General features: G+C 73.9%; 58 protein-coding genes (2 of these 58 running past the window's edge). 28 read left to right on the top strand and 30 right to left on the bottom strand.

What is annotated here, in order from left to right; all coding sequences use genetic code 11:
• Together HD597_RS65910 and HD597_RS22495 are read left to right on the top strand one after the other, a co-directional pair.
• On the top strand, window positions 1–1,235 hold the 3' portion of the coding sequence (locus HD597_RS65910) for a CBM35 domain-containing protein (RefSeq protein WP_253744656.1). Its footprint begins 355 nt before the window's first position; only the last 1,235 of its 1,590 coding nucleotides appear in the window; its start codon lies beyond the left edge, outside the window; its stop codon occupies window positions 1,233–1,235.
• A 40-nt stretch (window positions 1,236–1,275) separates the two neighbouring features.
• Window positions 1,276–2,067: a class I SAM-dependent DNA methyltransferase gene (locus HD597_RS22495; RefSeq protein ID WP_253744655.1), complete on the top strand. Its 792-nt coding sequence runs from the start codon at window positions 1,276–1,278 to the stop codon at window positions 2,065–2,067.
• An 18-nt stretch (window positions 2,068–2,085) separates the two neighbouring features.
• Here HD597_RS22495 and HD597_RS22490 read toward each other — a convergent pair whose 3' ends face one another.
• On the bottom strand, window positions 2,086–2,265 hold the full coding sequence (locus HD597_RS22490; protein ID WP_168019878.1) for a hypothetical protein: 180 nt from the start codon (window positions 2,263–2,265) through the stop codon (window positions 2,086–2,088).
• A gap of 90 nt (window positions 2,266–2,355) precedes the next feature.
• On the opposite strand from HD597_RS22490, the gene HD597_RS22485 reads away from it, so the two are divergent.
• The 5 genes from HD597_RS22485 to HD597_RS22465 all read left to right on the top strand — a co-directional run bounded on the left by HD597_RS22485 (window position 2,356) and on the right by HD597_RS22465 (window position 7,013).
• Window positions 2,356–2,808, top strand: a complete 453-nt coding sequence (locus HD597_RS22485; RefSeq protein WP_253744654.1) for a MarR family winged helix-turn-helix transcriptional regulator — start codon at window positions 2,356–2,358, stop codon at window positions 2,806–2,808.
• A 309-nt stretch (window positions 2,809–3,117) separates the two neighbouring features.
• Window positions 3,118–3,681 (top strand): PadR family transcriptional regulator, encoded by a 564-nt coding sequence (locus HD597_RS22480; protein ID WP_253744653.1) that lies wholly within the window; start codon window positions 3,118–3,120, stop codon window positions 3,679–3,681.
• Window positions 3,681–4,475, top strand: coding sequence for an SGNH/GDSL hydrolase family protein (locus HD597_RS22475; protein WP_253744652.1), 795 nt, complete (start codon window positions 3,681–3,683; stop codon window positions 4,473–4,475). The genes HD597_RS22480 and HD597_RS22475 overlap by 1 nt, the downstream gene beginning before the upstream one ends.
• Before the next feature lie 6 nt (window positions 4,476–4,481).
• The gene (locus tag HD597_RS22470; protein WP_253744651.1) at window positions 4,482–5,330 is read left to right on the top strand and encodes an aminoglycoside phosphotransferase/kinase family protein; all 849 of its coding nucleotides are present in this window, start codon (window positions 4,482–4,484) and stop codon (window positions 5,328–5,330) included.
• A 258-nt stretch (window positions 5,331–5,588) separates the two neighbouring features.
• On the top strand, window positions 5,589–7,013 hold the full coding sequence (locus HD597_RS22465) for an RtcB family protein (protein ID WP_253744650.1): 1,425 nt from the start codon (window positions 5,589–5,591) through the stop codon (window positions 7,011–7,013).
• 80 nt (window positions 7,014–7,093) lie between these two features.
• Here HD597_RS22465 and HD597_RS22460 read toward each other — a convergent pair whose 3' ends face one another.
• The gene (locus HD597_RS22460) at window positions 7,094–7,525 is read right to left on the bottom strand and encodes an archease (protein ID WP_253744649.1); all 432 of its coding nucleotides are present in this window, start codon (window positions 7,523–7,525) and stop codon (window positions 7,094–7,096) included.
• Window positions 7,526–7,680: 155 nt separating this feature from the next.
• On the opposite strand from HD597_RS22460, the gene HD597_RS22455 reads away from it, so the two are divergent.
• Window positions 7,681–8,025, top strand: a complete 345-nt coding sequence (locus HD597_RS22455; RefSeq protein ID WP_253744648.1) for an STAS domain-containing protein — start codon at window positions 7,681–7,683, stop codon at window positions 8,023–8,025.
• Window positions 8,026–8,106: 81 nt separating this feature from the next.
• Here the strand turns inward: HD597_RS22455 and HD597_RS22450 are convergent, their stop codons facing one another.
• From HD597_RS22450 to HD597_RS22440, 3 genes are all read right to left on the bottom strand, one after another.
• Complete coding sequence (locus tag HD597_RS22450; protein WP_253744647.1) at window positions 8,107–8,937, bottom strand: hypothetical protein; 831 nt, start codon at window positions 8,935–8,937, stop codon at window positions 8,107–8,109.
• Between the two features lie 405 nt (window positions 8,938–9,342).
• Window positions 9,343–10,803, bottom strand: a complete 1,461-nt coding sequence (locus HD597_RS22445) for an FAD-dependent monooxygenase (RefSeq protein ID WP_253744646.1) — start codon at window positions 10,801–10,803, stop codon at window positions 9,343–9,345.
• Between the two features lie 42 nt (window positions 10,804–10,845).
• Complete coding sequence (locus HD597_RS22440) at window positions 10,846–11,640, bottom strand: arginase family protein (RefSeq protein WP_253744645.1); 795 nt, start codon at window positions 11,638–11,640, stop codon at window positions 10,846–10,848.
• 98 nt (window positions 11,641–11,738) lie between these two features.
• Between HD597_RS22440 and HD597_RS22435 the strand changes: the two genes are divergently transcribed.
• Window positions 11,739–12,617, top strand: coding sequence for a LysR family transcriptional regulator (locus tag HD597_RS22435; protein WP_253744644.1), 879 nt, complete (start codon window positions 11,739–11,741; stop codon window positions 12,615–12,617).
• Window positions 12,618–12,680: 63 nt separating this feature from the next.
• Entirely contained in the window at window positions 12,681–13,472 is a 792-nt protein-coding gene (locus tag HD597_RS22430; protein ID WP_253744643.1) for an SAM-dependent methyltransferase, read from the top strand.
• On the opposite strand, the gene HD597_RS22425 is transcribed toward HD597_RS22430, so the two are convergent.
• Complete coding sequence (locus HD597_RS22425) at window positions 13,466–14,854, bottom strand: type I glutamate--ammonia ligase (protein ID WP_253744642.1); 1,389 nt, start codon at window positions 14,852–14,854, stop codon at window positions 13,466–13,468. The genes HD597_RS22430 and HD597_RS22425 overlap by 7 nt on opposite strands.
• Window positions 14,855–15,167: 313 nt before the next feature.
• On the opposite strand from HD597_RS22425, the gene HD597_RS22420 reads away from it, so the two are divergent.
• Entirely contained in the window at window positions 15,168–16,145 is a 978-nt protein-coding gene (locus HD597_RS22420) for a hypothetical protein (RefSeq protein WP_253744641.1), read from the top strand.
• A gap of 8 nt (window positions 16,146–16,153) precedes the next feature.
• Window positions 16,154–16,414, top strand: a complete 261-nt coding sequence (locus HD597_RS22415; RefSeq protein WP_253744640.1) for a hypothetical protein — start codon at window positions 16,154–16,156, stop codon at window positions 16,412–16,414.
• Here HD597_RS22415 and HD597_RS22410 read toward each other — a convergent pair.
• Window positions 16,411–17,187 carry an LLM class flavin-dependent oxidoreductase gene (locus tag HD597_RS22410; RefSeq protein ID WP_253744639.1) on the bottom strand — a complete coding sequence of 259 codons (777 nt, stop codon included), beginning with the start codon at window positions 17,185–17,187 and terminating at the stop codon, window positions 16,411–16,413. The two genes, HD597_RS22415 and HD597_RS22410, sit on opposite strands and share 4 nt — an antisense overlap.
• A 118-nt stretch (window positions 17,188–17,305) precedes the next feature.
• Window positions 17,306–17,458 carry a hypothetical protein gene (locus tag HD597_RS22405; RefSeq protein ID WP_253744638.1) on the bottom strand — a complete coding sequence of 51 codons (153 nt, stop codon included), beginning with the start codon at window positions 17,456–17,458 and terminating at the stop codon, window positions 17,306–17,308.
• 174 nt (window positions 17,459–17,632) lie between these two features.
• Here HD597_RS22405 and HD597_RS22400 point away from each other — a divergent pair, with 174 nt between their 5' ends.
• Window positions 17,633–18,109 carry a YkvA family protein gene (locus HD597_RS22400; RefSeq protein ID WP_253744637.1) on the top strand — a complete coding sequence of 159 codons (477 nt, stop codon included), beginning with the start codon at window positions 17,633–17,635 and terminating at the stop codon, window positions 18,107–18,109.
• Here the strand turns inward: HD597_RS22400 and HD597_RS22395 are convergent.
• The 5 genes from HD597_RS22395 to HD597_RS22375 form a co-directional block, all read right to left on the bottom strand.
• A complete protein-coding gene (locus HD597_RS22395; protein WP_253744636.1) occupies window positions 18,053–18,694 on the bottom strand; it encodes a LysE family translocator in 642 nt (213 codons plus the stop codon). The genes HD597_RS22400 and HD597_RS22395 overlap by 57 nt on opposite strands.
• An 81-nt stretch (window positions 18,695–18,775) precedes the next feature.
• Entirely contained in the window at window positions 18,776–19,036 is a 261-nt protein-coding gene (locus HD597_RS22390; protein WP_308210971.1) for a helix-turn-helix domain-containing protein, read from the bottom strand.
• 45 nt (window positions 19,037–19,081) lie between these two features.
• On the bottom strand, window positions 19,082–20,248 hold the full coding sequence (locus HD597_RS22385; RefSeq protein ID WP_253744634.1) for an acyl-CoA dehydrogenase family protein: 1,167 nt from the start codon (window positions 20,246–20,248) through the stop codon (window positions 19,082–19,084).
• Window positions 20,249–20,317: 69 nt separating this feature from the next.
• The gene (locus HD597_RS22380) at window positions 20,318–21,448 is read right to left on the bottom strand and encodes an acyltransferase family protein (protein WP_253744633.1); all 1,131 of its coding nucleotides are present in this window, start codon (window positions 21,446–21,448) and stop codon (window positions 20,318–20,320) included.
• Between the two features lie 237 nt (window positions 21,449–21,685).
• A complete protein-coding gene (locus tag HD597_RS22375) occupies window positions 21,686–22,480 on the bottom strand; it encodes a cyclase family protein (protein ID WP_253744632.1) in 795 nt (264 codons plus the stop codon).
• A 107-nt stretch (window positions 22,481–22,587) separates the two neighbouring features.
• Between HD597_RS22375 and HD597_RS22370 the strand changes: the two genes are divergently transcribed.
• The 14 genes from HD597_RS22370 (at window position 22,588) to HD597_RS22305 (ending at window position 36,739) form a co-directional block, all read left to right on the top strand.
• Window positions 22,588–23,406: an IclR family transcriptional regulator gene (locus HD597_RS22370; RefSeq protein WP_253744631.1), complete on the top strand. Its 819-nt coding sequence runs from the start codon at window positions 22,588–22,590 to the stop codon at window positions 23,404–23,406.
• Window positions 23,403–24,812 (top strand): dihydroorotase, encoded by a 1,410-nt coding sequence (locus tag HD597_RS22365; RefSeq protein ID WP_253744630.1) that lies wholly within the window; start codon window positions 23,403–23,405, stop codon window positions 24,810–24,812. The genes HD597_RS22370 and HD597_RS22365 overlap by 4 nt, the downstream gene beginning before the upstream one ends.
• Before the next feature lie 9 nt (window positions 24,813–24,821).
• The gene (locus HD597_RS22360) at window positions 24,822–26,018 is read left to right on the top strand and encodes a CaiB/BaiF CoA transferase family protein (protein WP_253744629.1); all 1,197 of its coding nucleotides are present in this window, start codon (window positions 24,822–24,824) and stop codon (window positions 26,016–26,018) included.
• A 1-nt stretch (window position 26,019) separates the two neighbouring features.
• The gene (locus HD597_RS22355; RefSeq protein WP_253744628.1) at window positions 26,020–26,709 is read left to right on the top strand and encodes an isochorismatase family protein; all 690 of its coding nucleotides are present in this window, start codon (window positions 26,020–26,022) and stop codon (window positions 26,707–26,709) included.
• A complete protein-coding gene (locus HD597_RS22350; RefSeq protein ID WP_253744627.1) occupies window positions 26,706–27,689 on the top strand; it encodes an LLM class flavin-dependent oxidoreductase in 984 nt (327 codons plus the stop codon). Before HD597_RS22355 ends, HD597_RS22350 begins: the two co-directional genes overlap by 4 nt.
• Window positions 27,686–28,912, top strand: a complete 1,227-nt coding sequence (locus tag HD597_RS22345) for a CaiB/BaiF CoA transferase family protein (protein ID WP_253744626.1) — start codon at window positions 27,686–27,688, stop codon at window positions 28,910–28,912. The genes HD597_RS22350 and HD597_RS22345 overlap by 4 nt, the downstream gene beginning before the upstream one ends.
• Window positions 28,909–30,291 carry an MmgE/PrpD family protein gene (locus HD597_RS22340; RefSeq protein ID WP_253744625.1) on the top strand — a complete coding sequence of 461 codons (1,383 nt, stop codon included), beginning with the start codon at window positions 28,909–28,911 and terminating at the stop codon, window positions 30,289–30,291. The genes HD597_RS22345 and HD597_RS22340 overlap by 4 nt, the downstream gene beginning before the upstream one ends.
• Window positions 30,288–31,391: a RidA family protein gene (locus tag HD597_RS22335; protein WP_253744624.1), complete on the top strand. Its 1,104-nt coding sequence runs from the start codon at window positions 30,288–30,290 to the stop codon at window positions 31,389–31,391. Before HD597_RS22340 ends, HD597_RS22335 begins: the two co-directional genes overlap by 4 nt.
• Window positions 31,388–31,858 (top strand): FAS1-like dehydratase domain-containing protein, encoded by a 471-nt coding sequence (locus HD597_RS22330; protein WP_253744623.1) that lies wholly within the window; start codon window positions 31,388–31,390, stop codon window positions 31,856–31,858. The genes HD597_RS22335 and HD597_RS22330 overlap by 4 nt, the downstream gene beginning before the upstream one ends.
• Window positions 31,840–32,214: a MaoC/PaaZ C-terminal domain-containing protein gene (locus tag HD597_RS22325; protein ID WP_253744622.1), complete on the top strand. Its 375-nt coding sequence runs from the start codon at window positions 31,840–31,842 to the stop codon at window positions 32,212–32,214. The genes HD597_RS22330 and HD597_RS22325 overlap by 19 nt, the downstream gene beginning before the upstream one ends.
• The gene (locus tag HD597_RS22320) at window positions 32,211–33,335 is read left to right on the top strand and encodes an acetyl-CoA acetyltransferase (protein WP_253744621.1); all 1,125 of its coding nucleotides are present in this window, start codon (window positions 32,211–32,213) and stop codon (window positions 33,333–33,335) included. The genes HD597_RS22325 and HD597_RS22320 overlap by 4 nt, the downstream gene beginning before the upstream one ends.
• Window positions 33,332–33,703 carry a Zn-ribbon domain-containing OB-fold protein gene (locus HD597_RS22315; protein ID WP_253744620.1) on the top strand — a complete coding sequence of 124 codons (372 nt, stop codon included), beginning with the start codon at window positions 33,332–33,334 and terminating at the stop codon, window positions 33,701–33,703. Before HD597_RS22320 ends, HD597_RS22315 begins: the two co-directional genes overlap by 4 nt.
• 124 nt (window positions 33,704–33,827) lie before the next feature.
• Entirely contained in the window at window positions 33,828–35,567 is a 1,740-nt protein-coding gene (locus HD597_RS22310; protein WP_253744619.1) for an NB-ARC domain-containing protein, read from the top strand.
• 215 nt (window positions 35,568–35,782) lie between these two features.
• Window positions 35,783–36,739 (top strand): nuclear transport factor 2-like protein, encoded by a 957-nt coding sequence (locus tag HD597_RS22305; protein ID WP_253744618.1) that lies wholly within the window; start codon window positions 35,783–35,785, stop codon window positions 36,737–36,739.
• A gap of 45 nt (window positions 36,740–36,784) precedes the next feature.
• Here the strand turns inward: HD597_RS22305 and HD597_RS22300 are convergent, their stop codons facing one another.
• From HD597_RS22300 to HD597_RS22235, 14 genes are read right to left on the bottom strand one after another with little or no spacing between them, the layout of a single operon-like run.
• Window positions 36,785–38,254: an MmgE/PrpD family protein gene (locus HD597_RS22300; protein WP_253744617.1), complete on the bottom strand. Its 1,470-nt coding sequence runs from the start codon at window positions 38,252–38,254 to the stop codon at window positions 36,785–36,787.
• 9 nt (window positions 38,255–38,263) lie between these two features.
• Complete coding sequence (locus HD597_RS22295) at window positions 38,264–39,472, bottom strand: DUF4437 domain-containing protein (protein WP_253744616.1); 1,209 nt, start codon at window positions 39,470–39,472, stop codon at window positions 38,264–38,266.
• Window positions 39,456–40,970 (bottom strand): class I adenylate-forming enzyme family protein, encoded by a 1,515-nt coding sequence (locus tag HD597_RS22290; protein WP_253744615.1) that lies wholly within the window; start codon window positions 40,968–40,970, stop codon window positions 39,456–39,458. The genes HD597_RS22295 and HD597_RS22290 overlap by 17 nt, the downstream gene beginning before the upstream one ends.
• Window positions 40,967–42,061 carry a hydroxymethylglutaryl-CoA lyase gene (locus HD597_RS22285; RefSeq protein ID WP_253744614.1) on the bottom strand — a complete coding sequence of 365 codons (1,095 nt, stop codon included), beginning with the start codon at window positions 42,059–42,061 and terminating at the stop codon, window positions 40,967–40,969. The genes HD597_RS22290 and HD597_RS22285 overlap by 4 nt, the downstream gene beginning before the upstream one ends.
• The gene (locus HD597_RS22280; RefSeq protein WP_443689986.1) at window positions 42,058–42,981 is read right to left on the bottom strand and encodes an alpha/beta hydrolase family protein; all 924 of its coding nucleotides are present in this window, start codon (window positions 42,979–42,981) and stop codon (window positions 42,058–42,060) included. The genes HD597_RS22285 and HD597_RS22280 overlap by 4 nt, the downstream gene beginning before the upstream one ends.
• On the bottom strand, window positions 42,978–43,628 hold the full coding sequence (locus HD597_RS22275) for a hypothetical protein (protein WP_253744613.1): 651 nt from the start codon (window positions 43,626–43,628) through the stop codon (window positions 42,978–42,980). Before HD597_RS22275 ends, HD597_RS22280 begins: the two co-directional genes overlap by 4 nt.
• 1 nt (window position 43,629) lies before the next feature.
• Window positions 43,630–44,370, bottom strand: a complete 741-nt coding sequence (locus HD597_RS22270; protein ID WP_253744612.1) for a maleate cis-trans isomerase family protein — start codon at window positions 44,368–44,370, stop codon at window positions 43,630–43,632.
• A complete protein-coding gene (locus HD597_RS22265) occupies window positions 44,367–45,074 on the bottom strand; it encodes an SDR family oxidoreductase (RefSeq protein ID WP_253744611.1) in 708 nt (235 codons plus the stop codon). The genes HD597_RS22270 and HD597_RS22265 overlap by 4 nt, the downstream gene beginning before the upstream one ends.
• Window positions 45,059–45,973, bottom strand: coding sequence for a hypothetical protein (locus HD597_RS22260; RefSeq protein ID WP_253744610.1), 915 nt, complete (start codon window positions 45,971–45,973; stop codon window positions 45,059–45,061). Before HD597_RS22260 ends, HD597_RS22265 begins: the two co-directional genes overlap by 16 nt.
• Entirely contained in the window at window positions 45,970–46,788 is an 819-nt protein-coding gene (locus HD597_RS22255) for a hypothetical protein (protein ID WP_253744609.1), read from the bottom strand. Before HD597_RS22255 ends, HD597_RS22260 begins: the two co-directional genes overlap by 4 nt.
• Window positions 46,785–47,921 (bottom strand): aromatic ring-hydroxylating dioxygenase subunit alpha, encoded by a 1,137-nt coding sequence (locus HD597_RS22250; protein WP_253744608.1) that lies wholly within the window; start codon window positions 47,919–47,921, stop codon window positions 46,785–46,787. The genes HD597_RS22255 and HD597_RS22250 overlap by 4 nt, the downstream gene beginning before the upstream one ends.
• Window positions 47,914–48,951 carry an alpha/beta hydrolase family protein gene (locus HD597_RS22245; protein WP_253744607.1) on the bottom strand — a complete coding sequence of 346 codons (1,038 nt, stop codon included), beginning with the start codon at window positions 48,949–48,951 and terminating at the stop codon, window positions 47,914–47,916. The genes HD597_RS22250 and HD597_RS22245 overlap by 8 nt, the downstream gene beginning before the upstream one ends.
• Window positions 48,948–49,748, bottom strand: a complete 801-nt coding sequence (locus HD597_RS22240) for an oxidoreductase (protein WP_253744606.1) — start codon at window positions 49,746–49,748, stop codon at window positions 48,948–48,950. Before HD597_RS22240 ends, HD597_RS22245 begins: the two co-directional genes overlap by 4 nt.
• Before the next feature lie 10 nt (window positions 49,749–49,758).
• Window positions 49,759–51,405 carry a carbon-nitrogen hydrolase family protein gene (locus tag HD597_RS22235; protein WP_253744605.1) on the bottom strand — a complete coding sequence of 549 codons (1,647 nt, stop codon included), beginning with the start codon at window positions 51,403–51,405 and terminating at the stop codon, window positions 49,759–49,761.
• A gap of 90 nt (window positions 51,406–51,495) precedes the next feature.
• Between HD597_RS22235 and HD597_RS22230 the strand changes: the two genes are divergently transcribed.
• Window positions 51,496–51,819 carry a Dabb family protein gene (locus HD597_RS22230; protein ID WP_253744604.1) on the top strand — a complete coding sequence of 108 codons (324 nt, stop codon included), beginning with the start codon at window positions 51,496–51,498 and terminating at the stop codon, window positions 51,817–51,819.
• Window positions 51,820–51,916: 97 nt separating this feature from the next.
• Here HD597_RS22230 and HD597_RS22225 read toward each other — a convergent pair whose 3' ends face one another.
• The 3 genes from HD597_RS22225 to HD597_RS22215 all read right to left on the bottom strand — a co-directional run.
• Window positions 51,917–52,183 (bottom strand): helix-turn-helix domain-containing protein, encoded by a 267-nt coding sequence (locus HD597_RS22225; RefSeq protein WP_253744603.1) that lies wholly within the window; start codon window positions 52,181–52,183, stop codon window positions 51,917–51,919.
• A gap of 65 nt (window positions 52,184–52,248) precedes the next feature.
• Window positions 52,249–53,655, bottom strand: coding sequence for an aldehyde dehydrogenase family protein (locus HD597_RS22220; RefSeq protein WP_253744602.1), 1,407 nt, complete (start codon window positions 53,653–53,655; stop codon window positions 52,249–52,251).
• Window positions 53,652–54,116, bottom strand: the final stretch of a protein-coding gene (locus HD597_RS22215; RefSeq protein WP_253744601.1) for an FAD-dependent oxidoreductase. The gene runs 732 nt beyond the window's last position; only the last 465 of its 1,197 coding nucleotides appear in the window; the start codon falls outside the window, past its right edge; it ends in the stop codon at window positions 53,652–53,654. The genes HD597_RS22220 and HD597_RS22215 overlap by 4 nt, the downstream gene beginning before the upstream one ends.

Genomic DNA, 54,116 nt, shown 5'->3' with positions numbered 1-54,116 from the left:
GGCTCGCACGCATGCCGGCCGTCCCGACCCAGTGCCGGCCCCCAACGCCGGCCGGCCAGCAGCCGTCGGTAGGAACGACAGACGGGACGACAGGCGGGGCGGTGGGCCGAGGGATATCGCAGGTGGCGGGCCAGGCGGTGCAGCAGGTGGCTGGTCAGGTGGTGGGTCAGGCGATATCGCAGGTGGCGGGTGAGCCCGTGACGCCGCAGCCGGTCATGCCCGCCGCGCGGGCTCGCCCCTCCCACGCCCCACCGGTCGTGCCGGGGCCGGGCGGGCCCGCGGCAGGGGAACACGTCCCCGCCGCAGGCCGGAGGCGGCGCCGGGCGCTGCCGCTCGTGGCGCTGGCGAGCGCCGCCGCCACGGTGATCGTCGGCACCGTCGTGTGGCTGTGGCAGGACACGATCACCGACGACGGGCGCGCGTTCGGCCCCGGCGGGTCGAGCCGCTTCACGGTGCGGATCGACCCGGCGGGCGGCCCCGTACGGCTGGTCCGCCGCCTGGACGCCCGCATCTCCCGCCAGCGCGCCACCATCGGCGTGAACGGCGCCCCCGCCGGCCAGTGGGAGCCGCTCCCCGACGGCCTCGACGGCTGGGCGGAGCAGCACGTCGACCTCCCGCCGTCCCTGACCGCCGGCCAGGGCTCGCTGACCGTCGTCAACGCGTTCGTCTCCTCGGAGTGGGACTTCAACGAGTTCGGCTACGTCGTCGAGCAGCAGATCGACGGCGCCTGGACCACGACCGACACCTTCGACGTCGGCCCAGGCCACACCGGCGGCGAGGCCGCGCACGGTTACCGCATCGCGGGCGAGACCTTCCGCGGCACCCGTACCCTCGACGCCCCGCCCGAGCGCGACGGGCGCACCGCCCCGCGCGCCCGCTACGAGGCGGAGGCCGGGCAGATCAGCCGGGCGCGCCCGCGCCCGGGCGCGGTCGGCGCGTCGCAGGGCACGGTCGTGGCCGGCCTCGACCACGAGGACAGCCGGGTCGACCTGCGGGTGTACGCGCCGAGGGCCGGACGCTACACCGCGTACGTGACCTACGCCGCCGGATACGGCGACGCGCAGCACACCGTGACGGTCAACGGCTCCACCAGGTTCACCCTCGACTACCCCCACCACGGCTGGGACGTCTGGCGGCAGGTGACGGCCTCCCTGCCGCTGACCCGAGGCTGGAACACGCTGCGGTTCCAGCACCACAACCGCTGGGCGGAGCTGGATCACGTCGAGATCGCCTGACCTGCCGACGGCCCGCCGTCCCTGCGGTTAGCCTTGCCGGATGAAGACGCATGGTGAACTGAAAGGCTTCTGGGAGCGGCGCCTGCAGTCCGACTGGACCGAGAGCGGGGTCGGCTACGCGGCGCTCGGCCGGGCGTTCAACACCTGGATGTACCGCGTGCGCGCGGAGGTCTTCGACCGCGAGGCCGCCACCGTGCCCCTCCACCTGCCCGACGCCCGCGTCCTGGACGTCGGCTCGGGGACGGGTTTCTACGTGCGCCGCTGGCAGGGGCTGGGCGTCAAGTCGATCGTGGGCTGCGACCTCACGGCGGCGGCGGTGGAGCGGCTGCGCGGGCGCTTCTCCGGCGTGGAGTTCCACGAGGTGGACATCGCCGAGCCCGGTGACACGCTGGAGCGGGGCTCGTTCGACGCGGTCTCGGCCATGGACATGCTCTTCCACATCACCGACGACGCCCGCTACAGGGCGGCTCTGGGCTCGGTGGCCGCGGCGCTGCGCCCCGGCGGGATCTTCGTCCTGTCGGAGAACTTCCTGCAGCGGCCGGAGCAGCGCGGCGACCACCAGGTCAACCACACGCTGCCGTGGATCACCAAGGCGCTCGACGAGGCCGGGTTCGACGTGATGCGCCGGATGCCGATGCTCGTCCTCATGAACGCCCAGGTCGACGCGAACCCCGTCTGGCGGAAGCTGTGGGGCGGCTTCCTGCGCGCGGTCACCCTGAGCGAGCGGACCGGCGGCCTGGCGGGGGCGCTGCTCTACCCGCTCGAACGGCGGCTCGTCCGCCTGCTGAGGGAGAGCCCCACCACGGAGATGATGATCTGCCGCCGCCGCTGACGCCGGGAGCGGGCGGCGTCAGGAGTAGAAGTGCATGACGACGGCCAGCCCGACGAAGTGCATGAGCGCCACGGCGACGAGCAACGACACGAACACGAACTTGGCCGGGCCGTGCTCGAAGTGCTTGCCCTCCTTCAGGGGAGGCAGCTTGGCCTGGCGCTCGGCGATGCGCTCCTCCAGCGGCTTGCGGTGAAACATGGGGAGTCCTCCAGCCGGCCGAACAACAATTTGTGGCCTAATAGTTTGTACACCAAGTAAGCTACCAGCAAACGATGGAGGTGCACACCGATGGAGCCTGTGACAGAGGCAACAGACCTGCTGGCGCTGGACCGCCAGGTGTGCTTCGCCCTCAGCATCGCCTCGCGCAGCGTGATCGCCCTCTACCGGCCGCTGCTGCAGCCCATGGGCCTGACGCATCCGCAGTACCTGGCGATGCTGGCGCTCTGGGAGCGGGAGCCGCTGTCGGTCAAGGAGCTGGGGGAGCTGCTCCAGCTCGACCCCGGCACCATGTCACCCCTGCTCAAGCGGCTGGAGGCGCTCGGCTACATCCGGCGCGAGCGCAACAGCAAGGACGAACGCGCGCTGGCCGTGACCCTCACCCCCGAGGGGCGGGCGCTGCGGGAGCAGGCGGAGAGGATCCCGCCCGCGATCGTGGCCCGGCTCGGCATGGGCCTGGACGAGCTGCAGCGCCTGCACGAGTCGCTGACGCGCGTGATCGCGGCCGCCCGCCCCACCGGCTGACGTGACGCCCGCCTCCGTGGTCCGGAGGCGGGCATCTCAGTATGGGAGCCGGCGCCCGGACGGCGTCCGTAGATCCAGGCCGGGGCGGGGGCGTGCCGGCTTCGGCCGCATCGTCGTTCGGATGGCGCGCATCTCGGTCTCCTCGCGTGAGTCGTGCTTCTTCTACGTCGGAGGGGCGGGGTCCGGATGACGTACCACTTCTGGGACGCGACTTTTTGATCTACACCGTAAAGGTGGTCGGGCGCCTTGTTGGAGGTTGGACGCCCATCTATAGTCATCGGCATGACTAGTAATGAAGATGACTAGGAGATGGCTCTCCGGCACGCGGTGCTGGCGGCGCTGCTCGACGGCGAGTACAGCGGCTACCAGCTCACGAAGATCTTCGACGTCGGTGTCTCCAACTTCTGGTACGCCGCCCCCCAACAGCTCTACGCCGAGCTGACCAAGCTGGAGGCCGACGGCCTGGTGGCGGGGCGCGAGGTCGTCCAGCGGGGCCGGCCGAACAAGCGCGTGTTCCAGGTCACCCGGGCGGGCCTGGACGAGCTGGCCGCCTTCGCCGCCACCCCGGCCAAACCCCTCCTCCTGCGCGACGACCTGGTCGTCAAGGTGCACGCCGCGGATCTGGCGGACCCGGCCCCGCTGATCGCCCAGCTCCGGGAGCGGGCCGAGGAGGCCGCCGCCAAACTGGCCTTCTTCGAGCAGACCCTGCGGCGGCTGCGCGGCGACCTCGACGAGGAGGAGTTCCTGCGCGCGGGTGAGCGGGTCGGGCCGTACCTGTCCTGCCTGGCCGGTTGCCGGCTGGAGCGGGAGATGCGTGACTGGTGCCGGCAGAGCGCGCGCACGCTGGAGGAGCGCGCGGGGAGGAGGGTGTGATGACGTTCACGCGCTACGTCGCGCTCGGCGACAGCCAGACCGAGGGGCTGGGCGACGGCGACGACGTCCTGGGGCATCGCGGATGGGCCGACCGGCTGGCCGAGCACCTGGCCCGCGCCGACCAGGGCCTGCTGTACGCCAACCTGGCCGTGCGTGGCCGGACGGCGGCGCAGATCCGCGACGAGCAGCTCCCGGCGGCGCTGGAGCTGCGGCCTGACCTGGCGACCGTCATGGCGGGCATGAACGACGTGATCCGCCCCGGCTTCGACGCCGCGCGGGTGGCGGGGGAGCTGGAGGAGATGTTCGCCGCCCTGGTGGGGGCGGGCGCGCACGTGGTGACCGTGACGTTCCCCGACATCGGCAGGATCGCGCCGATGGCCCGCCCGCTGGTGCCGCGCGTGCTTGACGTCAACGAGCGCATCCGCGAGGCCGCGTCCCGGCACGGGGTGACGCTGGTGGACACCTACCCCCTGGCGTACGTGACCGACGCGCGCATGTGGAGCCGCGACCGGCTGCACGCCAGCCCCATGGGACACGCCAGGTTCGCCGCCGCGGTGGCGCACGCGCTCGGGCTGCCGGGCAGCGACGACACCTGGATGGCACCGCTGCCGGCGCTGCCCGCGCCGGGGGCGTGGCGGTCGGCGGCGACCGAGGCGCGGTGGCTGGCGACGTTCGCGGGGCCGTGGATCGGCCGGCGGCTGCGCGGGCGCTCCTCGGGGGACGGGCGGACGGCCAAGCGCCCGCTGCTCGCTCCCGTCCCATGCGATCATGGGGGCTCCCCGACGCTCTTCTGAGGTGAGATGAACGCCGTCACGTACGCGGAGCCGCCCGAGTCCCATCCCGAGATCCCGCTGGCCGGCGGGGACGTCACCGAGGGAGTCGTGCGCGTCGGCGACACGGTCCGCCGGACGATCGGCCCGAACGCGCCGCTCGTGCACGCGTTGCTGCGTCACCTGGAGGAGGCCGGGTTCGCCGGGGCTCCGCGCTTCCTCGGCGTGGACGCGGCCGGGCGCGAGGTGCTGAGCTTCGTGCCCGGCGAGGTGGCCGGGAGGCCGCGGCCGTCGTGGCTCGCCGACGAGGGGCGGCTGGCGTCGGTGGGGCGGCTCGTGCGCGCCTACCACGAGGCCGTCGCGGGCTTCGCCGTGCCCGACGGGGTCGAGCCCGGGCTCGGGCTGGCGGACCCGCCGGGCCTGCCGCCCGAGCCGCCGTACGCGGTGGAGCTGGTCGGGCACATGGACTACACGCCGGACAACATCGTCTTCCGGGACGGGGAGGCGGCGGCGCTGATCGACTTCGACATCGCCAGGCCCGTCACCAGAGTGGACGAGCTGTTCAACGCGATGTTGTACTGGGCGCCGCTCGGCGACCCGGTGGACGCCGATCGGCCGCTGCGGGAGGCGGACGTGCCGCGCCGCTGCCGGATCCTCGCCGACGCGTACGGCATGCCGGGCCTCGACCGGTCGCGGCTGGTCGAGGTGGCCGTGATGCGGACGCGGCGGTCGTGGTTCCTGATGAGGCGGAACGCCGAGGAACTGGGCGGCGGGTGGGCGCGCATGTGGGAGGAAGGCGTGGGGGACAGGATCAAGCGGCGCGAGGCGTGGCTGGAGCGGCACGGAGCCGACATCGACGCGGCCCTGACCGCGCCCTGACCACACCCTGAGCGCGCCGCCCCGATCGCGCCGCGCCGGCCTGGCGGTGCAGGCGTGGCCCACGGCCAGCTCGATCGCGTACCCGCCGCCCACCCACCACGGCGCCGCCAGCCCGGCCAGCAGCGCGACGACCTCGCCGAGCGGGGCGGCGTCCCAGGGGCCCCACGGCGTCTCGATGCGTACCATCCGGCCATCATGCGGCATCGCGGGCATGCGGAGGGTGCCGCGGGGTAAGGCCGGGGGAGGGGAGGGGGCACGATGACGAGGCTGGTCGAGGAGACCCCGTATCGCTGGCGGATCGACGCCGAGGAGCCGATGCGGGTGCCCGGCGTGGTGTTCGCCACGGCCGACCTGCTGCCCGACCCCTCGGCCGACCAGGCGCTGGGGCAGGTGGCGGCGGTGGCCACACTGCCGGGGATCGTCGAGGCCTCGTACGCGATGCCCGACATGCACTGGGGCTACGGCTTTCCGATCGGCGGGGTGGCGGCCACCGACGTGGAGCGCGACGGGGTGGTCTCGCCGGGCGGGGTGGGGTTCGACATCTCGTGCGGCGTGCGGCTGCTGCTGTCCGGCCTGCACCTCGACGAGCTGCGCCCGCGGCTGGACGCCGTCATGGACGCGCTCGACGCGGTGATCCCGCGCGGCATGAGCAAGGGCGCGGTGTGGCACCTGCGCGGCCAGGCCGAGCTGGAGGAGATCCTGGCCGGCGGCGCCAGGTACGCGGTGGAGCGCGGCCACGGCGAGCCCGCCGACCTGGAGCGCTGCGAGGACGGCGGCGCCGTGGCCGACGCCGACCCGGCCGCGATCGGCGCCCGCGCCAGGGAACGCGGGCTGGCGCAGGTCGGCAGCCTCGGCTCCGGCAACCACTTCCTGGAGGTGGAGGCGGTCTCCGAGGTGTACGACGAGGAGATCGCGGCGGCGTACGGGCTGTGGCCGGGACGCGTCTGCGTGCTCATCCACACCGGCTCCCGCGGCCTGGGCCACCAGGTGTGCACCGACTCGGTGCGCGCCATGGAGGCGGCCATGGCCAGGTACGGCATCAGCGTCCCCGACCGGCAGCTCGCGTGCGCGCCGGTCACCTCGCCGGAGGGGCAGGCGTACCTGTCGGCGATGGCGGCCGCCGCGAACTACGGCCGGGCCAACCGGCAGCTCCTCGGCCAGGCCGCCCGCCGCGCCTTCGAACGGGCCACCGGGGACGGCGGGCTGAGCCTGCTGTACGACGTCTCGCACAACCTGGCCAAGCTGGAGACGCACCAGGTCGAAGGCCGGGCGCGGCGGCTGTGCGTGCACCGCAAGGGCGCCACCCTGGCCCTTCCGCCCGGTCACGAGGACCTGCCGGCGGATCTGCGGGCGGTGGGGCAGCCGGTGCTGGTGCCCGGCTCGATGGGGGTGGGCTCGTACGTGCTGGCCGGAACACCGGAGGCGCCCGCGTTCGCGTCGGCCTGCCATGGGGCGGGGCGGCGGCTGAGCCGTCACCAGGCGCTCAGGAGCACGTCGGCGGCCAGGTTGCGGGCGGAGCTGGAGGAGGCGGGGGTCGCTGTGCGGGGCGCGTCGGCGCGGGGGCTGGCGGAGGAGACGCCGCACGCGTACAAGGACGTGGACGCGGTGGTGACGGCGTGCCATCTGGCGGGGCTGGCCAGGAAGGTCGCCAAGCTCGCGCCGGTCGGGGTGGTCAAGGGATAGGCCGTCCGCGTGGCGACAGGGCGGGGCGTGTGTCCAGGCGGTGACAGGGCCGGAGTGGGCGGGGCGGGCGTTCCGGAGGCTCAGACGTCGATCACCGCCCGCGCCCGCCACTCGCCGTCCTCCCGGCCGAATCGCACGCCGTGCGTGGTGACCGCCTTCGGCATCGCGCCGACCTGCTCGACCGCCTCGGCGGGGACGGTGGCCAGCCGCAGGCCGCCGTCCTGTCCTGGCCGGACGTCCACGACCACGCGGCCGTGCACCTCCACCTGGTAGATCACCTCTTCCAGCAGCGCGATCAGCAGCCCGGCGCCGCCCTCCTGATCGCCGCCCGAGGCGGTGTGACCGGTGGTGGAGAAGTCGACCCCGCCGTCCGGCGCGGGAGCCGTGCCGAGGTCGGCGAAGCTCTCCACCAAGGCCCGTGCCGCCTCGGCCAGGCATTCCTCGCGCGCGCCCGCCCATGCCTCCAGCGCGATGTCGGCGGTGTGCGGAACCGTGCGGTGACCTCTGCTCATGCTGCCACTCCACCAGCGACGGGCCCGCCCGCAAAGCGTGCCCGCGTCAAGAAACGGCAGCATGTACGCCAACCGGGGACAGGCGAGGACCGGGATCCGGATAGAGTCGTCGTGATGATCACCTGGTTGACGGAGGCCCGCCGGCGAGGCGCCCCATGACGGAGCGCCTGCGGATCACCGAGGTCGAGCTCGACTCGCTCGTCACCGTGGTCACCGTCAGCGGCGAGCTCGACATGGACACCTGCCCCCTGCTGCAGGCCGCGCTGGCCCGGGCGCTGCCGCGGGTCGCGATCGACCTCGGCGCCCTGACCTCGGCCGACTCCTACGGCCTGACCGTGCTGCTCGCCATGCACCACCACGCGCGGGCGGCTGGGGGCCGGGCGCTGGTGTGCGAGCTCGGTGACCTGATGCGGGCGGTGTTCCGGCAGCGCGGCCTGGACCGGGTCCTCGATCTGCGCTCGACGCTGCAGGAGGCCGTCGCCGAGCTCCGCGCGCTCTGACCCGCGGCCTCGGGCGGCCGGCTCCTGCAGCGTCGAGCGCTGTGCGAGGGCGACCGCCCGGGAACCAGGCCGCGGATCAGCTCAGGAGGTGGGCGTCGGTGTCGGCGTCTCGGTCGGCGTCTCGGTCGGCGTCTCCGTGGGCGTCCCGGTGGGAGTCTCGGTGGAAGTCTCCGTCGGGACGGCCGTGGCGGTGCCCGTGGGGGTGTCCGTGGGCAGCGGCGTGACCGTCTGGGTCGGGGTGGGGCACGGCGTCGGGGTCTGCCAGTTCGGCACGATCGCCCACCACTGCTTGGCCCGCCTCCAGCCGCTCTTGTCCCGCGGGTGGAGCCTCATGGGCTGCGAGAGGTCCAGGACGTAGGCCGCCCGGGCCGTCTGCCCGTCCGTGGTGGCGGTCACCGACACCCAGCCGTCCTGCTGGAGCTGCCGCTCCTCGCCGTCGCGGACCCGCAGCCGGGGCTGGCGCGTGGACTCGTCGATCGTGTACGTCTGCTCGAAGCCGTCCTGGCTGCGCACCGTGATGGAGCCGTCCGCCAGCGCGGTCACCTGCCCGGTCTGGGTGAGCAGCGTGACGGTGCCGCACCCGTCCTTGGTCGCCACGGAGAACTCGCCGTGCATCGTCCCGACGAACCCCCACGGGTTGATGGGCGGCAGCTCGGCCGGCGTGGGCGTGGCCGTCGGCGTCTGGGTGGGAGCGGGGGTGAGGGTTTCGGTCGGGGTGGGGGCGGGGGTTTCGGTGGCCGGCGGCGTGGGGGTGGCAGTGGGGGCTTCGGTGGCCGGCGGCGTGGCGGCCGAGGCCGAGACGGTCACTCCTACGCCGCCGGTGGCGACGATCGCGATGGTGGCGATCTTCAGCAGGTGCCGGGGGATCCGCCTGCGGCGGGGACGTTCCTCATACGGTCGGCCGGAACTCATGGGCGTCACCTGGTCCTCCACGGGGGTCGGTGGGATCGGATCGGGGACAACTGCCCTCCGGGCGGACGCATGCACATATCGCCGCGCGGCGCGGAGGGCGGGGAGCTGACTGGCGTCGTTAGTCGAAGGCGAACAGGTCGGACCACGGCGCCGGCACCGCCACGGGGTGGCGCGGGTGCCCGGCGCGAACGCTAGCTCTGGTTGGACGTCGTACGGACTCGGTGGGTTCCCACCGGTTTCACCGTAGTCGTCCGGTTAGTGGCGTCCGGCGTGCTCCGGCTCCGGCAACCGCTCCTTGGACTCGCACAGCAGCAGCCGCCCGCCCCTGGCCAGAACCGGCAGGCACAGGCGCGTGGCGTGCGGCGGGGGACTGACGACGTACCCCTGTGCCGCCGGGCTAACGGATCACGGGCGGGCCCCGGCAGGCGGCCCGGCGAGCTCGGTCAGGACCTGGTGCAGGCCGGTGGTGTCGGTGCCGGTCCAGGCGATGTAGCCGTCGGGGCGGATGAGCGTCAGCGGGCCGCCGTGGGTGGCGGGGATGGCGGGGGTGGCGGTGTGGACGCGGTCGTGCCAGCCGCTCAGGTCGGGGTGGCCGGTCGGGTGGGGGTGGCCGGTCGGGTCGGTGATGAGGACGAAGCGGCGGTGGCGGAGTGCTTCGTACAGGCGGCTGCCGCCGGTCAGGGGCTGGTCGGCGGCGCGGGTGCCGGTCTGGCCGGGGGCGCCGTGCGGGGCGGGGTAGTGGTAGCCGATGCCGCTGAGCTGCCCGGTGATCTTCTCGCGGATGGCGGGCAGGGACAGCGCGCGGCGGGCGGCGAAGCCGCGCAGGGCCCGCCCGGCGGCTGATTCGATCATCGCGGCGCGGATGATGGCGCCGCTGCTGCGCAGCACCGACCGGCCGATGGGGTGGCGTTCGCGGTGGTAGCCGTCCAGCAGTTGCTGTGGCGCGCCGCCGCGTACCACGGCGGCCAGCCGCCAGCTCAGGTTCGCCGCGTCCTGCAGGCCGGTGTTCATGCCCTGCCCACCGGCCGGGGAGTGCACGTGCGCGGCGTCCCCGGCCAGGAACACCCGCCCGATCCGGTAGTGCGGCACCTGCCGCTCGTCGCTGTGGAAACGCGACAGCCAGCGCGGCTCGTGCATGCCGAAGTCGCTGCCCAGCGCCCGCCGGGTCACCTCCCGCAGTTCCGCCAGCTCCAGCGGCACGTCATCGGGCACCGAGCGGCGCCGGTCCCAGGCGAAGACGCGGTAGAAGCCGTCACCGAACGGCGCGATGAACGCGAAGGCGTCCCCCACCCCGTTGACGGTCAGCAGCCCGGCCGGCGGCTCGGCCACCCGCACATCCCCCAGCATGATCGACTTCAGCACCGACTTGCCCGGGAACGGCAGCCCCAGCGCCTGCCGCACCACGCTGCGGTAGCCGTCACAGCCCACCACGAACCCGGCCCGGAACTCCCCCGCCCCGGTGGCGACGCTCACCCCGGCCGCGTCCTGGGTCACCGCCCGCACCCCGGCCCCGTACACGATCTCCACCCCCGCCGCCAGCGCCCGCTCCAGCAGCAGCCGCTCCACGTTGTACTGCGGCGTGATCAACAGGAACGGAAACCGGCTCGGCAACGCCCCCAGATCCACCTCCACCCGCTCGAACAACCGCACCTTCCGCAACACCGCCCCCATCGGCACCAGCCGATCGGCCAGCCCCCGCGCGTCCAGCTGCTCCAGCGTCCGCGCGTGCACCCCGAACGCCCGCGACAGATTCGACACCCCGCCCTCACGGCGCTCCAGCACCGTGACCGCCACCCCCGACTCCGCCAGATCCCCGGCCAGCAACAACCCGGTCGGCCCCGCCCCGACCACGATCACCTCGGACATCTCGCCCTTCCCTTCTGGTCAACGCTTGTTGGCACAACTCAATCACCGTTGAAGCGGGGTGTCAACGGCTGTTGGCAAACGATCGTTGGCAGGCTGGGGATGCGAGGCCGCGCACAGGCGTACGAGCTCCGGGACCAGGCCCCGCAGGAGCTCCTCGTCGCGCGGGTCCGCGGGCGCGTACTCGGTGATGCCCAGCCCGGCGATCTCGTGCCGGGCGGCGAGCCCGGCGACCGCGTCGATGAGCGCCTGCGCCGGCAGGCCGCCGGGCTCGGGGTAGCCGACCGAGGTGATGCCGTCCAGGACGTCGAAGTCCACGTGCACGTAGACGACGGCGTCGGCGCCGATGGTGTCCAGACCGCCGATGCCGGCCTGGCGGATGTAGTCGGCCTCGGCCGGGTCCAGGGAGCGGGTGCCCGCCAGGGCGACCTGGCGGGGGTGCAGCGCGGGGGAGCGGACGAGATCGGGCGGGCCGTCGCCCTGAAGGGTGCGCAGGATCATGCCGTGGAAGGCGCCCGAGGGGGACGTGCCGGGCGTGTTCAGGTCGCCGTGGGCGTCGAACCAGGCGACGCGCAGGCGGTCGCCGTGCCGGCGCAGCGCGGCCGTGACCGGTTCGAGCTCGACACCGCAGTCGCCGCCGACGGTGACGGTGAACCCGTCGCGGGGAAGCGCCTGCCGCGCCCGGCCGGCGGTCTCGGCCAGGGTCGTGCCGGTCTCGACCCGCACGTGCGCGGCCGCTCCGGGGATCATGGCGGCCAGCCTGGCGGCGCCCTCGACCAGCCTGGGCGCGGTGGGTGACAACGATCCCTGCCACTGCGGGACCTCGACGACGGTCAGCATGTCGCTCTCCTCCTGAGACGGGGTGGAGCGACAGTGTCGCCGTGCGGGATCGGCAACGTCCACTTAGTATTTCTGCACTGATCTATAAGATGTGCTTGATGTTAAATCCGGTCAGGTTGCGCCTGTTGCGTGAGTTCGCCGAGCACGGCACGATGACGGCCGTCGCCGAGCTGGGCGGCCTGACCTCGTCCGCCGTCTCCCAGCAGCTCGCCGCCCTGGAGCGGGAGGCGGGGGTGCCGCTGTTCGAGCGGGCGGGCCGGCGGGTCCGGCTGACCGCCGAGGGGCAGCGGCTCGTCCGGCACGCGCATGTCGTCCTGGACGCGCTGGAGGCCGCCGAGGAGGACCTCCGCTCGGCCTCGACCCCGAGAGGGCCGGTCAGGGTGGCGTGTTTCGCCACGGCGGCCGTCGCCCGTCTCCTGCCCGCGATCGCCACGGCCCGGAGCCGCCATCCCGGCCTGCACGTGATCGTCCATGAGCTCGAACCGCGCGAGGCCGTCGAGGCGCTGCGGGCGGGCAGGTGCGACGTGGCGGTCGCGTTCACCTACAGCCTCATCCCCGAGGAGCCCGGCCCGGGAGTCACGCGCCGGTTCCTGGGCGTCGAGCCGATGCTGACGGCCCTGCGCGCCGATCACCCGGCGGCGTCCGGCGCGGTGGATCTGCGGGCGCTGCGCCAGGAGCCGTGGATCGCCGGCTCGCAGGGGACCAGCGACCACGAGATGCTCGACCGCGCCTGCGCCCTGGCGGGCTTCCGGCCGAACGTCGTCCACACGGCCGACGACTACGCGCTCGTGCTGCGCATGGTGCGGGAAGGGCTGGGAGCGGCGTTCGTCCCCGAATCGGTCGCCACCGCCGTCGGCGTGCCCGCCGGCGTCGTGCTGCGCCCGATCTCCACGATCGGGATCACCCGTACCAGCTACGCCCTGATCCGGACCGCGACCCCCGCCGTCGCCGCGATCCTCGACCTGCTCGTCGCGTGAATCTACACTGTAAAGGCGCTCGGCTGGTGATGATGACACAGCGTCAGAAGAAGGGTTCCTGTCATGGATCGCACCCCCCGCATCGACGAGACGAGACCACATTCGGCCCGGGTCTGGAACTACCTGCTCGGCGGCACCGACAACTACGCCGTGGACCGCGAGGCGGGCGACGCCCTGCTGCGCATGTTCCCCGACTTCGCGCAGGTGGCGCGGTTGCAGCGGGCATTCCTGCGGCGGGTGGTGGGCTTTCTCGTCACCGAGATGGGGGTCAGGCAGTTCCTGGACGTCGGTGCGGGCCTGCCGACGGCCGACAACACGCATGAGGTGGCTCAGCGGCTGGCGCCGGAGTCGCGGGTGGTCTACGTCGACAACGATCCGCTGGTGCTGGTGCACGCGCGGTCGTTGCTGCGCGGGTCCGCGGCGGGGGTGACGGACTACCTGGACGCCGACGTGCGTGATCCCGACGCCATCGTGGCGGGGGCGGGCAGGACGCTGGATTTCTCCCGGCCGATCGGTCTGATCATGCTGAGCATCGCGGGGCAGGTGCCGTCGTACGACGTCGCGTCGGGGCTGGTGCGGCGGTTCGTGGCGGCGTTGCCGCCGGGGAGTTTCCTGGCGTTGTCGGACGGGGTGGCGGTGAATCCGGCGTTGGTGGAGGCGGTGACTGCCTACAACCAGCGGGCCGCCTTCCCCTATACGTTGCGCAGCCCCGGGGAGGTGGCGGGGTTCTTCGAGGGTTTGGAGCTGGTGCCGCCGGGGGTGGTGTCGACGCCGCTGTGGCGGCCGGGGCCGCCGCAGCAGGCGTCGGGGGTGGTGAGCGCGATGTGCGGGGTCGGGCGTAAGGCCGGTCAGTAGAGCCAGCGGTAGGCGCGGATGATGTCGGCCGGGTCGAGGTCGGTGGCGCGGCCGGCGTCGGAGACGCGTACGGCGCGGAAGGCGCCGGTGATCTCCTCGCCGAGCGCGGTGCGGATGCGCGGGTTGTCGAGCAGGGCTTGGAGCTGCTGCTCGACGGTGGTGGGCAGGCGGTGGACGCCGTGCTCGGCGCGCTGCCGGTCGGTCCAGGTGGCGGGGTCCTCCTGGATGGGGCCGGGAGGTGTGAGGCCGTCTTCGATGCCGGCGAGGCCGGCGGCGATGACGGCGGTGAGGGCGAGGTAGGGGTTGGCGGAGGCGTCGGAGGGCTTGAGCTCGACGTTGGCGTGGTCGGGGCCGAGGAGCGGGGTGGTGGGGACGAGCCGGAGCGCGGCCTCGCGGTTCTCCACGCCCCAGCAGGTGTAGGCGCCGGACCAGTATCCGGGGCGCAGGCGTTGCAGGGAGGAGAGGCTGGGGGCGGTGACGGCGACGATGGCGGGCAGGTCGCGCAGGAGGCCGGCGAGGTAGGCGGCGCCCTCCGCGGTGATGCCCGCGGGGCCGTGCCCGCCGGACAGGAGGTTGGCGCCGGCGCGGGAGGGCGAGGTGTGCAGGTGCCAGCCGTTGCCGACGTGGCCAGGGGTGACGAGGGGGGCGAAGCTGGCGCGCAGCCCGTGGTCGCGGGCGGCGGCGTGGATGGTCTGGCGGGTGAGGAGCTGGCGGTCGGCGGCGGTGACGGGGTCGGCGGGGGCGATGTTGAGCTCGTACTGGCCGGGGCCGTACTCGCCGTGGAGCTGGCCGATGGGGACGCCGTTGCGGTTGAGGTCGCGCAGCAGTCGTTCGGCGAAGGCGTCCACGGCGAGCATCTTGGTGGGGCCGTAGGAGGGGCCGTCGTAGACGGGGCGGGGGTCGTCGCCGGTGTCGTCGGCCGGGCTGAGGTGGAATTCGATCTCGTAGCCGGCGCGGATGCCGATGCCGAGGTCGGCGGCGCGGGTGACCTGGCGTTCGAGGGCGGTGCGCTGGTCGTAGGGCCAGGGGGAGCCGTCGGGGGCGATCTGGCGGCCGGGGGCCCAGGCGAAGGCGGGCTGCCCGGCGAGCTGGACGATGCGGTCGGTGACGGGGATCAGGCGGATGTCGCCTGATGGGGTGCCGAGCGGGGGGTGGCCGAAGGTGATGGTGTCGTGGGAGTCGAAGACGGCGAAGAGGGGGGTGATGCCGATGCCGCGTTCGATGGCGGTGGTGAACTGCTCGACGGGGACGGTGCGTGAGCGTGGGATGCCGTTGTTGTCGGCCCAGGTGATGATGACGCCGGCGACGCCCGCGGCGGCGAGGTCGAGGTCGAGTGTCCGGGCGTCGGCTTGTGGTGCGCCGGTGGTGGTGTGGTCGAGCATCGGCATCCCCTCTTGGTGTGCGGCCCGCGTGGCACCTTATCCCCGGCGGGGGGTGCCGAGAGGGTGCCACGCACATGTGTTCTGGCTGGTCGGGGGGTATGTCCGGGGATGCGCGGCTTGAGACGGAGGCCTTCGGGCGGGCGGGCCGAAGGCTGGTGACCGCGTGGCGGGCAGGGGCGGGTCCTCCTTTGGGACGACGTCGTCGCGACCTCCGGAGGAGCCGGCCGGCACCCGGTGACGATGTGCGGGGCACCGCTGCGGCGGCAGATTGGGCCGGGTGAACAGCTCTCCTCCTGGAAACCGCCGTGCGATCGTGCCGGTCCTGATCATCGCCGTCTGGTCGGTGGGTTATCTGGCCCTCGGCCTGCTCTGGGCTCTCGGAGGGCCCGGGTATCCGTTCGACGCCGGTCGCGCGGGTCCGGGCAGCACGTTGCTCGACCCTCTTCCGGCGGCGGCCGGCGGGGGTGTGCTGGCGACGTCGGCGCTGGTGGCAGGCGTCGTCGCGGTGCTGGCCGCCAGAGGGCCGCTCGGCCGGGCCCCCGCCGTCGTGGCCGTCGTGACCGGTGTCGGCCTGGCGGTGCTCCTGCCGGACGTGCGCATCATGATGAGCGCCGGGTATCTGCCGGTGATGGTGGTCGCCGCGCTCGCCGGCCGGATCGAGTTCTCGATGATCGCGACCATGCTGACGTGGCCGAGCGTCAACCTGCTCATCCTGATGGCGGCCGGTGTCAGCCTGATGGTCGTGGGGATGCGCCCGCTGGTCGGAGCGTACGGAGGGTCCGGCAGCGCCGCCGGCGCGTTGCGGGTCGGGCGGTACGCGACGGCCGTCGCGGTCGCCGTCCCCGTCGTCTACGCCGTCACCCGCATCGGCTGGCTCCTGGGCGTGCCCGTCGGCATCAGCGACCGGTTCCTGGCCTGCATCGCCGGGATCACCCCGATCGGCGCGGGCCTGAGCGCGCTCGGCCTCGTCGGCGCGGTCCTGACCGTCGGCCTGGTGCGGCCGTGGGGTGAGATCTGGCCGCGCTGGGTGCCGTTCCTGGGTGGGCGGCCGATTCCGGCGCGGTTCCCGGCCGGCGCGGCTCTGGCCGTGGCTCTGCCCATCACCTCCGCCGGGCTGATGTACGTGCGCAAGAAGCTCACCGGCGAGCGGATCGGCCCGCCGGGAGCGGGTGAGGAACTGGGCGCCTGGCTGCCGGAGATGTTGTGGCCGCTGTGGGGTGCGGCCCTGGCGGTGGCCGCGCTGGCGTACCTGGCCCGGCGCCGGAGCCTCGCTCGGGCGCGCCGACCATAATGGTGGGCATGCGAGAGTCCCCGTCCCCTGCCGGCGCGGTGGTGGACTCGCTGCTCAACCGGCATCAGGTGGGCGCCGACGCCGTGCTCGCCGTGCTGCTGGCACTGCCGCTCGGCCTGGTGTCGCTGAGCCTGCTGCGGGCCTCCGACAGCCCTGTGCCGCTCCGCCTGCTCGCGGGTGCCGGCCTGCTGGTGCTGCATGGTTGCGTGGTCACTCCAGGCGAGCGCCAGGCGCCGGGACCGATCGAGGCGCCGCGATCGGGGCCCTAGCGGGGCGGGCCGGCGGTGATGGTGGCGAGGGCGTCCTGGACGCCGCCGCGCCACCAGCCCATGGCCTCGATCCACCAGGTCATGCCGGCCGCGGTGTAGGCCTCGACGTGGCCGTCGGCGGCGCGTCCTTCGAGGGCGATGTCGTAGCCGTCGAGGGAGCCGCGCTGCTCGGTGAGGAAGTCGACGACCTGGGCGAACTCCGGCGGGGGGACGGGGCGGTCCTGGCCGTACTGGTGGAAGGTGGGCATGGCGCCGTCCCACCGGGCGGCCCGGCGGAAGCCGGCGCGGGTGGGCCAGCGTCCGGGGCACCAGATGGGGACGCGTGGCCGCTGGACAGGCTGTGGCAGGAGCCGCTGCCACAGCTCGGTGAGGTCGTCGAGGCCGCGGTCGAGCTTGGCGGCGCGGGTCTTCAGGTCGGGGTCCTCGCCGAAGTCGGTGTACTCGGTGTCCATGGAGCCGAGGCCGGCGCCGAAGACGAGCCGGCCCGCGGAGAGCCTGTCGAGGGCGGCGGTCTCCTTGGCGACGGTCTGGACACGTCGTCGTGGGAGCGCGGTCATGAGGATGCCCAGGCGGATGCGGTGGGTGCGGGCGGCGATGGCCGACAGGGTGACGGTGGGGTTGGCGACAGGCCAGCCGGGGTCGTGGTAGAGGAGGTGGTCCCAGAGGTAGACGCCGTCCCAGCCGTGTTCTTCGGCGGCGACGGCGAGCTCGGTCAGGAGGGTGGGGTCCCCGAACTCGCCGACGTTGGGCAGGCCGATAGCGAAGCGCACCATGGGTCAAGGCTATGCGGTGGATGATCGCCGGCTTGCGGCGGCGCACCGCCTGCCCGCGGTCGTGTTCGTCCCGGGGTGTCCGGGGACGTCGCCGGCCCGAACCAGGGGTCCGGCGGGGTCAGCGGGGGATGAAGCCGCGGTAGACCACGCGCCGCCGCGACAGGACGGGCCACTGGCGGTCCCTGATGCCGTTCAGGACGACAGCGATCATCGCGCCGGTGAGGAAGCCGCCCACGATGAGGCTCATGACGAGCATGAATGCGATGGCCATCAGAAGTTCCCTCTGTCAGAAGTTGAATCTTTGATGGATGGGAACAGTCGTGCCCCACGCCGTATTCCGGGCCTCCGGCGCAGGGGCGTAGCGTGAGCGGGTGACAGACGATCGGGAGGAGCAGGGCAGGGTGTCGATCGGCGCGTCCACCGCCCCCCACCGGAGGGAGCGGGCATGACCGGATCGTGGGGCTGGGATCTGCTGATCGGGATCGGGGCCGCCCTGCTGGTCTCCTGGCTGGCGCTGATCTGCGCGCTGGCGGTCGTCCGGCCGCGCGGCAACCTGCTGCGGGAGGCGCTGCGGCTGCTGCCCGACGTGCTGCGCCTGGTGCGCCGCCTGGCCGCCGACCCCGGCCTGCCCCGCGGGGTGCGGGTGCGGCTCGGGCTGCTGCTGGCCTACCTGGCCCTGCCGCTGGACCTGGTGCCGGACTTCATCCCGGTTCTCGGGTACGCCGACGACGCCATCATCGTCACGGCGGTGCTGCGTTCCGTGGTCCGCCGTTCCGGCCTGGAGGCCGTCCGCCGGCACTGGCCGGGCACCGACGACGGCTTCGCCGCGCTTGTCCGGCTGACCGGGCTCGACAGGGGCTCCCCGTCAGGGCCTGCTCGTCAGCGCGAGGCGGACGGCGAGGCCGATCAGCAGCGTTCCTGACACGTACTCCAGGCAGCGGCGCACGGCGGGCCGCCGGAAGAACCGCTCGGCCGCGACCACCAGCCGGACGATCCCCAGATACCAGACCAGGTCGATGAGGGTCGAGGCCACCGCCAGCAGGAGAAGCGCCGGCATCGCGGGAGCGCCCTCGGGCACGAACTGCGGCAGGAAGGACAGGGCGAACACCCCGGCCTTCGGGTTCGCCAGGTTGGTCAGCAACCCGGAGCGGTAGCAGCTCCACAGGGAAGGGGCGGCGGGCGGCGGAGCGGGCGGGCTCCCGGGCCGGCTCCCGGACGGGCCGCGCCAGGCCTGCCACACCATCCTCGCGCCGAACCAGACCAGCACGAGCGCGCCGGCGATGCGCATGACGTCGAAGGCCAGCTCGGAGACCAGCAGCAGAGCCGACAGGCCGAAGGCGGCCGCCAGGCACCACAGCAGCCAGCCGGTCTCGTTGCCCAGCACGGTCGCCACGCCCGCCGACCGGCCCGAACGGATGGACTGGCGCAGGATCACCACGGTGGTGGGCCCGGGGATCATGGACACCAGCAGAGACGCGACCGCGAAGGCGATCATGGCACTCAGCATCGGGTCCTCCCTCCTCCTCGAGTGTCGTGGACCCGATGCCATCCTCGCAGGGCTGGAGAAAGCCTCAAGCGCCGGTGGGGCTCAGGACGTGGGCGCCAGGTCGCGGCGGCGCAGGAACGCCAGGCCCGCCGCCTTTTCCAGATTGCGGTCGGTGATGCCGGCGGTGACCTGCCGGCGCACGTAGGCCAGGACGTACTCGTCGCAGGCCAGCCGCAGCGCCTCCTTGGTGCCGAAGTGGTGCTGGACGAGGCCGGGGGAGACCTTGGCCGCCTCGGCGACGCCGCGGATGGTGGTGGCCTTGACGCCCTGCTCGGCGAACAGGGCCATGGCGGCCTCGCGGATGCGGGCGCGGGTGGGTGAAGGAACTCTCAGGTGGTCGGAAGGTGGTCAGGCCTCGAGGCCGAGGACGGCCCAGGCCTCGCCGGGCGCCAGGCCGGCCAGCTCGCGGCCGCACTCGGCGAGCGCCGCCGGCCCGGAGGTGATGTGCGCGGTGCCCGCGTGCACGTCCCTGAACAGCCGCTGGATCGGCCCCTCGCGCAGCGCCGAGGTGCCGCCCGAGGCGTAGACGAAGCGGGCCACCTCGGCGACGGTGGAGGTGATGTGGTTGAGCGCGAGCCGTACCAGGGTCTCCTGGCGCACGTCGAGCCGCCCGCCGGACTCCAGGACGCGTTCGGTGTCGTCCCACGTCTGGTGCACCAGCGCCGCTGCGGCCCGGAACGTCGCCTCGGCGCGGGCGAAGCCGGTGTGGAAGGCGTCGCTGCCGGCGAGCTGCCCGGGCCGCCCCGCCCGCGCCCCCACGTGGCCGATCAGCTCGTCGAGCAGGCGGCGGCCGACGCCGAGCGCCCAGCCGGAGTGGCAGAGCAGGGCCTGGTCGAGCAGGCCGAGCCGGTAGATCGCACCGCCGCGGCGCGGCTCGTCCAGGGCGAAGGGATGGGTGTAAGGCTCCGGCACGAACACGCCGTCGATGGCGTAGTCGATGCTGCCCGTGGCGCGCAGGCCCAGCACGTCCCAGTTGCCGAGCATGGTGATGTCCTCGACGGGGGTGACGAACATCCGGGGCTCGCCGGTGTCCTCGACGATGGCCAGGCTGTGGGTGTACTGGGCGTGCAGCATGCCGGAGCCGAAGCTCCACCGGCCGGTCAGCCGGTAGCCGCCGGCCACCCGCGCGGCGGTGCCCGGGCGGGTGCCCTGGCCGGCCAGCAGCGGCATCCGGGGGCCCTTGTACATGTGCTCGACGGCTTCGTCGCCGAGGTAGGCGCCCGCCGCGCCGTTCTCGAGCGTGGTGATCATCGCGACCCAGCCGGTGGAGGCGTCGGCGTAGGAGAGCTGCTCGATGACGGCCAGTAACTCCCTGGGCGACAGCTCCGCGCCGCCGAGCGGCGCGGGCACCCACATGCCGCAGACGCCGGTCTCGTGCAGGGCGTCGACGACGGGGGCGGTGAGCCTGCCCTGCGCCTCGGCCTGGCCGGCCTCGTGCTCGATCAGGGGGCGCAGGCCGCGGGCCCGCTGGAGCAGGGCCGGGCCCGCCCGGTGAAGTCGCGGAGTGCCGGTCATGTCGACGAGACCCCCTATATTGTGATCTTCGGGAACTCTACTCCGCCGGTTCGCGCGGACGCCACACCTTCACAGGACGCGGCGGACGCCTGGCAGCCGCCGGATCGGGCCCGCCAGCGCGAAGCAGGCGGGCAGCGCCACGGCGGCCACGAGCGCGAACTTCGCCGGCGTCGGCCACGCCAGGGCGCCGAGGGCCAGACCCGCCGCAGTCACCACGAACGCGTGGATCACGTACACGGTGAACGCGTGGGCCGACAGGTAGCGGCCCAGCGGCCCCTGGCCGTCCAGCCTGCGGCGGAAGAAGGCGAGCAGCGCGATCACGGCGCCGACCGCGAACGCCGAGTCCCACAGCGCGAAGAACAGGGAGCTCAGCGTGCCGTGCCCCATCCACGCCTCCAGCCCGCCGGCCAGCGCGAGCGGCAGGAACACCAGGCTGGCCCCGGCGGCCAGGCCGAACCCGGCCCAGCCCATGCGGGGGGTGACGGTGAGGAACCAGCCGCGCCGGTACGCCACGGCGCCGGCGACGAAGAAGGCGGCGTACTGGGGAAGGTAGGCGCTGCTCGGGAAGTCGATCCCCGGCACCCAGGTGCCCGACGGCAGCACGATCCGCAGCGCGTACGTGGCCAGGGCCAGCACCGCCACGAAGGCGAGCACCATGGGGAACGCGGGCGGCCGGGCGGCCCGCTCACGCGGCGCCCGCCGGGCGACGGCCACGCGGAAGGCGGCGTAGCAGACGTCGAAGACGAGCAGCGCGAGCACGAACCACAGCGGCCCGGTGCCGATCGTGTCCAGATAGGTCTCCAGCGGCGAGCCGCCCGGGAAGGAGCCGGCGTGCAGCAGCGGGCTGAGCACGAAGTAGAAGACCACCAGGGGGATCCCCAGGCGGACCAGCCGGTCGCGCAGGAACGCGCCGGGGCCCTTGCGGTCGAAGGAGCCGGGCGTGAAGTAGCCGGACAGCAGGAAGAACGCCCCCATGAACCACGCCTGGTTCACCACCACGAAGATCGCCAGGACGGCCCCGGCCGCCGCGCCGGTCGGCGGCTCGACGTAGTACCACAGCGGCAGCCCGCTGTACATGACGGCGATGTGGTGCAGGACCACCAGCGAGGTCAGCAGGATCCGCAGGTTGTCGGCGAACCACAGCCGGGGCGGGGACGCGCTGCCCCGGGTGGGCGGCGCGGGACGGGGGTCGGTTCTCATGGCGCACTCCGTTTCGAGTCGTCGGGCGTGATCCCGACGCTAGAAAGAGCGGAGACGAGCCGGTATGCACCTGGACGCACACAGGGGTGGGCCTAGGCACACCCCCGTACGGAACCTGCACGCAACGGACCGCGCCCCCGACGGCCTGACCACCGCCTTCGGACCACCGCCTTCGGACCAGCGCCGGCGGTCCCTGACCGGCACGCCCCCGACCGGCACGCCCCCGACCGGGGCGCGTCAGACCAGCGCCAGGGGCCTGACGGGCGCGCCCGTCGCGCCGACCAGCGGCAGCGGGTTGACGATGAGCAGGACCTCGCGGTGGCCGGCGTCCAGCAGCGGCTGCAGGCGCATGGTCTCCACGATGTTGATCCCCGCCTCGACCAGCAGGATCCTGTGCACCGGCAGCGTCGCGTGACCGCGTCCGGGCGCGATGTGCTCGAAGGCGATGCTCTCGGCCCCCACCAGGCGCGGGCGCCGCTCGGCCAGCCAGCGCCCGGCCGCCTCGCCCGGACCGGGCGCGCCGTGCACCTGGCCGGTGAACAGCTCGGGCTCGCCCCAGTGCCGCGACCAGCCCGTGCCGATCAGCACGGCCTCACCCGGCTGCGGTGACAGCCCGTCCGCGGCCCTGTCCAGGTCGGCAGGGGTGATCTCGTAGCCGGGCGGCAGCGCGGCGACGCCGTGCACGGCGGCCACGTCGAGCAGCACGGCCCGGCCCACGTACGGCTCGAAGGCGTCGATGCCCAGCGCCGTGAACCCCTGGTGGCCCTGCACCGGCGCCGCCTCGCGCCCGCCGTGCAGCCTGCCCTCCTGCGAGACGTGGGCCAGCGCGTCGACGTGGGTGCCCACGTGGCCGCCGGTGACGATGACCTCGTTGGCCGCCGACCCGCCGCCGGCGCGCACCACGTCGCCGTGGCGCCGCTCCAGCACCATCCGGAACGGCACATGGCTGGGCGACTGCGGCATGCCGGTGCGCATCGGCTGAGCCAGGTCGAACACCTCGGCTCCGGCCAGCGCCTCCCACGGAGCTCGCACGAGACGACCCCCTCCAGGGTGTTCCAATACGAGGAAAGCTGTTCCACACTGTACGACAGGAGCCGACCGGCGAGAAGGCCACCGGCCGAGCAGCAGGGACCTTTCTCATGCCGACGACCGAGCACCCCCGCCGCCGCGGCGCGGACGGCGCCAGCCAGACCGTCGCGACCGTCGAGCGCGCCGCCGACGTGCTCGTGCTGTTCGCCGACCCGGCCGCGCGCACCCTCGGCGTCACCGAGATCGCCGAGCGGCTGGAGCTGTCGAAGGCCGCGGTCCACCGGATCCTGGCCTCGCTGCGGCTGCGCGGCCTGATCGACCTGGACGAGCAGAGCAGGCGCTACTCGCTCGGCCTGACCGCCATGCGGCTCGGCCTGGCCTACCTCGACCGGCTGGACCTGCGCAGGCTCGCCGCGCCCGAGCTGGTCGCCCTGTCCACGGCGCTGTCGGAGACGGCCACGCTGTCCATCCGCACCGGGTACGCGCGCGTCTACGTCGACCAGGTGACCCCCAGCCGCGAGGTGATCATGTCGGTGACGCTCGGCGTGCCGTACCCGCTGCACGCCGGCGCCTCCTCGCGGGCGTTCCTGGCGTTCCTAGCCGAGGAGGAGATCGACGACTACTTCGCCACGCAGCCGCTGACCCGGCTGACCGGGAGCACACCCGTCGAGGAGGGCGCGCTGCGCGCGGACCTGGCGGCCGTGCGGCGCCGCGGCTACGCCCGCTCCCAGGCCGAGCGGCAGCCGGGCTCCGCCTCCGTCGCCGCGCCCGTGCTCGACCACCACGGGCGGCCGGCCGGGGTGATCAGCGTGTGCGGGCCGCTGGAGCGCTTCCGCGGCGAGGAGGAGCGGTGCGCGCGGGCGCTGCTGGAGACCACCCGCACACTGTCGGCCCGGATGGGCCACGCCGCCGCGGAAGGGGCACCATGATGCGATACGACCTGCTCGTCAAGGGCGGAACCCTGGTCCTGCCGTACCACGGCGAGGTCCGCGCCGACCTGGCCGTACGGGGCGGCCGGATCGTCGCGATCGGCGAGGACCTCGACGGCGGCGGGGAGGTGATCGACGCCACCGGGAAGATCGTGTTACCGGGGGCGGTGGACGCCCACTTCCACCTGGGGATCTACCGCGACCTGGGCGTGGACGCCTTCGAGGAGACCCGCTCCAGCCTGGTCGGCGGGGCGACGACCGTGCTGTCCTACTTCCGTACGGGACAGCACTACCTCGACAGGACCGGCCCGTACGAGACGATCTTCCCCGAGGTGCTGGCGGCGGTCGCCGGGCGCGCGTGGACCGACTACGGCTTCCACCTGGCGCCGATGACCACCGGCCAGATCGACGAGATCCCCGCCCTCGTCGCCGGGCACGGTATCACCTCGTTCAAGTACTACATGTTCTACAAGGGCTTCGACCTGGCGGCCAACAGCCGCGACGCCCGGGCGTTCACCATGAGCGACGAGTACGACCTCGGGCACCTCTACCTGATCATGGAGAAGCTGGCCGCGACGCAGGCCGACCACCCCGGCCTGCGGCTGTCGCTGAGCCTGCACTGCGAGCAGTCGGAGCTGATGCGCGTCTTCATCGACCGCGTACGCGCCGGCGGCGCCCCCCAGAACCTGCGCGCCTACGCCCAGGCCCGCCCGCCCCTGACCGAGCAGCTCGCCATTGCCGAGGCCGCCGTGCTCGCCGGGCACACCGGCGTCGAGATCAACCTGCTGCACCTGTCGAGCGCCGAAGCGCTCCGGGCGGCCGCCGGCACCCCCGCCAGGCGCGAGACCACCCTGCACCACCTGTGCCTCGACCACGACGACCTGGACGCGCGCGGCGGCCTGGGCGGCAAGGTCAACCCGCCGATCCGCACCCGCGAGCACAACGAGGCGCTGTGGGCGGGCGTGGCCGACGGGCGGATCGACTGGGTCGCCTCCGACCACGCCTGCTGCCTGGAGGAGCACAAGGGCGAGGACCTGTGGCCGGCGCGGCCCGGGTTCGGCGGCACGGCGCTGCTGTATCCCGTGCTGTTCTCCGAAGGGCACCTGCGGCGGGGCCTGCCGCTGACCAGGATCGCCGAGGTCGCTGCCGCCAACCCCGCCCGCGCCTTCAACCTGTGGGGACGCAAGGGCGGCCTGGCCGTCGGGTTCGACGCCGACCTCACCGTCCTGGACCCGGCGCTGACCAGGACCGTCACCACGGACCTGCTGCTGTCGGGGCAGGACCACTGCCCGTTCGAGGGCGTCCGGGTGACCGGCTGGCCGGTGACCACGGTCGTCGGCGGGCGGGTCGCCTTCCACGAGGGCAAGACCGCCGGCGAGCCGTCCGGCTCCTACCTGCACCGCTGAGGGAACGACATGAGCGCGCTGCCTCTGGACGACGTGCGCGTCGTCGAACTCGGCCAGCTCCTGGCCGGCCCGTTCTGCGGGCAACTGCTCGGCGACTTCGGCGCCGAGGTGATCAAGGTGGAGGACCCCGGGCGCGGCGACCCGATGCGCCAGTGGGGCAGGGAGAAGCCGTACGGGCGGTCGTTGTGGTGGCCGGTCGTGGCGCGCAACAAGAAGTCCGTCACCTGCGACCTGCGCACGCCCGAGGGGCAGGACCTGGTCAAACGGCTGGTGGCCGGGGCGGACGTGCTGCTGGAGAACTTCCGGCCCGGCACGCTGGAACGCTGGGGCCTGTCACCGGAGGAGCTGCACGCGATCAACCCGCGGCTGGTGATCACCAGGGTGACCGGTTTCGGGCAGACCGGCCCGTACGCCCCGCGCGCCGGATACGGGTCGATCGGCGAGGCGATGGGGGGCATCCGCCACGTCACCGGTGACCCCGACAGGCCGCCCTCCCGGGCCGGGATCTCGCTCGGCGACTCCCTGGCCGCCACGCACGCCTGCGTCGGCACCCTGGTCGCGCTGCACGAACGCGAGCGCAGCGGCAGGGGCCAGGTCGTGGACTCCGCGATCTACGAGGCCGTGCTGGCCATGATGGAGTCGCTCCTGCCCGAATGGCAGCAGGCCTCCTACCAGCGCGAACGTACCGGCCCCGTCCTGCCGAACGTCTCACCCAGCAACGTCTACCCGACCGCTGACGGCGAGTCCATCCTCATCGCCGCCAACCAGGACAGCGTCTTCGCCCGCCTCGCCCGCGTCATGGACCGGCCGGAGCTGGCCGCCGATCCCCGCTTCGCCACGCACGGCGCGCGCGGTGAGCACATGGCGGAGCTGGACGCGCTCGTGGCCGGCTGGACGGCGACGCTGCCCGCCGGGGACCTGCTGCGTACGCTGCACGAGGGCGGCGTGCCGGCCGGGCGCATCTACACGGCCAAGGACATGTTCGCCGACCCGCACTTCGCCGCCCGCCAGGCCATCGTGCGCGTCCCGCACCCCGAGTTCGGCGAGCTGGCCATGCAGAACGTCGTGCCGAAGCTGTCGGCCACCCCCGGAGCGGTCCGCACCGCCGGGCCGGCCCTCGGCCAGCACAACGACGAGGTCTACGGCGGGCTGCTCGGCCTGTCCGCCCAGGAGCGGGCCGCACTGCGAGAGAAGGGGATCATCTGACATGGACGACCCCTATGACGGTGTCCTGCCGTTCGGCGAGCGGCCCGCGCTCATCCTCGTCGACCTCATGGCGGCCTACTTCGAGCCGGACGCCGGCCTCTACGTGGGCTCGCGGGACTGCCTGCACTCGGCCGCGCGCGTGCTGGCCGCGGCCCGCCGCGCGGGCGTGCCCGTCCTGCACACCCGGGTCGCGCACACCCCCGGCGGCCTCGACGGCGGCCTGTTCTACCGCAAGGCGACGCCGCTGCGCGACCTGCACGGCCCCGCCGGGCGGCTGATGCCCGAGGTCGCACCGGACGAGGGCGAGGTCGTCATCGTCAAGCAGTACGCCAGCGCGTTCTTCGGCACCACGCTCGCCTCCACGCTCACCGCGCTGCGCGTGGACACCCTGGTCATCGCGGGCGTCTCCACGAGCGGCTGCGTGCGGGCCAGCGTCGTGGACGCCGTCCAGCACGGGTTCGTGCCGATCGTGGTGCGCCAGGCCGTGGGCGACCGCACGCCCGCCTCGCACGAGGCCAGCCTGTACGACATCCAGGCCAAGTACGGCGAGGTGTGGGAGGAGCAGTCCGTCCTCGACCGGCTCGGCCGAAAGCCGCCGCTCGGGCGGGAGACGCCGCTCGGGCGGGAGACGCCGCTCGGGCGGGAGACGCCGCTCGGGCGGGAGAGGCCGCTCGGGCGGGAGACGCCGTGAGGATCACCTACGGCCCGTGGGGGCAGACGCTGGCGGAGCTGACCGGTGCCGCCCGCGCCGCCGAGGAGGCCGGAGCCGAGGTCGTCTGGGTGCCCGAGCTGCACCGCAGCGCCACCGTCAGCGCCGCCGCCGTCGCCGGCACGCTCACCCGCGCGGGCGTCGGGACCGCCGTCGCGCTCGCCTTCACCCGCAGCCCCCTGGTGACCGCGCTGGAGGCCCTCGACCTGGACGAGCTGACCGGCGGCCGCCTCGTCCTCGGCCTGGGCACCGGCACCCGCCGGCTGAACGAGACCTGGCACAACGTCCCCTGGGACCGGCCGCTCACCCGGCTGCGCGAGACCGTCGAGGTGATCCGCGCCGTCGTCGCGGGCGGGCCGATGACGTACGAGGGGGAGTGCCAGCGCCTGCACGCCCCCGGCTTCCACCGGCCCCACGAGCCGGTCCGCACCCGCATCCCCATCTACCTGGCCGCCGTCGGGCCGCGGCTGACCAGGCTCGCCGGCCGCATCGGCGACGGCTGGCTCTCCCACGAGCTGTGCTCGCCCGCCTACCTGCGCGAGCGCGTGCTGCCGAACCTGACCGCCGGCCTGGACGGCCGCGACCGCGAGGAGCTCGACGTGGTCGTGTCCGCCTGCTGCTCGATCGACCCCGACCCGGCCACCGCCCGCCGCCGCGCCGCCGGCACGCTCGCCTTCTACGCCGGCGTCGCCACCTACCGCGACTTCTTCGCCTTCCACGACCTGGCCGCGGAGCACGCCGCCGCGGTCACCGCCTTCCGCGCCGGCGAGCGGCCCGACGTACCCGACCGGATGATCGACCCGCTCGTCCTGGCGGGCACGCCCGACCAGGTGGCCGAGCGGCTGGCCGGCTACGCGGGGCTGGCCGACACGGTCAAGCTCACCCCGGCCGTGCACGGCAACCCGCCGGAGCAGGTCCGCCGCAACCAGGCCCGCATCATCGAGCTGATCGGAACGTTATGAGAGCCCTGGAGGACGTCACCGTCGTCAGCCTGGAGCAGTACGGCGCCGGGCCGTTCGGCAGCGTGCACCTGGCCGACCTCGGCGCCGAGATCATCAAGATCGAGGACCCGCGCGTCGGCGGCGATGTCGGCCGCTATGTCCCTCCTTATGCGGATGAGGAGGACTCGCTGTTCTTCGAGACGTTCAACCGCAACAAACGATCCATCTCGCTGGACCTGTCCATCCCGGCCGGCCGCGCGGTCTTCGAGGACCTCGTCCGGCACGGCGACGCCGTCTACTCCAACCTGCGCGGCGACGTGCCCGCCAAGATGCGGCTGCGCTACGCCGACCTCAAGCACCTCAACCCGCGCATCGTCTGCTGCTCACTGACCGGCTTCGGGACGACGGGGCCGCGCGCCGCCGAGCCCGGCTACGACTACATCCTCCAGGGGCTGGCCGGCTGGATGGACCTCACCGGCGAGCCGTCGGGGCCGCCCGCCAAGTCCGGTCTGTCCCTGGTCGACTACTCCGGCGGGCTCGTCGCCGCGATCGCGCTGCTGGCCGGGGTGCACGCCGCCCGGCGCGACGGCACCGGCATGGACTGCGACCTGTCGCTGTACGACACCGCCATCGGCATGCTCACCTACGTCGGCACCTGGGCGCTGAACACCTCCTACGTCCCGGCCCGCACGGCGTCCTCCGCGCATCCGTCGCTGGTGCCGTTCCAGAGCTTCGAGGCCGCCGACGGGTGGCTGGTGGTGGGGTGCGCCAAGGAGAAGTTCTGGCAGCGACTGGCGGCCATCCTCGACCGCGAGTCGCCGGGCGCGGGCTTCGCCGCCGACCCCCGCTACGCCGGCTTCGAGGCGCGCCGCCGCCACGCCGTCGACCTGCTGCCGCGGCTGGCCGCGATCTTCCGCGGCAGGAGCGTGGCGTGGTGGCTGGCGGAGCTGAGGGCGGCCGGCATCCCCAGCGGGCCGGTCAACGACGTGCGCCAGGCGCTGCGCGAGCCGCACACCGCCGCCCGGGGGCTGGTCGTTGAGACCGATCATCCGCGGTACGGGGCGTTGCGGCAGCTCGCCTCGCCCGTACGGGTGGGGCAGGGGCCGGTCGAGCACCGGCGGGCGCCGCGGCGGGGGGAGCACACCGAGGAGGTCGTGCGGGGGCTGCTCGGCTACCCGGCGGAACGCTTCGCCGAGTTGCGCGCGGCGGGCGCGTTCGGTCACGTCGCCGGAGAGAGCCCATGACGGAGGCCGGGCGTCGGGGAGCTTCCGAGACGGAGGCCGAGTGTCGGGGGGCTTCCGAGACGGAGGCCGGCACGCTCGCGGGCTGGGCGCTCGGGCTCACCCTGGACGCGGTCCCCGCGCGCGCCCGGCTGGCGGCGATCCGGCACCTCCTCGACGGGTTCGGCTGCGCCGTCGCCGGAGGGCCGCACGCGGCGCCCGCCGTGGAGGTGGCGCTGGGCCTCGGCGGCCCGCCCGAGGCCACGGTCATCGGGACCCGGCACCGGGTCGGCGCCCCCGCCGCCGCCCTGGCCAACGGCACCCTCGTGCACGCACTCGACTTCGACGACACCCACGCGGGCGGGCTCGTGCACGCCACCGCGCCGGTGCTGCCCGCGGCGTTCGCGGTGGGGGAGGAGACCGGAGCGTCCGGGGGCGAGGTGCTGGTGGCGGCGCTGGCCGGGTACGAGGCGATCTGCCGGCTCGGGGCCGCGGTGCCGCACGGCTTCCACGCGCGCGGGCTGCACGCCACCTCCGCGTGCGGCGTGCTCGCCGCCGCCCTGGTCGCGGCCCGCCTGTACGGGCTGACGCCGCCGCAGGCGGTGCACGCGCTCGGCATCGCGGGCAGCCAGGCGGGCGGGTTGCTGGAGTTCCTGAGCACCGGGGCCGACACCAAGCGGCTGCATCCCGGGCTGGCCGCGCACGCCGGCATTCTCGCGGCCCGCCTGGCCAGGGCCGGGGCCACCGGTCCCGGCACGGTGCTGGAAGGCGAGCACGGCCTGTACGGCGCGCTGCTCGGCAGGGCGGGGGTGCGCCCGGCGGCCGGGCTGGGGGAGGTGTGGGAGGTCAGCCGGATCACGATCAAGCCGTATCCCGCCTGCCAGCTCCTGCACGCCGCCCTCGACGCCGCCGCGACGCTCGGCACCCCGGACGCCGTCGAGAGCGTCGTGGCCGAGGTGCATCCCGACGCGGCGGCCATCGTGTGCGGGCCAGGCAAGGAGCGGCCGCGTACGTCGTACGAGGCGAAGTTCAGCCTTCCGTGGAGCGTCGCGGCGATGCTGCTCGACGGTGAGGTGAGCGTGCGCACCTACGAGCGCGTGGAACGGCCGGAGGTGGTGGCGCTGGCCGGGCGGATCACGCACGAGGTGGTCGGCTCTCCCGGTGTCGCCGCCGACCAGCCGGGGCTGCTGCGGGTGTCCTGCGCCGGGGGGAGGCAGGTGACCGGTCAGGTGGCCCGTAGCTCGGGTGGGCCGGATGATCCGGCGGTCGACGAGCTGGTCCGGCGTAAGGCGCTGGCCAACGGGCTGCCTGCCGCGATGATCGGGGCGCTGCGGCGGCTGGAGGAGCTGCCTGAGGTGACGACGCTGATGGCCGGGCTCGCGGCCGGACAGGAGAGGCCATGAACGTGTCCGTCGCGCACGGCACCGTGCGGTTACCCGCGCTGCCCGCGCCCACGGCGGCCGAGGCGTACGCGCGGGCCGCGGCGGCGCTCGCCCGGGCCGGGCTGAGCGCGGCCGACGTGGTGCAGGTGATCGAGTACCTCACCCCAAGCGACAGGAGCCCGGACGACACACGGTCGGGTGACGCACAGCCGGGCGATGCGCGGTCCGACGGCGCGCGACCGGGCGGTGGAAGCGCGGCTGACGTGGCGGCGCGGGAGGCGGCAGGGCTGGGCGGGGTGACCGTGTCGCGGGTGCCGGTCGAACGGCTGATCACCCCGGACGACCGCATCGCCGTCGAGATCACCGCCCACCCCGGCGGCGGACACCGCATCACCACCCCCTCGGGCGTGGTCACGGTGGCCGACGAGATCGTGTACCTGCCGCTCGTCCTGCCCGCCGACCTGACAGCGGGCTTCCGCGACCAGTACCGCTCCTGCCTCGAAACGGCCGCCCACCTCCTGCGGGCGGCCGGCACCGGCCTGCACGCGCTGGTCCGCACCACCGACTACACCGCCACGGCCACCCGCGCCGACTACCCCCGCTGCGGCCGCCCCCGCAAGGAACTGCTCGGCGGCAGCCCGGGCGGCTACCCCGGCGCGGCCGGCATCCTGGTCGACCACCCGGTCACCGACGGCGCGATGGTCGCGCTCGACGCGACCGCCTCCCGCCACCCCCTGCGCGGCGTCAACCCCGGCTGGACCCGCTACGACACGCTCACCTACCAGCCGGCCGTGGCCGCCGGGAACACGCTGTTCATGTCCGGTTTCGGCGCCCTCGACCCGGCCACGCAGCAGGCGCTGTACGACGGGGACCTGCCCGCGCAGGCCGCGTTCGTCTACGCCTCCATCGGGTCGGTGCTGCGCGCCGCCGGGCTGGCAGGAAGCGCGGTGGTGCGGCTCGTCGAGTACGTCACCCCCGCCGCCCTGCCCCGCTACCACGAGCTGGACGGGCTGCGCGAACGTTGCTTCCCCGGCACGCACGTCCTCACCTCGGTGGTCTGCTCGGCCCTGCTGCGCCCGGAGTTCCTGATCGAGGTCGTCCCCACGGCGGTGTTCCCATGAGGATCGACGAGCTGAGGGCCATGATCGGCCGGGAGGTGACGTACACCGCGCCCGAGGAGCTGGGCCGGGCCGCGCTGCGCTACTTCGCCCAGGCCGTGGGCGACGACAACCCGCTCTACACCGACGACGCCTACGCCCGCGTCCACGGCTACGACGGGGTCGTCGCCCCGCCCACGCTGATCTGCGAGACCAACCAGTACACCGGCCTGCCCAGGGACGCCGACGGGTTCGCCGGGCACTCGTGGCACCTGGACGTCCCCGGAGCGCGGCTGGTGCGCGGCGGCAACGCCTACGAGTTCCACCAGCCGGTACGCCCCGGTGACGTCATCACCGTCACCTGGCGCGTCCAGGACGTACAGGAGAAGGCGGGCAAGCTCTTCGTGATCTCCCGCGCCACCTACACCAACCAGCACGGCGACCTGCTGGCGGTCAACGAGGAGACGCTGATATGGATCCCGGCACCCTGATCCCGCCCCTGCAACGCCGCATCGAGCTGCCCGACATGATCGCCTACGCGGGCGCCACCTGGGACTGGCACCGGCTGCACTACGCCCCCGAGGGCCTGGACCGTCCGGTGGTGGACGGCCAGCTCTTCGGCGCGCTGCTGGCCGAGCAGCTCCAGGACTGGCTGGGCCCGCGCGCCCGCGTCGTCAGGCTGCGCTTCCGGTTCAGGAGCATGGTGTTCGCCGGGGAGACCGTACGCTGCACCGGCCGCGTCACCGGCGGGGACGGCGGCCTGATCACCGTCGAGCAGCAGGTCGAGGTCGTCGGCGACGGCAGGGTGGCCGTCGCGCCCGCCGGGGCGGCGGTGCGGCCGGGATGAGCGTCGCCATCGTGGGCGTCGCCGAATCCGACCTCGGGGTGACCGGCAGGTCCATCCTGCACCTCCAGGCCCAGGCCGTCACCGGGGCGCTGCGGGACGCCGGGCTCACGCTCGCCGAGATCGACGGCCTGGCCACGGCGGGGGCCTCGCGCTTCTCGGCCGCGCAGGTCGCCGAGTACCTGGGCATCCAGCCTGCCTGGACGGACTCCACGTTCGCCGGAGGCTCGGCCTTCGAGATGTACGTGGCGCGCGCCGTCCAGGCCATCGAGGCGGGTCAGTGCACGACCGTCCTGGTCAGCTACGGCTCGAACCAGCGCAGCGCCCGATCGCGCTCGCTGGGCGGGGTGGTGGAGGAGCACACGCCGCAGGCCGAGTTCGAGGCGCCGTACGGAGCGCTGTACCCGGTGTCGTACTACGCGATGGCCGCCCAGCGGTACCTGCACGAGCGCGGGGCCGGTCGCGAGGACCTGGCCGAGGTCGCGGTGGCCGCCCGCGAATGGGCGCTGCTGAACCCGAAGGCCTACCGCCACCGTGCGGGCCCGCTCACCGTGGAGGAGGTGCTCGCCCAGCCGATGATCTCCAGCCCGCTCACCGCCGCCGACTGCTGCCTGGTCACCGACGGCGGCGCCGCCCTCGTCCTGACCACCCTCGAACGCGCCCGCGACCTGCGTACCGACCCCGTCGTCGTGCTGGGATACGGCGAGTCCACCACCCACGACGGCATGGCGGCCCCCGCGAACCTGCTGCGCACGGGCACGATCGACGCGGGCCGGCGCGCGTTCGCCCGCGCGGGTCTCGGGCCGGCGGACGTGGACGTGGCCCAGCTCTACGACTCCTTCACGATCACCGTCCTGCTCACTCTGGAAGGGCTCGGCCTCTGCGGGCCGGGCGAGGCGGGCGACCTCGTACGGTCCCGCAGGCTGCCGTTCAACACGACGGGCGGTGGGCTGTCGTACTGCCATCCCGGCATGTACGGCCTGCTGCTGCTGGTGGAGGCGGTCCGTCAGGTGCGCGGAGAGTGCGGCCCGCGCCAGGTCCCCGGGGTGGAGGTCGCGCTCGCACACGGCGTCGGCGGCATCCTCTCCACCCACGCCACCGTGCTGCTGGGAGCCGACCGATGAGCGACGACCTCACCGCCCCCTGGTGGGCGGCCACCCGCGAGAGCCGGCTGCTCCTCCAGTCCTGTACGGGCTGCGGCCACCTCCAGCACTACCCGCGCGCCCTGTGCACCGGCTGCGGCGGCACCGGCCTGGCCTGGCACGAGTCGGCCGGGCGCGGCGCCGTCGACTCCTTCACCGTGGTGCACCGGCCGCCGTCACCGGGGTGGCCGGTGCCGTACGTGGTGGCCAGGGTCAGGCTCGACGAGGGGCCGGTGCTGCTGACGAACCTGATCGGGGGCACCGAGTGGTGCTGCGACCAGCGCGTCCGGCTGGCCTGGCGGGACCTGGACGACGGCCGCCGCCTGCCGGTCTTCGAGCGCGACGGCTGAGGAGGCGTGTCGCGTTCCCTGGACCCACTTGCCTGATTCATCCGCTTGCGTCGTGCGTGAGCGGCTACAGTCGATCTTTCATCGGCGCGGACGATCAGGGCAAGAGGTCGCATTGGGGACGCACATGTGGTTCGAGCAGGCGCACGCCGCCCCGCCGCCCCTCGAACCGGCACCGGCCACCCCGGCCGTGTCGTCCGCCGGGTCGTCCGCCGGGTCGTCCGCTGTGGTGTCCGGGCAGCCGTTCGTGGCGCCCGCGCAGTTGCCGGCAGTGTCCGGTCAGCCGTTCGAGGGGCGGGAGGCGGAGCTGAGCCGGCTCGACGAGGCGCTGTCGCGGGACGGCGCTGAGCTGGGCGGGCTCGGCCGAACCCCGTCGCGGGACGGAGCCGCGGCGGTGGTCGCGATCGTCGGGACAGGCGGTGTCGGCAAGACGTCGCTGGCCCTGCACTGGGCCCACCGCAACGCCGGCCTCTTCCCGGACGGGCAGCTCTACGTCAACCTGCACGGCTCCGACCCCGTGACGCCGCCCGTGACGGTGGACGACGCGGTGCGCGGCTTCCTGGTCGCGCTCGGTGCCGACCCCCGCACTCTGCCCTCCGCGCCCGACGCCCGGGCCGCGCTGTACCGCCGCATGGTGGCCGGGCGTCGCATGCTCGTCCTGGTCGACGACGCCGCCTCCGTCGAGCAGGTGGAGCCGCTGCTGCCCGGCACCGCCTCCAGCGCCGTCCTGGTCACCAGCCGCAGGTCTCCGGGCGGGACGGTCCCCGGGCGGGTGCTGGCGCTGGAAGGGCTGAGCGAGCAGGAGGCGTCGCGGCTGCTCGTCCGCACAGTCGGCGCCACCCGGCCACATGCGGTCCGCGACCTCCTGCGCCACTGCGCCGGCCTGCCCCTGACGCTCGCCCTCGTCGCGGCCCGGCCCCACCTGCCCCCGGACGCCCTCACGTCCGGACCACGCACCACCACCACTCGCCTGACCACCCCGGCCCCCGACGAGGCCGCCCACAGCCCGCACGAGGCCGCCACCTCCCGCGTGCACCGCGAGGCCACCTCCAGCCTGCACGACACCGCCTCCTGCGCGCACCGCGAGATCACTTCCAGCCTGCACGCTGCCCTCGACGCCTCCTACCTGACCCTCGCCGAGGACGCCAAGCGCTTGTTCCTGGCGCTCGGCCCGGCACCGGTGCCCGACGTCGGCCTCGCCGCGGCGGCATCGCTGGCCGCCGTCCCCGCCGCCCGCACCCGTACCCTCATGCGCCTGCTGGAGGCCGCGCACCTCGTGACCCAGCACAGGCCGGGCCGCTACCACATGCACGACCTGACCCGCCTGTACACGATCGAGCAGGCCGACCCCGCCTCCTCGGCCACCGCGCTGAGCCGGCTGATCGACCACTACCTGCACACCGCCCACCGCGGCGGGCTCACCCTGGCCCCGCACACCCGCCCGATCCCCCTGAACCCACCGGCCCACGGCGTCGACCTCACCCCGCTGACGACCGGGCAGGACGCCCTGGAGTGGTTCGACGCCGAACACGACTGCCTGCTGTCCCTCCTGCGCTGGACCGCCGACCAGGACCGCAACGAGGACGCCTGGCGGATCGCCTGGTCGATGGACGAGATGCTCCGGCGCCGCGGCCACGTGCACGAGCGCGTCCAGATCTGGCAGACCGCCGTCTTCGCCGCGGAACGCCTCGGCGCCGCCGACGTCCAGTGCCTGGCCTACCGCCGCCTCAGCCAGGCGCACGCCCAGGCCGGCGACCCCGCCGCCGCCCTGCCCGCCCTGCACCGGGCACTGGCACTCGACGAGCACCTCCGCAGCCGGCCCCGCCTGCCTGGATCCGCACCCGCCAGGCGTCATCTCGTGGGGTGAGCGGGCGCGGCCTGATCGAGGGGCAGGGTGAGGACGGCGTCGCCTGTGGGACGCCGTTGCGGCCCCACAGCAAGGTCAGCGTCGCTGTTGAGTGGCCGAAATCCGCCTACCTGGTAGGTAATCGACAGGTAAGGGCGATTTGGGGCTGAATGATGGTCATGAAGAAGCGAAACCTCAGCCTTGCCCTTGTTGCCGGCGTTCTTGCCGGCGGTGTCATGGCCACTCCGGCTCAAGCCCAGGAACCGGCGCACCCGGAGATCGAGGGGCGGATGACCCCGCAGGCCGCCACCTTCATCGGGCGGCAGAACGCCTTCGGCGCCATGCGTACCGAGGACGGCTTCGACGAGCGGGTAGCGGCATACGAGAGGATCTGGTCGCAGGACGCCACGCTCTGGGAGGCGGCCGGCCCGATCGTCCAGGGCAGGGAGAACATCAAGAAGTCCATCTCCAGCAGCCTCACGCTCGTCCCGTCCTTCAACATGCGCCCGACTCGCATCGCCATCGGCGGCGACACTGTCATGTACGGCGCCGCCAACCGGATCGTGGTGCACGGCCACACCATCGACTACCCCGCCATCTACCGCGTCGTGCTGAACGAGGACGGCGACGTGGTGCAGGGACGGCGTTACTACGACAGGTTCACCTGGTTCAACCCGATCACTCCTGAGGAGCTGCGCCTGGAGAACATGTTCGGTGGTATCACCGACTCCGATGGACGCGCTTCCCGCAAGCCGGCGCGCGTGAGCGAGCTGACCAAGAACCTTCTCGCCCGCGCCGCCGCCTGGAACGGCAAGAACGCCGAGGCGCTGGTGGACGGCGTCGGCGCGGCGCCGCTGTCGGGTGTCGGGCTCGGCGGGCGCACGCTGCGTACCCGATCCGCCAAGCTCGCCTACATCAACAAGCTGGTCGGCAAATTCGAGGGCGACCAGGACGGCACCCCCGCCGGCAAGCTCGAACCAGGGCAGACGGTCCGCACCAAGAACGCCACCTATCAGGAGTGGTACGGAACGGTCCGCAGCCAGGGTCGTGACATCACCTTCGGCATCATCGAGCGCTTCGGCCACCGGCACGGCAAGGTGACCGACTGGAACCTGACGTTCGACACGCTGCCGCTCATCGCCGACCAGGAGAAGATCAGCAAGCTGTACGGCCTGCTCGCGGTCAAGCAGTGACTCCTGCCTCGTGATCGAGGTGCCTGGCCAACGCCGGGCGGCCGGCTACGGCTCCCGTACCGTCCGCGCCAGGACGTCGTCCACCGTGCCGCCCGTCACCAGCTTCCCGATCGCCTCCACCAGCTCGCCCACCCGCTCCTGCGGCAGCGCCCGGCCCGCGTTGGCGCGGAACTTCGCCTCCAGCTCCGCCCCCGAGAGCGGATGCTCGGGCCCGCCGCGCGAGGAGTCCACCCGATGCTCCAGCGCCGAGCCGTCACGCAGCCGCACCCGCACCACCGCCGCGAACGCCCTCGGGAAGATCTCCGAGGCCCGCTCGTCGGCCACGCACCGCACCCGCTCCGCCAGCTCCAGCCGTGCCGGGTCCAGCGTCGCGAAGTCCTCCAGCGCCAGCCCGAGCCCGCCCCCGCCCAGCAGCGCCGCGGCGACCGTGTAGGGGGCGGAGAACTTCGCGTGGTACGGCGAGCGCGGCCGGACCTTCTCCTCCCACGGCTCGGCGACCGTCCGCAGCACCGGGCCCGGCACGCCCACCTCGATCTCCGCGATCCGCGACGGGTCCAGCCCGCCGCGCCGCAACGCCAGCGCGCAGTCGATGACCGGATGGGTGAAATGGTTGGCCGGGTATGGCTTGTAGGTCGTCCGCAGCAGTTCCCATCGCTCGCCCAGCCCTCCCAGCAGGGCCTCGGCGTCGTAGCGTCCGCCCAGCCATGCCTGGAAGAAGCCGAACCGTCCCTCCAGGACCGTCGGTGGCCCGGTCAGCCCCTCAGCGGCCAGCACTGCCGCCGACACCCCGGCGTGCGCGGCCCACCCGCAGTGCACCCGCTTGACCGTCCCGCCTGTGCGGTTCGCCTCGAGCAGGCCGGCTCCCATCGAGGCCGCCACGCCCACCGCGTGCGCGATCCCGTCGGCCGTCAGCCCGAACAGCAGCCCGGCGGCCACGGCGGCGCCCAGCGTGCCGCAGATCGACGTCGCGTGCTGGCCCTGCTCGAAGAAGAGCGAGTTGCGCTCCTGCGGCAGGTAGGACGCCATGCCGAGCCGGCCGCACACCTCGATCCCCGCCGCGACCGCCGCCACCACCTCCCCGCCGGACACCCCCACCCCCGGCTCCGCGCCGAACGCACCCGCGTCCCGGGCCGCCGCCTGTTCCGCGTGACGGGCGCTCACGCTCTGGGCGGCCGCGAGCGCCGCGGGCACGACGGACGCGCTCGGGTGCAGCACGGACGGCAGGTGCGTGTCGTCGTAGTCGAGCGCGTGCGCGAGGGTGCCGTTGACCAGCGCGGCCGACGGGGCGGGGAGCCGGTCGCCGCTCCCGATCACGGTCGACTCGCCGCTGCCGCCCCATCGCCGTACGGCACGCAGCACCGCCGGAGCGGCGTCGCCGTCCGGGTCCGCGTAGGCGGCCAGGCAGTTGCCGAGCACGTCGAGCACCCGGCCCGGCACGTCCTCCCGCACCGCCGCCGGCAGCTCCCCGTCCCTGCACGCCACCGCGAACTCGGCCAGCCGCCGCACGTACGTCATCCGATCTCCTCACATGCCGTCGCCGTCCCATCGTCCGCGAGAACGGCTGCGTACCGGAAGGGTGGAGATGATCGGGGCGGGCACGGGGTCGCCCGGCTTCCAGGGGCGGCCCTGCCCCCAGTTGTGCGACTCGCGCTCGTGCGCGTGCTCCAGCCCGGCCGGATCCGCACCCCACTGGCCGTGCTCATGCTCGTCCCCATGCTCGTGGTGGCCGGCGTGCCCGCCCTGGAGGCGGGCGGCGTCCATGGCCTTGGCGACGGCCAGCAGGCTGCGGTCGGGGCCGTGGCCGGGCGGGAACCAGCCCGAGTCCGTCGCCCCCTGCTCGCGCGCGTAGGCGAGCGAGGCGTTCAGCAGCTCGCGATCGTGGTCGTCGCGCCTGGTGGAGCCGCGGCCGAGATCGTGGGCCGACTGGGAGAAGCGCATGCGGCCCTCGCCGGGCCCCCAGTTGACGGACTCGCCGCCCCACCGCACCCACTCGTTCTCGGTGTACCAGTTGTACAGCTCGCCGTCGGAGCGCAGCAGCCAGGTGGCCCCGCCCGCCAAGGAGGTGAAGTGCCCGTGCTTGACGCGGGCGGGACGGAAGAAGTACGTGCCCAGGTCCAGTGTGCCGAAGTTGTACTCCATCAGCCCCTGCACCGTGTACGCCTCCTCGTAGCAAGGATGGTGCGCCAGCCGGTGATCGGCCCACCCCTCCTGCGCGTGCACGAGCCGCGTGTAGAAGCCGGTGACCGGATCGACGTGCAGGTACTTGATGAACAATCCCGGCATCGGCCCGGGATTGGGCACCGCGTCCCAGCTCATCGCGGCCGAGTCGAGGACGATCACGTCCTCGCGGGCGCCGTCCCAGCGGGGCGCGTCCAGGCTGTCCACCGGGTCGAACCCGGCATCGCCGTACTCCCTGTAGTGCAGCACCCTGGTGCCCTCCGCGAACGTGACCGCGTCGGCCGGCACCCCCTTGGGCAGGTAAAGGTAGCCGCCCGCGCCGAGGCGGCGCCCCCCGTACGTCATGGAGCCGTCCAGCACGTAGAACTCGGTGGTGGCGTGATGGATGCCGGGGCCGCGGCCCCAGCCGGTGCGGAAGTCCACCCGCAGCGAGCTGGAGCCGTCCTCCTCGTCCACCGACAGCCGCCGCTCGACGGCCCGGCCCTCGCCGCCGGCCAGCTCGGCGGCGTGCCAGACGTAGTCGTCCTCGTGGATCACTTCAACGTGGGGGCGCATGGCTCTCCTTCAACGCGCGCTTGAGAATCTTGCCCGCGGCGTTCCTCGGCAACGCCTCGACCAGCTCCACCGTCCGCGGGACCTTCGGCCCGCTCAGCCGGGTACGGCAGTGCGCGACCAGCGCCGCCGCGTCCAGGCGGGCGCCGGGCAGCGCGACCACGAACGCGGTCACCCGCTCGCCCCACCGCTCGTCCGGCAGGCCGACCACGGCCGCCTCCGCCACCCCGGGGAACGTGGCCAGGGCCTCCTCGACCTCGCGCGGCGCGATGTTCACGCCACCCGAAATGATCATGTCCTTCTTGCGGCCGACGACGTAGATGAAGCCCTCGTCGTCGCGTTCGACGATGTCGCCGCTGGTCAGGAAGCCGTCGGAGGTGGTGCAGGCGGCCGTGGCGCCGGGGTCGCCGAGGTAACCGTTCATCAGGAAGGGGGAGCGGCTGAACAACTCGCCGCGCGACGCCGGGTTCCCCTCCTCGTCCACGATCCTGACCTCGGTCATGAACCACGGGCGGCCGACCGAGCCGAGCTTGCGGCGCGCGTCCGCGGGGCGGCAGTCGGTCACGATGCCCGCCTCCGTCGAGCCGTACAGCTCGTGCACGCCGACGCCGGGGAACGTCTCCAGCACCCACTCCTTGAGCGGCCCCGGCAGGGCCGCCGCGTTGAAGAACAGGGTGTCGAGGCAGGACAGGTCGTGCGCGCGCAGCGCGGCGGGACCGAGGGCGCGCAGCATGTGGGCGTGCGTGGGGACGAGGAACACCGACTGGGCGCGCTCCCGGGCGATCATCGCCAGCAGCCGCTCCGGGTCCCAGGAACGCAACATGGCGACGGTGCCGCCGGTGCAGAGGGGGGCGTAGCCGAACGCGAAGCCCGCGCCGTGGTACATCGGGGCGACCGCGATCGTACGGCGTCCGGGACCGAGACCCCATTCCAGGGCGGAGGCGTAGAAGGTGAGGCAGCGGGAGCGGTGGCTGATCACCACGCCCTTGGGGCTGCCGGTGGTGCCCGAGGTGTAGGCGACGCAGAACGGGTCGAGGTCGCCTGTGCCGCTGCGCGGGTCGGTGGCCTCGGCCGTGGCCAGCGCCGCCTCGTACGAGGGGCCGAGCCCCGCCCCGCCCAGGGACAGCACCACGGGCGGCACCGCCACGCCCTCGACCGCTGCGGCGTGCGCCTGGTCGGCGACGAGCGCCCGCGCGCCTGAGTGGCCGAGGACGTACGCGCTCTCGGGCGGCGTCATCCGGGGGTTGAGCGGGACCATGACCAGGCCCGCCTTGGCGATGCCCGCCGCGACCTCCGCGTACTCGAGGCGGTTGCCGAGCAGCACCGCCACCCGCTCGCCCGTGCGCAGGCCGGCGGCCAGCAGCGCGTTCGCCAGGCGGCTGGACCGGTCGTCCAGCCCCCGGTACGTCAGCCGCCGGTCCCCGTCCACCACCGCCACCACGTCCGGGGACGCGGCGGCCACCTCGCGGATCCCGCCCGCGATCGAGAGCCGGACCGTCACCCGCCCGCCTCCCGCGCCCGTGCTCGTGCGGGCGGAGAGCCGTCCGCTTCACGTGCCTGGGTGGGCGGGAAGTCGTCGGCTTCCCGCGCTTGGGCGGGCGGGAAGTCGTCGGCTTCCCGTGCCTGGGCGGGCGGGAAGTCGCCCGCGCGGCCGAGCAGGGCCGGGACCTGCTTGCCGAGGCGTTCCCCGACGAAGGAGGCGGCGGTGACCAGCCGGTCGAGCCGCACGCCCGTGCCGATGCCCGACCGGTGCAACGCGTAGGAGAGGTCCTCGGTGGCGATGTTGCCGGTCGCGGCCGGCGCGAACGGGCAGCCGCCGAGCCCGCCGCTGCTGGCGTCCAGCGCCGACGCCCCCGCCTCCACGGCGGCCAGGGCGTTGGCGTAGCCGGTGTTGCGGGTGTTGTGGAAGTGGAAGCGCAGCGGCAGCGACGTCCGCTCCCGCACGGCCGACACCAGCCGCCGCACGTCGGCGGGCACGCCCACGCCGATCGTGTCGGCCAGCGCGATCTCGTCCGCGCCCGCTTCCGCGCACCGCCGAGCCAGCTCGGCCACGTGCCCGATCCCCACCTCGCCCTCGAACGGGCAGCCGAACGCGGCCCCGATCGTGGCCGTCACGCGCAGCCCCGAGGCGCGGGCGGCGATGCCGGCGAAGGAGGCCAGGGCCTCGGCGACCGTCATGTTCTGGTTGCGCCGCGAGAAGGTCTCGGTGGCGACCAGGACGACGTTGACCTCGTCCACGCCCGCGGAGAGCGCCCGTTCGAGTCCGCGCGCGTTGAGGACCAGCCCGATGTAGGACAGGCCGTCGCGCCTGGGCACCTCGGCCATCACCTGCTCGGCGTCGGCGAGCTGCGGGACCAGGCGCGGGTGGGCGAAACCGACTGCCTCGATCCTGGTCAGCCCGGCTTCGGCCAGCGCCTCGACGTAGGCGACCTTGTCGTCGGTGCCGAGGGTGACCGGCTCGTTCTGCAGCCCGTCCCGCGGCCCGACCTCCACCACGGTCACCTGCGCGGCGCCGGTCGCGTCCGCGCCGGGAACGCCTGCGCTGGTCGTGCCCGCGTCGGGAACGCCTGCGCCGGTCGCGCCCGTCCTCATGTGCCGCCACCGCCCGGGGCCGCCGCGGCGCGGACCGACACGACGCTCACGGTGTCGTCGGAGGCGTCGCCGAAGCCGTACACGTAGGCCTCGGCCAGCGCGTCGCCGAGCGAGGCGCGCAGGAACAGCGCGCTCCACCTGGCCGCCGCGTCGATGCTGACCTGCTGCCCGACGATCTGCGCCGAGGGATCCGGCGCCGCCCCCGCGGGCGTCTGCGTGTCGGTGAGCCCGTAGTGGTTGGCGCCGCCCACCGTGACGTACGCCTTCGGCGGCGACGACAGCCCGTCGTACGTGGCGCGGGCCGCGGCACGCGGGTTGACGCCGTCGACCTCACCCTGAACGAGCGCGACGGGCACCCCGGCATTGGCCACAGGCACCACCGCCCCGCCCTGCGAGGCGGTGGCGGCCCCGTAGAAGGCGGCGGCGCGCAAGGCGGCGGGCCGCTGGTAGACGGGACCGAAGCAGAACGGCGGCACGCACGCGTTCCCCACGGCGAACAGCCCCGCCGCGGCCCCGAACGAGTGCCCGAGCAGCACCAGCCGGCCGGCGTCCAGCCGCCCGGCGAGAGGCGAGCCCGCCCGCGCGTTCTCCTGCGCGGCCCACTCCACGGTGGCGCCGAGCTGCGCGCTCTCCGGGAACAGCCCGCTCACCGGCCCCACGGCCCGCCGATGATCGGGCACCACGACGGCGAAGCCGAAGCCGGCCACCGTCCTGGCGAAGCGGCCGTAGCTCTCCCGGGGCACGTTCCCGCCCTGCAGCAGCAGCGCGACGGGCAGCGCGGTCCTGCCGGGAGGCAGGTGGACGGTCGCGGGGTCCGCGCCGATCCGGACCTCGTGCGAGCTCACCCACGCAGGCGTGGCAACCGCGGGGGAGGCGAGGGCGGCGACGGCGAGCACGATGGCGGCGCACAGCCGCATCACTGAAGTGGCGATGGCGTCTCTCCTGTCCGTTCGGAGCGGTTGCCGGCGGGAACGTCCTGCCGCGTCAGCCGCAGGACGGCCACGGCGAAGGCCGTCCAGATGAGCGTGTTGAGCGTCTCCTCCACCCACTGCAGGGCGATGGTCTGCTCCGGACGCGAGGCGAGCAGCCCCATGGCGTACGTGCCGAGCAGGTTGAACCCGAACAGCGCCCGCCCGGCGGGATGGCGGGACAGCAGCAGCAGCCGCACGCCGAGGATCGTGGCGCACACGGTGGTCACCAGCAGCAGCGGCCACGTCGCGCCCGTGGCGAGCGCCGCGGCCACGCCCGCCGCCGCGAAGCCGGCCATCCCCCACAGCGGCGGCCTCCTGCCCAGCACCGCCCACGCCAGCAGCGCGAACCCCGGCCCGAACAGGTAGAACTGCACCCCGGCCAGCCACCCCACGTCGGGCCCGCCCGCCGCCACCAGCAGCTTCCACACGGCCTTGAGCAGCCCGCCGAGCACCACCAGCACACCCCCGGCCAGCGCCGCCCACCCGGGCAGGCGCCCCCGGGTCCGGGCCGCGAACGGCGCGAGCAGCGCGATCCCGGCCGCCATGGCCAGCACCGGCAGGAAGTCGACGAGCGCCAGAGCGAGCGGGTAGTCCATGTCAGTGCTCCCGCAGCAGGCTGCCCGCGCCGTGCACCCGGTCCTCGATGCCGTTGTCGCGCAGCGCCATCCACCAGGTGGCGGCGTTGATCGCGATGACGGGCAGGCCGAGCCAGCGCTCCGCCTCGTCGGCCAGGCCGACCATCGACAGGTTGGTGCCGCACTGCACGACCGCGTCCACACCCGGGGCGACCTGCGTCACGGCCTCGCGCAGCTCCGCCTCGCCGACGTGGGCGATCGACACCGCCGTGGGGCACTTCAGCCCCTTGATGGCGGCCACCTCGAAGCCGATCTCGGAGAAGAACCGCACCACGTTCTCGTCGCCGACCGGCTGGTAGGGGGTGACCACGCCGATGCGGCGCGCCCCGTACAGCCGCAGCGCCCGCTCGCACGCCTCGGCGCCGGTGGCCACCTCCAGGCCGGTCAGGCCGCGGATCTGCCGGACGAACTGCCGGTTCCCCTCCACACCGCCCCAGAACGTCTCCGCGGACATGCCCATCACCATGTAGTCGGGCTCGCACGTCAGCACCCGTTCGCAGGCCGCGCCGAGCTCCTGGCGGATCTGCTCCAGCAGCCGCTGCATGCCCTCGTCCCCGGCCATGCTCTGGTCGCGGATGTGGATGCGGCCGAAGTGCGCCGTCACGCCCGGCACGGTCATGCGGTAGAAGTCGGGCTCGACGATGGTGTTCGTGGACGGGGCGATCACGCCGAACTTGCGGCGCCAGCCGAGCGCGTCGGTCATGGCAGCACCCTCCGATCGGTGAACGGGGCCAGCGCGAAACGGGCCGCGATCCTGCGCCCGGTCAGCCAGCGCACGTGGGCGCCGTTGCGGGCCCGTCTGACGGCCTGCTCGGCCAGCCACGGCGTCACGGTCTCCACCCGGTCGGCCAGCAGGTCGAACACCCGCCGCGAGCGCGGGTTCAGGTCGCGCAGCAGCAGGTCCGTGACGACCATGCCGGGGCTGAGCAGCCCGACCGAGACGCCCGGCGGCACCTCCTTGGCCAGCGCGAGCGTGAGGTAGGTCAGCGCGCGCTTGCTCGCGCCGTAGACGGCCAGGCCCGGCACGGTACGGCCGTCGCTGCCCAGCCCCTCCATGTTCCACACGTGACCGTGCCCCTGGGCGGCCATGCCGCGCAGCGCCACCGCGCAGCCGTTGAGCACACCGGCGAGGTTGACGTCGATCACCCGGCGGGCCTCGCCGGCGTCCAGCTCCCACAGCGGCTTGCGGGCCTGCGTGACGCCGGCGTTGTTGATCCACATGTCCACGCGCCCGTGCCGCTCCACGGCGGCCTCCCACACCGCGGACACCTGCTCGCGGTCGCGGACGTCGCAGGCCACGTCCCCGCCGCTGGTGCCGCAGCCGACGACCTCGTGGCCGCGGGCGCGGAACTGCTCGGCCAGCCCGCGGCCGATGCCGCGGGTGGCGCCGGTCAGGACGATGACCATGTCAGCACCCCGTGCAGCACGGCGGCGAGCACGTTGCCCTCGAAGAGCTCGCAGGCCACGGCCATGGTGGCGCCCGCGCCCATCCCGGCAGTGGCGTCCATCATGAACTCGCGCCCGGCCAGCCGCGTGCCGTCGGCGAAGTGCAGGCTGGGGAAGCTCGCCCGCCCGTACGCCTGCGCGTTGCCCCACGCGCCCGGCCCCTCGAAGAAGGAGCGGAACCCGTCCCTGCGCACCTCCACGGTGTGGCGGCGGTCCAGCGCGCCCGTCCACGTGACGTGGTGGCGGGTCCTGAGCAGGTCGATCGGCTCCAGCTCCACGGTGACCCGCACGGTGCCGCGCGGCTTCTGGTCGGGACCGAACACCTCGCACGCGCCGCCGTACGCGCCGGCCTGCTTCGTGGGCAGGATGTACGGCACCGGCCCGTTCGCCGTCTCGGCGCGCAGCCAGTCGGCCACCTGCGCGGGGTCGCGGGTGTAGAGGCCGTTGAAGCAGCCGACCACGGCCGGCCCCTGGAACAGCAGCGACGAGTAGACCTGGGTGTCGCCGATCGTCTGGTTCCAGGTGTTGAGGTCCACCTGCCAGCCGGGCCCGTAGTAGCGGGCGTCCACGAACCCCCCGTACGGGCGGCCGGAGCCGTGGAAGTCGGGGCCCGTGTAGAGGCGGTCGCCGCCGGCGTCGGTCACGCCGAACGCGAACGGCGCGCCCAGCTTGAAGCGGCCGGCCAGCGGCCCGCCGCCCTCCAGGCCGCCGTCCATGCGGTACGTGACCGTGCCGTCGTCGTAGACCGAGGAACGGCGGATGTCCTCGTAGCCCTGCCAGGCGCCGGTGGCGTCGAAGAGGGACGGGCGGCCGTGCCACTCGCCCTCGATGCGCTGCTGCCACTCGCTGGGCCCGCTCATCGCAGTAACTCCCCTCGCACCCGCTCGCACTGCTCCTCGCCCAGCAGCCGGGTGACCTGGTGCCAGACGGGGTCCACGCCGGGGGAGAACAGGTTGGCCCGGTTGGCGCGGTCGCGGGCGGCCGGGTCGCCGCCGGCCGGGGGGACGCCCGTGGCGAGCAGGCGCAGCCAGTGGTCGAGATAGGTGTGCACGGTGGGGCCGAGCTCGGCGAACGCCTCCTCGGTGGCGCGGCAGACCAGCATCCAGGGGGACATCATCGCCCGCTGGCGCGGGGCCACCGCCGCCGGTGACAGGCCGTCGAGCCGCCAGGCGGTCTCCAGGGGGTCGGTGAGGGGCAGGAAGCAGGTGTCGAGGTAGTCCAGGTGCACGGCCAGGTCGGCGCGGGGGACCAGGTCGAGGTGCATGGCGTGGTGGTCGGCCGACACAACGGCGTCCAGGGTGAAGTGGGGGATCGTGGAGGCGGGGCGGGTGAAGGCGAAGATCATGTGGCTGTCGAGGCCGATCGGCGGCACCACCAGCGACACCGCGACCACCTTCGCCACCTCACCCGCCACGCCGACCCGCTCTGCCGCGCCGACCTGCTCTGCCGCGCCGACCTGCTCTGCCACGCCCACCTGATCTGCCACGCCCACCTGATCGGCTGCGGCCACCTGATCTGCCGTGTCCTCCGCGCCTTCGGGGCGCAGGACGCGCAGGCGGCCGACCGGCCCCGGGCACAGCGGCGAGGACAGCGGCACGTCCTGGCTCACCCGCAGATCCAGCGCGCCGGTCAGGCGCTCCAAGGTGTTCTCGCTCAGCGTCGCGGGCAGGCTCATGGCTGCTCTCCATCGGTTTCCGGGGCGCCGCCGCGGGTCTTGTGCACCCAGGCGCGGGCCAGCTCAGGGTTCTCCCGGCGGGCGGGAGAGGCGATGACGGTCGCCTGGCGGCGCGGCACGTCCCCCGTCACCACGTCGTCTGCGCCCACCCACCAGCCCTGCCGGATGAGCTGCTCGCGCCGCCGCCGGTAGGCGACCTGGAGGGCGTCGCTGCGCAGGTGCAGCTCCGCCGACAGGTCGAAGGGCAGCAGCTCGGGCCGCTGCGACTCGACCACGGGCCGGTCCTGCTCGAAGATCTTGCCGATGCGCTTGAGCGCGTTCCCGTCGGCCCACTTGCCGGTGAAGAAGTTCCGGTAGCCGACGATCTTGACCTGGGTGCGTCCCTGGGAGAGCGGGATGTTGTGGTCGTACAGGATGAGGTCGCCGAACGGCAGCCGCACGTGCAGCTTGACGATGTTCGGCAGGTACCAGCCGTTGGTGACCACCACGTGCTCCGGGCGCACCCCGGAGCGCAGCAGGCTCCACAGGCCCTTCGGCGGCGGCGGGCTTAGCAGGATGTCGGCCTCCGCCTGCCACTCGTCCTGCGTCACCTCGAAGTCGGGGATCTCCGGCTTGTCCGGGTTGCCGAAGGAGGTGCCGTGGACGAACGGCGTGTGCGCGGCGTCCACGACGTTCTCCATCGTGCGCTCGTAGTTGGCCTCGATCGTCGTCTCCCAGTAGACGGCGCGGAAGGCCGGGTCGTCGTGCTCGGGGAAGTGCGGCATCGGCGGACGCTGCTTCTCCGGCAGGTCACCCAAATACGCCCAGATCAGGCCGTAACGCTCGACGCAGGGGTAGGCGTCCACGCGCGCCTTCTTGGGGATGCCGCGCCCCGGCGGGTTGGCGGGGATCTTCACGCAGGTGCCGTCCGGCTCGTACTCCCAGCCGTGGTACGGGCAGGCGATGCGGTCCTCCCCGGCAGGCGTGCCCATCGACAGGGCGCCGCCCCGGTGCACGCACAGGTCCGACAGCACGGCCACCTGGCCGTCGCGGCGCCGCCACACGACGAAGTCCTGGCCGAGGCAGGTCACCCTGCGCGGCCTGCGGTCCACGGCGTGGCCGAACTCGACGGCGTACCAGAAGTTCTTAAGCATGGCTCCTCCTGAGGTCGAGGCCGTCCAGCACCGCGCGGGCCCGCGCGTCGCCGTGCAGGTGGGCGCGCAGGAAGGAGGTGATCAGCCGGCCCAGCTCCGGGCGGCGGTCGGCGGTGGCGGGCAGGTCGAGGAACGCGCGGGCCGCCGTCGGGTCCACCGGATCGGCGACGGTGAAGTGGTTGGCGCCCTCCAGGACGGCGAGCAGATGCTCGCCGCCGCCGCCCAGGGCCTCCTCGAAGGTACGGGTGACCGGGTCGTGGGCGTGGCCCTCCTGACCGTAGCGGTCGGCGCTGCCCGAGATCACGCCGTCGCGGGTGCCGGTCGCGAGCAGGACGGGGCAGTCCACCTGGGCGGGCAGTACGGTGCCCGGGGGCCAGCCGAGCATGGTCGCCACCATGGTGTGCGCGCCGTAGGCGAACACCGCCCGCACCTGGGGGAAGTGGCGGGCCGACTGCAGCACCACCGATCCGCCCGCCGAGTGCCCGCCCAGCGCCACCCGTTCCAGGTCGATCGCGCCCTTGAGCAGCTCGATGCCGGCCAGCGACGCCAGCACCGCGCCGATGGCCGGGCACGTCGGGCGGCTGCCGTACGCGGCGGGCGCGGCGGCGTCCAGGTCCACGCCCGGGGTCAGGCCGCGCTCCCCGCCGAACAGCTCGCCCACCCGGTCGAACGTCACGCACACGAACCCCGCGCGGGCGATCTCGACGGCGAGCCAGCGGTAGGCGTCCTGGCCGACGTTGATCCCGGACAGGAACAGCACGACGGGGTACGGCCCGCCCCGCGGCGCGAAGACGCCGGTCAGGCGGTCACCGTCGGGGGCGGCGGGGTAGTGGACCTTGAGATGCGCGGTGTCGAAGGGCGCCTCCCCTCCGGTCCTGGCGGCCCACCACAACGACCGCACCCCGGTGCCCGCCTCAGCCCCGCCACCGTCCGCCTGCGGCCCCGGCCCGGGCCCCGTCACGGCGCCCTGCGGCCCCGGGCCCGTGACGGCGTCGCCGTCGGCCCGCGGCGCCCGGCCCGGGCCCGTCACGACGGCCTCGGGAGTTCGCGGTCGCCGCCCCACAGGCCCCTGACCAGGCGGTCCGTCTGCTCCTGGCCGAAGTAGCGCACGCCCATCACGTTGGCCGGGTCGCGCTCGGCGATGTTGCGGCGCACCGCCAGGTCCGCCGCCGCCAAGCCCGCCCGCTCGGCCTCCGGCACCGGCTCGGCCTCGTCCACCCACTCCAGCCACCGGCCGACGCGGGCGTGGAGCAGGTCGCGCACCGTGTCGAGGTGCTGCGGGGCACGCGGGAAGGAGTAGCAGTAGGCGTTCGGCGACAGGCTGGCGCGGATGAACGCGGCTCGGCTGGTGAACCAGACGAAGTCCGGGTTCTCCTCCTTGAACGCCAGCCACTCCGCGTCGAGCGGCGCGTAGTAGCGGTCGAAGTGCCCGCCGTCGGCCGTGAGGCACGCCCTGGGGATGAAGTCCTGGTAGAACCAGCCCTCCGGCCACACGAGCAGCGCGATGCCGAGGTGCGGCACCCTGACCTGCGGGCCGAGCCAGGCGGTGAGGTGCAGGTTGGCGAAGCTCGCCGCGGGATTGCCCAGCCAGGAGTGCACCAGCCAGTCGATCTCCGGCCCCGCGTAGGCGTCCAGCCGCCCGCCGGGGCCATCGGGGTGCGTGCCGTACTCGCCCGGCGAGGCCGGGTCGGGGGTCAGCTCGAACCGGGCGTCGATCCTGGCCTTGAGCTCCTCGAGGATGCCCTGGAGCCGCTCGAACGTCTCGGTGACGTCGATCACGGGCGACTCGTCGAGCATCCGCTCCACGTGCTGCAGCGTTTCTTTCACGGGGTTTCCTTCACTGGGGGCCTTCCACGAGTGCGCCCGCCAGCCGCCACGGCCGGCCCGCGACCAGGTCGGTGCCACGGGAGACGAGCCGGTTGACGCTCTGGGCGGGGGAGACGGTGCCCTGCACGAGCAGGTCCGTGTTCTTCACGTGCGTCACCATGGGGTGACTGATCTGCCCCGTGAACGGGCCCTGCCACCTGGTCCACAGGGTGAAATCGGCAGGCAGGGCCAGGATCGCCCCGGCCAAGCCGCCGGGGCCGTCCTGCCCGGCGGCGACGATGTTGAGCCGGTTCTCCGCCGAGCGCTCCAGCAGGCCGAGCCGCAACTCCCACGCCTCCCGCGGGGTGAACGGCACGGCCACGACGTCGGCGTCGGCCAGCGCCGCGAGCCTGAACTCCTCCGGATGCCGCGCCGCGCTCCCCACGATCACGGCCAGCCGCCCCCAGGGCAGCTCGTAGACGTCACACGGAACGACCCCGGACCGCGGGAGCGTGGCACCGGCCGTGCCGGACGAGCCCGGACCGCCGTACGTGGCGCCGGGTGGGCGGGACGCGGCCGGGCCGCTACGTGCGGTGTTGTTGCCGGTGTGCGGGGGCGGGATCGGGCCCGACGGGCCGACCAGGGTGCCCGTGCCGGTGACGGCGTGCGCGTCCGTCCCGGCCACCGCGCGTGCCGCCTCCTCCGCCGTGACCGGCGAGCCCTCCGGCAGCACGATCAGCCGCGCCCCTTCGGCGGCGGCCCGCCGTACGAGCGCGGCGTCCCCCCGTACCACCGCGACCGGAAGCACGGGCGCGCCCGCCGGAGCCGTGCGAGGTCGGCCGGGTGCGGCGAGAGGGCCGTAGCGGGCCGGGCGGCGGGTGGTGAAGTGGCGGGCGCGCCCGGCGTCGGCGGCGGCCGGGTCGATGTCCGCCACGACCACCGCCTCCCCGGCGCGCGGCGCCCGCTCCACCACCGTGCCGTCGGGGGCGACGATCTGGCTCTCACCGGCCCCGTGCAGCCACTCGGCCGGTACGCCGAGGCCGGCGCTCACCTGGGCCAGCCGATCGGCCGGGATCAGCGGTCCCACCTTGTTGGCGGCGACCACCCAGACCTGGTTCTCCGCGGCGCGCACGGGCACGTGCAGGGCGGCCTCGTCGACGGCGAACGAGTTGAGGCTGTTGAGCAGCACCTGCGCCCCGCGCAGCGCCAGCCCGCGGGTGACCTCGCAGATCACGCCCTCCATGCAGGCGTACATCCCGAGCCGCCCCACCGCGGTCGGCACCACGGGCCCTGCCGAGTCGCCCGCGTCGAGGTGGTCGTTCTCGGCGCCCATCAGCACCTGCTTGTCGGCCTCGCCGAGCAGCCCGCCGCCGGGGCCGTACAGCAGCGAGGCGCCGGTGGTGCGGCCGTCCGGGCGGGCGAGCGTGACGCCGAGCTTGACGTGGGCGCGGTGGCGGGAGGCCCGTGCGGCGATCGCGGTCAGGAACGCGTCGCCGTGCCGGCAGGCCAGGGCGCGGGCGTGCTCGCGGCTCTCGTACCACGACAGGTGGTTGCAGAACTCGGGCAGCACGATCAGCTCCGCGCCCCGCTCCGCGGCCGCGTCGATCATGCGGAGCCCGGCTGCCAGGTTGGCCTGCGGATCCGTGCCGACTTCGTACTGCACTGCGGCGACGCGCACCAACGCGGCCTCCTGTTACCTCTGGAGAAACGCCGTTTCCAAGAAGTAGGATCTCCCGAACCGCACGCGAATGTCCAGAGGAGGCGGCCCGTGCTGACCCACGTGGTGCTGATGAAGTTCACCGACCCCGGCGACGCGGCCAGGGCCAAGGAACTGCTCGAAGGGCTCAGGGGGCGCGTCGAGCAGATCAGGGAGCTGACGGTCGGCCTGGACGTGGTGCGCTCGCCCGTCTCCTACGACCTGTGCATGACCACCGTCCACGACTCGGCGGACGGGCTGCGCGGCTACCAGGAGCACCCGGCGCACCTGGAGGCGGCCGCCTGGCTGCGCCCCCGCATCGCCGCACGCGCCGTCGTCGACTACGAGACCCGCGGCACGATCGTCCCCGCCGCGCGCAACCCCCCGCAGGGGTAGAGGCCGGCGGTGGTCCGGGAGCCGCCCGCCGGTCTCCTCACCCCGCGCCTGCCGGTCCCTCACACCTCACCCCGCCGCCAGCCGGGCTCCTCGCGCGTCACCCGCCGGGCGGGGTGGCGTCGAGCAGCGCGGCGAGCTGGGCGCGGTTGCCCACGCCGAGCTTGACGTACACCCTGGCCAGGTTGTTGTTCACCGTCGCCACCGACAACCCCAGCCGCTGGGCGATGGCCCGGCTGCTGTGGTGCACGGCCAGCAGGGCCACCTCGCGGCCGGAGATCATCAGCCCCCGGGCCTCGACCCGCCGCAGGCACGCCCGGAAGGTGTCCAGCTCCTCGTCCCGCCCCACGTACGGCCAGCTCCGCATGAGCCCTCCTCGACGCGCCGGTGTGGGGGATTCGTCGCGCGGCGGCCGGTGGATGTCGGCTCGCGTCAGGCCCGGCCGGGGTAGGCGGTGGCGGGCATGCCGGGTCCGCCGGGACGGAAGGCCGCCGGGGCGTGCGCCACCGTGGTCTGGACGTACTCCAGCAGCCCCTCCTCGCCGTACTCGCGGCCGTACCCGCTGCGCTTGACCCCGCCGAACGGGGCGCGCGGCGACATGCCGGTCCTGTTGTGCGTGTTGACGAAGACGAACCCCGCCTCCAGCCGGCCCGCCAGGACGAAGGCGCGTTCCTCGTCGGCGGACCAGACGGACGCGGCCAGGCCGAGGTCGCTCGCGTTCGCCCTGGCCACGGCCTCGTCCTCGGTGTCGTACGGCAGCAGCGGCACGGCGGGGCCGAACTGCTCGCGGGCCACGAGCGGGGCGTCGTCCGCCAGGCCGGTCACCAGCGTCGGGGTCACGAAATATCCGGCACTCAGGTCGCCGGTGGCGCGCCCCAGCGGCACCGCGGTGCCCTGTCGTCCCGTCAGCGCGCGGATCCGGGCGGCCGCCTCGGCGGAGATGACGGGGCCCATGGTGACGCCGGGCGTGAGCGGGTCGCCCACCAGCAGGATCCGCTCGGCCGCCGCCACGTACGCCGCCGTGAACTCCCCGGCACGGCGCCGGGGCACGTACAGGCGCTTGGCGGCCATGCACACCTGCCCGCTGGTCGCGAACGAGGCCATGACCAGGCGCTCGTAGTCGTCCGGGGTCAGCGCGAAGTCCGGCAGCAGCAGGGCCGGGTCGTTGCCGCCCAGCTCCAGCACCGCGGGCGTCAGCATCGACCCGGCCGCCGCCGCGATCTCCCGGCCCGCCGCGCCGCCGCCGGTGAAGGCCACCTTGCGGACGAGGGGGTGGGTGACGAGCGCCTGGCCGGTCGCCGCGCCGCCGTGCACGACCTCGATGTGGGGGAGCGCCGCGGCGACCTGCCCGACCGTCAACGGGGCGAGCGGCGACGGCTTGACCACCGCCGTGTTGCCCGCGGCCAGCGCGGGGGCCAGCTTGGTCAGGGCGAGGATCACGGGCGCGTTCCACGGGGTCACGCACGCCACGACACCGTACGGCCTGCGCCGCGTCACCAGCCGGCCCGCCCCGTCGTCGAGCTCGCGGTCCGCGAGCACCCCGGGCGCCCGCTCGCACACCCACTCCAGGAACGCCAGCGCGTAGCCGAGCTCGCCCCGGCAGTCGGCCAGCGGCTTGCCCGACTCCCTGGCCAGCAGCACGGCCAGCTCCTCCGCGCGGGCGGCCACCGCGGCGGCGCCGTCCCGCAGTGCGGCGATCCGCTCGGTGAGCGGGCGCGCCGACCAGTCCCGGCGGGCGGCCTCGGCCCGCCTGACCGCCGCGTCCACGCCGGCGGGGTCCGTGACCGGGACCACGCCCACCCGCTCGGTGATCCGCGCCGGGTTCTCCTTGACGATCATGGCCGTAGTGCCGAGATCAGGCAGGCCCGCAGCAGGTACGCCCTGGCCGCCGCGGGATCGGCCGCCAGCGCGCGCAGCTCCTCGTGCCTTCCCGGGGCGCGCATCCGCGCCCAGTTGCCGTGGCTGATCGCCTGGACGTGATCGAGCGCCACCTCCCGCCTCCGCGCCGCCACCGCACCGACCGCTGCCGCCTCGCCTGACGCTGCCTCGCCTGACGCCGCCTCGCCCGCCGGCGCCCGGCCCGCCCGTGCCTCGTCGGACGGCATCTCGTCCACCAGTGAGGAGGCCATGAGGACGGCGTCGTGGATGCCGCTGTTCATGCCGAGCCCGCCGAGCGGGTTGTTCACGTGCGCCGCGTCGCCCGCCAGCAGCACCCGCCCCGCCACGAACCGGGCGGCCACCCGCTGGTGCACCCGGTAGAGGGAGGCGTGCGCCACCCGCCAGTCCCGGCCGGGATCGGC

This window comes from Nonomuraea thailandensis (assembly GCF_024172165.1).
GTDB lineage: Bacteria > Actinomycetota > Actinomycetes > Streptosporangiales > Streptosporangiaceae > Nonomuraea > Nonomuraea thailandensis.
This window is presented reverse-complemented; position numbering and strand designations above follow the sequence as displayed.

What these genes read in the sequence shown, in the direction of transcription:
- HD597_RS22495 (WP_253744655.1), top strand. Translation starts at nt 1,276, where the DNA reads ATGAAGACGCATGGTGAACTGAAAGGCTTCTGGGAGCGGCGCCTGCAG.
- HD597_RS22490 (WP_168019878.1), bottom strand. Translation starts at nt 2,265, where the DNA reads ATGTTTCACCGCAAGCCGCTGGAGGAGCGCATCGCCGAGCGCCAGGCC.
- HD597_RS22485 (WP_253744654.1), top strand. Translation starts at nt 2,356, where the DNA reads ATGGAGCCTGTGACAGAGGCAACAGACCTGCTGGCGCTGGACCGCCAG.
- HD597_RS22480 (WP_253744653.1), top strand. Translation starts at nt 3,118, where the DNA reads ATGGCTCTCCGGCACGCGGTGCTGGCGGCGCTGCTCGACGGCGAGTAC.
- HD597_RS22475 (WP_253744652.1), top strand. Translation starts at nt 3,681, where the DNA reads ATGACGTTCACGCGCTACGTCGCGCTCGGCGACAGCCAGACCGAGGGG.
- HD597_RS22470 (WP_253744651.1), top strand. Translation starts at nt 4,482, where the DNA reads ATGAACGCCGTCACGTACGCGGAGCCGCCCGAGTCCCATCCCGAGATC.
- HD597_RS22465 (WP_253744650.1), top strand. Translation starts at nt 5,589, where the DNA reads ATGACGAGGCTGGTCGAGGAGACCCCGTATCGCTGGCGGATCGACGCC.
- HD597_RS22460 (WP_253744649.1), bottom strand. Translation starts at nt 7,525, where the DNA reads ATGAGCAGAGGTCACCGCACGGTTCCGCACACCGCCGACATCGCGCTG.
- HD597_RS22455 (WP_253744648.1), top strand. Translation starts at nt 7,681, where the DNA reads ATGACGGAGCGCCTGCGGATCACCGAGGTCGAGCTCGACTCGCTCGTC.
- HD597_RS22450 (WP_253744647.1), bottom strand. Translation starts at nt 8,937, where the DNA reads ATGAGTTCCGGCCGACCGTATGAGGAACGTCCCCGCCGCAGGCGGATC.
- HD597_RS22445 (WP_253744646.1), bottom strand. Translation starts at nt 10,803, where the DNA reads ATGTCCGAGGTGATCGTGGTCGGGGCGGGGCCGACCGGGTTGTTGCTG.
- HD597_RS22440 (WP_253744645.1), bottom strand. Translation starts at nt 11,640, where the DNA reads ATGCTGACCGTCGTCGAGGTCCCGCAGTGGCAGGGATCGTTGTCACCC.
- HD597_RS22435 (WP_253744644.1), top strand. Translation starts at nt 11,739, where the DNA reads ATGTTAAATCCGGTCAGGTTGCGCCTGTTGCGTGAGTTCGCCGAGCAC.
- HD597_RS22430 (WP_253744643.1), top strand. Translation starts at nt 12,681, where the DNA reads ATGGATCGCACCCCCCGCATCGACGAGACGAGACCACATTCGGCCCGG.
- HD597_RS22425 (WP_253744642.1), bottom strand. Translation starts at nt 14,854, where the DNA reads ATGCTCGACCACACCACCACCGGCGCACCACAAGCCGACGCCCGGACA.
- HD597_RS22415 (WP_253744640.1), top strand. Translation starts at nt 16,154, where the DNA reads ATGCGAGAGTCCCCGTCCCCTGCCGGCGCGGTGGTGGACTCGCTGCTC.
- HD597_RS22410 (WP_253744639.1), bottom strand. Translation starts at nt 17,187, where the DNA reads ATGGTGCGCTTCGCTATCGGCCTGCCCAACGTCGGCGAGTTCGGGGAC.
- HD597_RS22405 (WP_253744638.1), bottom strand. Translation starts at nt 17,458, where the DNA reads ATGGCCATCGCATTCATGCTCGTCATGAGCCTCATCGTGGGCGGCTTC.
- HD597_RS22400 (WP_253744637.1), top strand. Translation starts at nt 17,633, where the DNA reads ATGACCGGATCGTGGGGCTGGGATCTGCTGATCGGGATCGGGGCCGCC.
- HD597_RS22395 (WP_253744636.1), bottom strand. Translation starts at nt 18,694, where the DNA reads ATGCTGAGTGCCATGATCGCCTTCGCGGTCGCGTCTCTGCTGGTGTCC.
- HD597_RS22385 (WP_253744634.1), bottom strand. Translation starts at nt 20,248, where the DNA reads ATGACCGGCACTCCGCGACTTCACCGGGCGGGCCCGGCCCTGCTCCAG.
- HD597_RS22380 (WP_253744633.1), bottom strand. Translation starts at nt 21,448, where the DNA reads ATGAGAACCGACCCCCGTCCCGCGCCGCCCACCCGGGGCAGCGCGTCC.
- HD597_RS22370 (WP_253744631.1), top strand. Translation starts at nt 22,588, where the DNA reads ATGCCGACGACCGAGCACCCCCGCCGCCGCGGCGCGGACGGCGCCAGC.
- HD597_RS22365 (WP_253744630.1), top strand. Translation starts at nt 23,403, where the DNA reads ATGATGCGATACGACCTGCTCGTCAAGGGCGGAACCCTGGTCCTGCCG.
- HD597_RS22360 (WP_253744629.1), top strand. Translation starts at nt 24,822, where the DNA reads ATGAGCGCGCTGCCTCTGGACGACGTGCGCGTCGTCGAACTCGGCCAG.
- HD597_RS22355 (WP_253744628.1), top strand. Translation starts at nt 26,020, where the DNA reads ATGGACGACCCCTATGACGGTGTCCTGCCGTTCGGCGAGCGGCCCGCG.
- HD597_RS22345 (WP_253744626.1), top strand. Translation starts at nt 27,686, where the DNA reads ATGAGAGCCCTGGAGGACGTCACCGTCGTCAGCCTGGAGCAGTACGGC.
- HD597_RS22340 (WP_253744625.1), top strand. Translation starts at nt 28,909, where the DNA reads ATGACGGAGGCCGGGCGTCGGGGAGCTTCCGAGACGGAGGCCGAGTGT.
- HD597_RS22335 (WP_253744624.1), top strand. Translation starts at nt 30,288, where the DNA reads ATGAACGTGTCCGTCGCGCACGGCACCGTGCGGTTACCCGCGCTGCCC.
- HD597_RS22330 (WP_253744623.1), top strand. Translation starts at nt 31,388, where the DNA reads ATGAGGATCGACGAGCTGAGGGCCATGATCGGCCGGGAGGTGACGTAC.
- HD597_RS22325 (WP_253744622.1), top strand. Translation starts at nt 31,840, where the DNA reads ATGGATCCCGGCACCCTGATCCCGCCCCTGCAACGCCGCATCGAGCTG.
- HD597_RS22320 (WP_253744621.1), top strand. Translation starts at nt 32,211, where the DNA reads ATGAGCGTCGCCATCGTGGGCGTCGCCGAATCCGACCTCGGGGTGACC.
- HD597_RS22315 (WP_253744620.1), top strand. Translation starts at nt 33,332, where the DNA reads ATGAGCGACGACCTCACCGCCCCCTGGTGGGCGGCCACCCGCGAGAGC.
- HD597_RS22310 (WP_253744619.1), top strand. Translation starts at nt 33,828, where the DNA reads ATGTGGTTCGAGCAGGCGCACGCCGCCCCGCCGCCCCTCGAACCGGCA.
- HD597_RS22305 (WP_253744618.1), top strand. Translation starts at nt 35,783, where the DNA reads ATGGCCACTCCGGCTCAAGCCCAGGAACCGGCGCACCCGGAGATCGAG.
- HD597_RS22300 (WP_253744617.1), bottom strand. Translation starts at nt 38,254, where the DNA reads ATGACGTACGTGCGGCGGCTGGCCGAGTTCGCGGTGGCGTGCAGGGAC.
- HD597_RS22295 (WP_253744616.1), bottom strand. Translation starts at nt 39,472, where the DNA reads ATGCGCCCCCACGTTGAAGTGATCCACGAGGACGACTACGTCTGGCAC.
- HD597_RS22285 (WP_253744614.1), bottom strand. Translation starts at nt 42,061, where the DNA reads ATGAGGACGGGCGCGACCGGCGCAGGCGTTCCCGACGCGGGCACGACC.
- HD597_RS22275 (WP_253744613.1), bottom strand. Translation starts at nt 43,628, where the DNA reads ATGGACTACCCGCTCGCTCTGGCGCTCGTCGACTTCCTGCCGGTGCTG.
- HD597_RS22270 (WP_253744612.1), bottom strand. Translation starts at nt 44,370, where the DNA reads ATGACCGACGCGCTCGGCTGGCGCCGCAAGTTCGGCGTGATCGCCCCG.
- HD597_RS22265 (WP_253744611.1), bottom strand. Translation starts at nt 45,074, where the DNA reads ATGGTCATCGTCCTGACCGGCGCCACCCGCGGCATCGGCCGCGGGCTG.
- HD597_RS22260 (WP_253744610.1), bottom strand. Translation starts at nt 45,973, where the DNA reads ATGAGCGGGCCCAGCGAGTGGCAGCAGCGCATCGAGGGCGAGTGGCAC.
- HD597_RS22255 (WP_253744609.1), bottom strand. Translation starts at nt 46,788, where the DNA reads ATGAGCCTGCCCGCGACGCTGAGCGAGAACACCTTGGAGCGCCTGACC.
- HD597_RS22250 (WP_253744608.1), bottom strand. Translation starts at nt 47,921, where the DNA reads ATGCTTAAGAACTTCTGGTACGCCGTCGAGTTCGGCCACGCCGTGGAC.
- HD597_RS22225 (WP_253744603.1), bottom strand. Translation starts at nt 52,183, where the DNA reads ATGCGGAGCTGGCCGTACGTGGGGCGGGACGAGGAGCTGGACACCTTC.
- HD597_RS22220 (WP_253744602.1), bottom strand. Translation starts at nt 53,655, where the DNA reads ATGATCGTCAAGGAGAACCCGGCGCGGATCACCGAGCGGGTGGGCGTG.